Source organism: Allolucifera butyrica, assembly GCF_900476375.1.
Taxonomy (GTDB): domain Bacteria; phylum Bacillota; class Negativicutes; order Sporomusales; family UPPP01; genus Lucifera; species Lucifera butyrica.
Genome location: NZ_UPPP01000055.1, coordinates 57,672 through 115,342 on the forward strand (window position 1 = coordinate 57,672; position 57,671 = coordinate 115,342).

Consider the following 57,671-nt stretch of genomic DNA (forward strand, 5'->3'; position numbering starts at 1 on the left):
TGGCATCAAAGCGGCGGAAACGGATATTACGGGCGGTAAGTTAAGTCATGAAGGCTATAAGCAAGTGGCCAAGCAGCTTTCAGACCGTTTTGGCTGCGGTGCCGTGGCCATAACACTCAGGGAAAGTATATCCGCTTCCGATAATAATTGGGCGGCTATGTTGTATAAAGACGGCAACTATCATTTCTCCAGGAAATATCCGATTCACATAATTGACCGGGTTGGTGGCGGCGACTCTTTTGGCGGCGGCCTCATTTTCGGTCTCTTAAGCGATTATTCGGCTCAGGATGCGTTGGAATTCGCCGTTGCCGCCTCTTGTCTGAAACATACAATTGAGGGAGACCACAATCATGTCAGTGTCGGTGAAGTTAGAACATTAATGGGCGGTGACGGTTCAGGCCGCGTTCAGCGCTAATAAAAAAATAAATCATTTCCGGGTGAAATCAAGCAGGAGTTTCTTGTCGGCAGGAGAAATAATAGTCAGATACTTAATTATGTTAAAAAAGTTTGACGGCAGTTTATGGAAAAAAATAATTTGTGCTGTTGCATGTCACTTTAAAGCAAACGGCAGCCGGCAAAGGATGATGAGGATGATGAACCCCGGAAACAGTAAATACGTCAAAAGACTAAACCGGATGACCGTGCTGAATATTATTAAGCAGCATGAACCGGTTTCGCGGAATCAATTGGCGGCGTTAACCGGTTTAACGCCGCCGGCCATAACCGGAATCATCCGTGAATTGCTTGATCTTGGTTTTGTGGAAGAGACCGGTCTCGGCAATTCACGGGGCGGCCGGCGGCCTATGAAATTACGGCTTAACGGCAAGGCCGGGTATGTGATTGGGCTGGAAGTGACCCATTTTGAAACGGTAATTGCCTGTGCCGATTTAAAAAATGAGCCCACCGATATTAGTGCTTATTCCATTGATATGACGGAACCCGAGACAGGGCTGCCCCAACTGGTGCAGCTTGTTAATGAAATGATGAACAGTGCTCCTTACAAAGATAAGAAGTTTCTGGGAGTGGGAGTTGCTTTTCCGGGTTTGTTAAAAGGAAGCAAGGATTTAGTGGAACGGTCCATTAATCTGGGCGTTAAATGGAATGGGTTTCCCGTTAAGAAGTATCTGGAAGACCAGCTTGGACTGCCTGTTTTCCTGGAGAGTAATGCCAAGGCGGCAGCGTTGGCCGAACGGTGGTACGGCGGCGGCACAAACTGCAAGGACTTGGTCTATGTTAATCTGGGCGAGGGTATTAGCGCCGGGGTCATTATGGATGATCAAATTATGCAGGGCAATCATGGTTATGCCGGTCAGATCGGCCATATTGTTGTCATTGAAGAAGGTCCTTTATGCAATTGCGGTAACCGGGGCTGCATTGAGGCTGTATGCGGAGTGCCGGCCTTATTGCGCAAAGCGGTGGCCGAACTGCCGCTGGTTGATGAACGGGACCCGCTTAGGCAAATTTGGCAGACCTTGGGGCGGATCACCATTCATGATTTGGTCCGGTGCGCGCATAGCGAAGGCAGTTATGCCTGGACGCTGTTTCAGCAAGTCGGCCGGTATGTCGGGGTGGCTGTGGCCAATCTGATTAATATGTATAATCCGGAAGTCCTGTTTTTGGGAGGAAAGCTCTCCAAGGCAGCCGATGTGTTTTTAGCGGTCTTGCGGGATACGGTCAATTCTCATGCTTTTCCGCAAATTGCCGGCACAACGGAAATTAAAGTTTCCCCGTTGGGTGGCAATCAGGGAGTGATCGGTTCGTGCGCCTTGGTACTGCGAACATTGCTGCAGTTGTCGCAAGCCGGTATTTTGGATGATGTCTCCGTGAATTCGGAGCGGACGCCGGAACTTTATAACAGCGATTAACTCACTTCGGAAGGGTTTGGTTTATTTGTACCGAAAAAAGACTGAATTTTGCCAAGATACGCAAGCATTCGGATTATAAAAATCTTTCTGTATTTCGTGCGTTGCGACTGTTAGGAGATCGAAATTATTTAGAAGGCAGGGAGGATGATTTCATGACCGAACAAGACAGGCATTTGTCACCGGGAATTATGGATTATCTGGCCAGAGGGGCCGAAGCTGTCATGGTTTTTTTGACCATTTGCATGGTAACCCTCGTCACTTACCAGGTATTCGAAAGATATGTGCTGCACTATACTCCGCCATGGTCGGAAGAGGCGGCCGTGTATTTAATGGTCTGGTTTGGTATTATCGGGATTGCCGCCGGCGTACGCCGCAATTCCCACATGGCGCTGCATTTTTTTGCCGATAAGTTTCCGGCCGGAATGCAGAAGGGACTGACGATAATTAAGTATTTGCTTATTCTGGGTTATACCGGTGTTCTCGTAAAGGAAGGCTTTGCTATGGTCCAGCTTACTATGAGCCAAAAATCGCCTGCCATGGGTATGCCTGTGGGCTATGTTTACCTTGCTTTGCCGGTGAGTGCCATTTTGATTATTCTTTTCACACTGGAAATGCTGGTAAAAGAACTCAAGAAAGGCAGGAGTAACTAATATGGAATTTGGCGCATGGCTTTTGCTGGGAAGTTTTATTTTTCTGATGATTATCCGGGTTCCCATTGCTTTTAGTTTGGGATTATCCTCCTTAATTACCTGTTTATATGCCGGAATCCCATTGTCGCCGCTTGCCCAGCGAATGGTTGCCTCGCTGGAGTCTTTTCCGCTGATGACGATTCCGTTTTTTATACTGGCCGGACATATTATGTCGGAGGGCGGTATTGCCCGGCGGATCGTGGATTTTGCCAGTATTCTGGTGGGCCGCATGCGGGGCGGTTTGGCAATGGTAAATATTGTTGGCAGTATGTTTTTTGGCGGTACAACCGGGTCCTCGGTGGCTGATGTGGCTTCGGTCGGTCCGGTTATGATTCCGATGATGGAGCGGAAAGGTTATGGAACGGATTTTGCGGTTTCGGTAACCGTGAGCGCCTCTACGACCGGTATCATTCTTCCTCCCAGCCATAATGCCATTATTTATGCAGTAGCCGCCGGCGGCGCGGTTTCTATCGGCTCGATGTTTTTGGCCGGCTATATTCCGGGAATTCTGATTGGCTTGGGACTGATGCTGGTGAGCTATGTTCTGGCTGTTCGCCGCGGCTATGCCAAAGAGCCGCCCAAGAGTCTGGCTGAGATTTGGAATGGCCTGAGAAACGGCTTCTTAAGTTTGATGGCGGCCATAATTATTGTGGGCGGTATTGTAAGCGGCGTATTTACCGCTACGGAATCGGGCGCTATTGCCTGCGTATATGCACTGTTACTGACCATGTTTTATTACCGGGAATTGAAGTGGCGGCAATTGCCGGAAATTATGCGTAAGGTGGCCATTACCTGCGGCATGGTGTTTTTTCTGGTGGCCACTTCTTCCGCCTTTGGCTGGATCATGGCTTATCAACATATTCCGCAGACCGTTGCGGCCGGCATAAAGGCCATTTCGACCAATCCAGCCGTGGTACTCTTGATTATTAATATATTCATTCTTATTATCGGATTCTTTATGGATATGGCGGCATCCATACTGATTCTCACGCCGATCTTTTTACCAATTGCAACCAGTATCGGCATGGATCCCATTCAATTTGGCATTATGCTTTTATTAAATCTTTCTATCGGCCTGATTCATCCTCCCGTGGGAACGGCCCTATTTGTCGGTTGTGCTGTGGCCAAGTGTACTTTGGAAAGTACTGTGAAGGCAATATTGATGTTTATTCCCGTGCTGATTCTAATCCTGCTGCTGGTAACTTATGTGCCGGCTGTTACCATGACGCTGCCGAAGATGTTTATGCCTTGATTCGGAATCAATTCTCACTTAGTAAGTGAATTATAGAATTGTTTCAGAAGGGAGGATCGGCGACAAGTTATTTTCTTGGGTGTTGGGTAATAACAATTTTAAGGAGGAGCTCATGTGAAAAAGCAAAAATGGATTATTCTGGGGGCTGCAGCGTTGTTTGCCATGGTTAGTCTGGTGGCGGGCTGTGGCGGTTCCACCGCTAAAGCACCGGCACAGAAGGAAATCGTGTTGAAAGCCGCTGATGTTCAGCCGGAGGGATACCCGACCGTCGAAGGCCTGAAATACATGGCTAAATTACTGGATGAGCGGTCCCATGGCCGCATAAAAATGCAGGTATATGCCGGCGGCCAATTAGGCGGTGAAAAGGAAACAATAGAAATGACCCAAATGGGCACCGTGGCGATTGCCCGTGTAAACAGTGCGCCGATGGTCAGTTTTGCTCCCAAAATGGGTGTATACTCCATGCCGTTCATATTCCGGAATGAGGACCATCTCTGGAAAGTACTCGACGGTCCGGTTGGTAAAGAACTATTGAAGGACCTGACAAGCGCCAATTTAATTGGTCTTGGTTATTATGATTCGGGTGCTCGCAGCTTCTATACCAAGAGTAAACCGATTAATACGCCGGAAGATGCCAAAGGGCTGAAAATCCGTGTGCAGCAAAGCAAGATTTTTATTGATACGATGAATGCGCTGGGTGCCTCGGCTACGCCAATGGATTACGGCGAAGTGTACAGCGGCCTGCAGACGGGGATTATTGACGGGGCCGAAAACAATCCTCCGAGTTTATATAGTTCCAAACACTATGAAGTGGCAAAATACTATTCTTTGGATGAGCATTCCATGGTGCCGGAAGTTATTCTCATGAGTAAGAAAGTTTGGGACGGACTGTCGCCGGACGATCAAAAACTGATTGCCCAGGCCGCATTTGAGTCCGAAGCATATGAAAGAAAAGCCTGGAATGAGTACACTGAAAAATCGCTGGAACAACTAAAAGCGCATGGCGTGAAGATTTCCAAACCGGATAAAGAACCCTTTATCAAAGCCATGGCTCCGGTTTATGCTCAATACCCGGAATATAAAGATCTAATCAGTCAAATTCAAGCAGTGAAGTAGGAAACAGGGCGGGCTTTGCCCGCCCGGCTTTATCAATCCGGTAGGATGTACAATATGGAGAGAAGGTAGCTTATGACTTGGTCGGTCCGTGAATACGACGCAAAATTGAAGCGGGTCCGCGCGTTGATGGCGGAAGAAGGCATTGAAAATCTCTTAATTACCACGCAGGTCAATTTCCTATGGTTTACGGGCGGCCGGCCCTATGTCAACCCGGCGGTGGAAAAAGCCTGCGGCGATTTATTGGTGACTGGCGATAGTGTTTATTTAGTCGCTAACAATATTGAAGCCGGACGTTTAATAACGGAAGAATTGACGGGCTTGCCCATTACCAAGGTGGAATATGCCTGGTGGGAAGCGGCGGGAATGCAGGATTGCCTGACACAGATTACCGCCGGACGAAGGGTCTGGACGGATGTTGAGCTGGGAGAAAAATTTGCCTCCTTACGCTGGCGGTTTGAACCGGAAGAATCAGAGCGATACGCCGATACCGGCCGGTGTGTCGGGAAGGTGCTGGAGCAAGTGGCCTACTCGGTAGAGCCGGGTATGAGCGAATTGGCCATAGCGGCTATGATCAGGGAACGGTCGGCCGAATTAGGGCTTAATCCCTGGGTGAATTTGGTGGCCGTTGATGAACGGGTTTACCAGTATCGGCACCCGTTGCCGACAGACCGGAAACTGCGCCAGTATGTTATGCTGGTGTTGACGGCGCAAAAACAGGGTTTGTTTGCCGCCGCTACCAGACTGGTCCATTTCGGGCGGATTCCGCTGAAAGTGAAGCAGCGGCATGAAGCTGTGCTGAAAGTGGATGTGGCGTTTATCGGCGCAACGAAACCGGGTGCTGTGGTCGGAGATATTTTTGCCGGTGGACAAAAGGCCTATAAAACAGTAGGATTTCCCGAGGAGTGGCAGTATCATCATCAAGGCGGTATGGCCGGTTACCAGGCCCGGGAATTCCGGGGAACGGCATTAAGCCCGCAGGTGGTAAAAGCCGGTCAGGTTTATGCCTGGAATCCATCTATTGCCGGTGTAAAATCGGAAGATACATTTATGGTGGGGGAAAAAGGGCCGGTTGTGCTGACCAGCTCAAAAAAATTCCCGCTGGTTGAAGTTGAATATAATGGCTGTTGCCTGGCAAGGCCTGATATATTAATACGCTAGCCCTTAAGAAACAGAGGAGGAAGAATTATGAGTTATTTATATCCGTTCCAAGCCCAAAAAGGCTACCGGGATGTTATTAAAGCGGGCGGGCAAACCCAACATACAGGATTGGCCCTGTTGACCCTGGACGCCCGGGAAAACTACGCCGGGGAGACAACCGGGGAAGAAGCCGTATTGGTCATTTTATCCGGAAAATGCCGGGTTCAGGTCAACGATGTTGTATTTCCCAATCTTGGTTGTCGCAACGATGTCTTTTCCGGTCCGGCCGCCTCGGTGTATATTCCCATCGGCAGCCGTTACCAGGTGACGGAAATTCAGGGACAGCGCCTGGAAGTTGCTGTGGCGCTTGCCCCGGCAACCAAAAAATTTACTCCCTTTGTAGTTAAACCGGAAGATGTTGTTGTTAATCAGCGGGGGATTTTGAATTATCAACGGGAAGTGCATGACATTATCGTTGAAAATGGGGAAGAAATGGTAGACCGGATTGTTGTGGGCGAGACCTTTACTTTCCCGGGGAACTGGTCCAGTTTTCCGTCCCATAAGCATGATGTGTTCGACCTGCCGCATGAGACGGCTCTGGAGGAAATTTATCATTTTAAAGTCAAACCGGTTGAAGGATTTGGCGTGCAAATCATGTACACCGATGATTTGTCCATGCGGGAAGCCTATATGTTGAAAGACGGCGACTCAGTGGCTTTGCCGAAAGGATATCATCCTGTGGCGGCAGCTCCCGGTTTTCAGGTTTACTACTTATGGATCATGGCCGGAACCCATGGCCGCAAACTCATTCCGCATGATGACCCGAAACTGGCCTGGATGCAGAATCTCGGTCCCATGTTGAAAGGACGCTAAGGAGGAATATTACCATGGCAAAACTTTCGCAAAAGCTGCTGCAAAGTGATTTTTCCTTTCCGGCCGGCCTCTCCTTACCGGCTTATTCGCCGGAACTGCCGGAAAAAGTGATCCAGTTTGGAGAAGGAAACTTTCTCCGGGCATTTGTGGACTGGATGTTTCACCGGCTCAACCAGCAAGGCTTGTTTAACGGCCGTATCGTGGTAGTTCAGCCGATTGCCGAGGGACTGGTCGGCAAGCTGAATGATCAGGACGGTTTATATACGTTGCTGCTCAGAGGATTGCAGGACGGCCGGGCGGTGGAACAAAAAGAAGTCATCCGCTCCATCAGCCGGGGCATCAATCCGTATACCCAATGGCAGGAGTACCTGCGTTGCGCTGGGAATCCCGATATTGAGTTTGTCATATCCAATACCACGGAGGCCGGGATCACTTTTGACGCCAGTGACCGCCTCGAGAATACTCCGCCGGTTTCTTTTCCGGGAAAACTGACGGCTTATTTATACCACCGGTTTCAACATTTTCAGGGTGATCCGTCCAAAGGCATGGTCATGATTCCCTGCGAACTGATCGACCGTAACGGCGATACGCTAAAAAAGGTTGTTCTTAAGCTGGCTGCAGCCTGGAGGCTGCCGTCGGCATTTACCGAATGGGTTGAGAAGCATAACCTTTTTTTAAACAGCCTGGTCGACCGGGTGGTAACCGGCTATCCCCGGGGAGAAATTCAGGATATTTTAGCTCGTCTGGGTTATGAAGATGACCTGGTAAATACGGGGGAACTTTTCCACCTCTGGGTTATTGAAGGGCCGCAATCCGTTGGTGAGCGGCTGCCGTTTACCAAGGTGGGTCTGAACGTCGTCTGGACCGACGACATGACTCCCTACCGGACCCGGAAGGTGCGAATTTTAAACGGCGCTCATACGGCATCGGTGCCGGCAGCCTTTTTATACGGCCTGGAGACGGTTGGCGAAATGATGGACCATGCCGTTCTTGGCCGCTATGTCCGGCAAATTGTGGCGGATGAAATTGTACCGTCCATTGATTTGGATAAAACGATGCTGACGGAATTTGCCGCCTCGGTTATTGAACGCTTTCAAAATCCTTATATTCAGCATTATTTGATCAGCATTCTGCTCAATTCTTCATCTAAGTTCAAAGCCCGGGTTTTACCGTCTATTTTGGAATACCGGCGCTTAACCGGCAAGTTGCCGGTTAAGCTCACCTTTTCCCTGGCGGCGCTTTTGGCAGCATACAAAAACGGCGTTGTTGAGGGAACGCAAATGAAAGTTATGCGGGGTAAAGATGAATTCACGATGAAAGACGATCTCTGGGTATTGGAGTTTTTCGCCGCTCTCTGGGCAGGCTTCGAAAGTACGGCGGCGGGTGCTCTGGAAACGGCGCAAAAGGCATTGGCCAATGCCGATATCTGGGGACAGGACTTGAATGAGATTCCAGGCTTGGCTGCCAAGACCGGCGACTATTTATGGCAAATTGTGAACGACGGCATGCAGGCCACTGTGGACCGGCTGGTCAAGTAGCACAGGACAGGGGAGATTGACATGGCGCTGTTACGAATTCACGAACGAGACAATGTAGCGGTAGCGATTCGCGAAATTCAACCGGGTGAACGGCTATCAACGCCGGCCGGTGAAGTCGTGGCCTTGCAGGCGGTGGATAAAGGACACAAAGTAGCCATACGTTCCATTAAGCAAGGTGAGAATGTCATCAAGTACGGTTTTCCAATTGGTCACGCCGTGACTGATATTGCAGCCGGAGAATGGATTCACGTTCATAATCTGAAGACCAATCTGGGAGACATTCTGGAATATAATTATCAGCCTGAGCCGGTAAAACCGGAATCTATGCTATGGCACGAAATGTTCGACGGATACCGCCGTTCTGACGGACGGGTGGGGGTCCGCAATGAGATCTGGATTATTCCAACCGTGAGCTGTATTAATAAAAATGTTCAGATTATGGCTCGCCGGGCGGCGATGGAACTGGCCGGTACCCGCAACCTGGACGGGGTCTACGAGTTTACTCATCCGTATGGTTGTTCTCAATTAGGCAAAGACCATGCCGCTACCCAGAGGATCCTTGCCGACCTGGTGAATCACCCCAATGCCGGCGGGGTGCTGGTTGTCGGCCTGGGATGTGAAAACAATAATATTGCCGAGTTTAAGAAAGTATTGGGAGATTATGACCCGGAACGGGTCAAGTTTTTAGTGGCTCAGGAGGTAGAAGACGAGATCGAAACGGGGATTCAACTGATCAAAGAATTGGCGCATTATGTCTGCCAATTCCATCGTGAACCCTGCCCGGTTTCCGAACTGGTTGTCGGTCTGAAATGCGGCGGTTCGGACGGATTCTCCGGAATCACAGCCAATCCTCTGGTCGGCGCTTTTTCCGACCGGCTAATCAAGTGCGGCGGCAGTACGGTATTGACGGAAGTGCCGGAAATGTTCGGAGCGGAAACGTTGCTTATGAACCGGGCCGTGAATAAAGAGGTCTTCGAAAAAACGGTCCGGTTGATTAACAATTTTAAGCAATATTTTCAGTCTTATGACCAGCCGGTTTATGAAAATCCCTCCCCGGGCAATAAAAAAGGCGGTATTTCAACACTGGAAGAAAAGTCCCTCGGCTGTACGCAAAAGGGAGGCCGCAGCCAGGTTGTCGACATATTGGATTATGGCGATGTGGTGAAACAAAAGGGGCTGAACCTTCTTAACGGACCAGGCAACGATATGGTAGCGGCCGGTAATTTGGCGGCTGCCGGCTGTCAGATCATTCTCTTCACGACCGGTCGCGGCACTCCGCTGGGAACGGCTGTACCTACCGTCAAAATTGCCACCAACAGCGAATTGTTCCGGCACAAAAGCAACTGGATGGATTTTGACGCCGGCCGGCTTTTAGCCGGGAAAAGCATGCAGGAGATGACGGGTGAGCTGTTTGATTATGTACTGCAAGTGACATCAGGACGGTTGACGAAAGCGGAAGAACTAGGATTTCGTGAGATTGCCATTTTTAAAAACGGCGTAACATTATAAGGAAAGACACCCGGCACCGCTCGACGGCAGCCGGGTGTTAGTGTTAAGAGGGCATCATTATTACTTTATGCCAGAGGACTGGGAGAATGTCGCCATAAGTTCAGCGTGCGAAATGTGGGTTAATAGTTGGTCAAATGGCGATTTTTTGCTATAATAACGACAATATATTTTTTTAACGGGGGCGAAACATTTGGACCGGAGGTTTGACGGCCAGGTAGCGCTGGTTACAGGCGGAACATCGGGTATTGGTTTGGCGACGGCGGCGGGTCTGTTAAAAGGCGGCGCCAGGGTCGTTATTGCCGGACGTAGCCGGGAAAAGGGGCGGGCGGCCGTTGAGAAACTGCAACAGTTGGGATCCAGCGTACTCTACATGCCGGGTGACGTATCCCGGGTTGCCGACTGCGAGGGTCTGGTAAACGGGGCAGCAGCCTGCTTTGGCAAACTTGACGTTGTGGTCAACTCAGCAGGCTATTATGAAGAAAAACTAATCGCGGAAATGAGCGAACCGGAATACGAACGAATGATGGATATTAATTTAAAGGGAACGTATTTTGTGGCTAAATATGCTGCGGCAGTACTGCGGCGGTCCGGCGGGGGGGCTATAATCAATGTGGCCTCCGATGCTGCGTTAACGGGCAATCTGCAGTGTACGGCCTATTGCGCCGCCAAAGGAGCGGTAACGGCTTTCACCAAAGCCTTGGCTCTGGAATTAAGTCCTTATCAAATCAGGGTCAATTGTGTTTGTCCCGGTGACGTAAAAACGCCGCTTTTGGCGGAACAGGCGGCCCGGACTGCCGACCCGGCAGGCTATTTACGGGCTATGACATCCCTTTATCCTCTCGGGCGGGTGGCTGAACCGGAAGAAGTGGCGAATGTTATCTGCTTTTTGGCGTCCGGGGAAGCTTCTTTTGTGACCGGTGCCATCTGGACTGTGGACGGCGGTTTAACAGCCTGTTAGCTTGTTGTGGATGAGGGACCGGACAGTAATGAAAGGAAATATCCGATGGAGAAGGGAATGCGAAGTGAATGGGGACAATGATTTTAGCCGGGGTGGTCATTATCGCGGCGGCAGCCTGGCTGCTTTATATCCGGTCGATGCGGGTCAAGGATGGGGACAGACAGGACATTTCACCAACTGAGGCACTTGACCTTTGGCAGCAACAGTCAGCAGTTATTCTGGACGTACGCACGAAGGAAGAATATAATCAAGGCCATATCCCGGGTGTGCTTTGGATTCCTCTTGCCCAAATACCGGAGCGAACTAAGGAAATTCCCCGGCAGGGAAATGTGCTGGTTATTTGCCGGAGCGGGAACCGGAGCGGGCAAGCGGTTCGTTTTTTGCGGCAGCAGGGATTTGATAATATACGTAATATTGCCGGCGGCATGCTGAACTGGCGCGGACCGGTGGAAAAATAGGATAAAATAGCTGCCGGATATGGTATAATAAGGCTTATCACAGAAAAGCGGAGGAATTGACATGAAGAAAGCGATTGTTGAAATGGATAAAGGCAAGGTGGTTATTGAACTTTTCGCTAACGAGGCGCCTAAGACGGTGGCCAATTTTGAAAAATTGATTAATGAGGGATTTTATAACGGGCTAACCTTTCACCGGGTTATTAAAGGGTTTGTTGCTCAAGGCGGCTGTCCTAACGGCAATGGTACCGGCGGGCCGGGATATACGATTTCCTGCGAAACCAAGGGAAACCCGCATAAACATGAACGGGGCGCTTTGTCGATGGCTCACCGGGGGCCAAATACGGGGGGCAGCCAGTTTTTCATTGTTTATGAGCCGCAGCCTCATCTGGACGGCGTACACACCGTATTTGGCAAAGTCATTGAAGGAATGGACGTAGTGGACCGGATCGAACAGGGAGATATTATGAATAAAGTGACTATGGTAGAGGAATAACGCCGGCAGAACAAGAAGCAGGACTGGGTTAATTGGTGCGGAAATCGTTTTTGCAGGGAGATGAGTCGTTTGGACGCCAAGATTGTCAATCCTTTTTTAGAAGCAGTTAGCCAGGTTCTGCCCCAACTGGGATTTCAGAATATTAGCCGCGGCAAAATGGGGGTACAGGAGCAGTTTGTCTTCAGTAAAGGGGTTACTATTCTAATTGGTATGACGAATCAGGTGCGAGGCAATATTGCCTACAACATGTCGGAGTCAACGGCTAAAAAGTTTGCTTCAACCATGATGATGGGAATGCCGGTGGACGGACTGAATGAAATGGCTCAAAGCGCTATTGCCGAGTTGGTGAATATGGTAACAGCCAGTGCCGCTATCAGTCTGGAAAAACAGGGTTTGTTGGTGGATATTTCGCCGCCCAGCCTGATAATCGGCGAAAATTTTAAAGCCAGACTGAGCAATCACCGCTACTTGGCATTAGAGATGCTGGTGGACCAAGAATTAGTGGAATTAAATATTGGACTGGAAAGTTGATTTTAAGAAAAACCGCGATAAGCGGTTTTTCTTATTGGTGGGAAACATCAACGGAGCCGGAGGCGAGAGTGCTGTTATGACGGCTGTAGCTGAAATATACTACCATGCCGACAACATACCAGGTGCCGAAAAAGATAAAAGTTTGTACCGGCAGGTTGGCGATCAGGTAACCGCAAAAGAGCACTGCCAGCGGTACGACTAAGCTTACGGCGGGGCAGCGGAAAGGACGATGGATATCCGGCTGGGTTCTGCGAAGCACCCATACGCCGATAGAAACGATGCAGAAGGCGAATAAGGTTCCCATATTACAGAGCTCGGCGATAATATGGATTGGTAATAAGCCGCTCATTATGCATACCACAACCCCGGTAATAGCAGTTATCCTGTGAGGGGTGCCATAGCGGGGATGGATTTTTACGAACCGCTGCGGAATCATGCCGTCCCGGGCCATGGCTAAGAAAACTCGGGTTTGTCCGTAAATCATGACCAATAATACGGTGGTAATGCCGCAGATAGCGCCCAAAGCGACGATAGCACTGCCGAAATTCATACTCAGATAACGCAGCGCAAAGGCTACCGGTTCACTATTATCTAAGGAGGAGTAGGGGACTACGCCGGTCAGGACAGCCGCTACCGCGATATACAGCACCGTGCAGGCAACCAGTGAGCCGACGATTCCAATGGGGATGTCTTTGTTGGGGCGTTTGCACTCTTCCGCGGCGGTGGAGACGGCGTCAAAACCAATATAGGCAAAAAAGACGATGGCTGCGCCGGTAGCTACGCCGCCGAACCCGAAAGGAAGAAAGGGATGCCAATTCAAAGGATTCACATGCGGTGCGGCTAAGAAGAGAAAAATGGCAACGCAGCCTAATTTAATGAAGACCAGTATTTTATTTAAGGTGGCGCTTTCTTTGGTACCCAATACCAATAAGAATGTCAGGCAGGCCACAATTAGAATCGCGGGAAGATTGAGGATTCCTCCGTCCGATGGCACGGCGGTCCAGGCCAGGGGCAGAGTAATTCCGGCAGACTTGAGCAGTCCTACCATATAGCCGGACCAGCCGGCGGCTACAGCCGAAGCCCCGACGGTGTATTCACAAATTAAGGCCCAGCCCACAATAAAAGCGACAATTTCACCTAATGATGCATAGGCAAAGGTATAAGCGCTGCCTGCTACCGGTACCATTGCCGCCAGTTCGGCATATGCCAGCGCGGCAAAGGCGCAGGCAAGCCCGGACAGCACAAAGGATAGCATGATGCCGGGGCCGGCGTATTTAGCCGCCGCCACGCCGGTAAGGACAAAAATGCCTGTGCCGATAATACAGCCGATACCTAATAATACGAGGTCCAAGGCGCCGAGAGTCTTTTTTAGGGCATGCTTTTCAGTACCTGCGATTAGTTCCGCGATATTTTTGGTACGAAATAGATTCATTTTTTGTCCCTCCTTATAAGCTTAACCTACCATTCCGCCAGGTAATTCACCGGCTGCTGCCAATGCCTCGTTCAGGGGGGTGCATTTTAAACCGAGGGAATCGGCTACCGCCTTACAGGTTATTTTACCGCCGGCCATATTGAGTCCTTTGGCAAGGGCGGCGTTCTCTTTGATCGCCCGCTTCCAACCCTTGTTGGCAAGCTGCAGGGCATAATCCAGCGTCACGTTGGTTAAGGCAAAAGTGGATGTACGGGCTACCGCCCCGGGCATGTTGGCTACTGCGTAATGAACTACGCCATGTTTAATATAAGTTGGATTACTATGAGTGGTAATGCGGTCAATCGTTGCAATCGAACCGCCCTGGTCAATGGCAACGTCGACAATAACCGAACCGGCGCTCATGGATTTTACCATTTCTTCGCTGACCAGTTTTGGCGCTTTGGCTCCCGGGATTAATACCGCACCTACCAGCAGGTCGGCCTGCCTTGTCCAACTGGCAATATTGTAGCTGTTAGACATCACGGTAACGACTCTTCCCCGGAAAAGGTCATCCAGGTATTGCAGCCTTTCGGCGGACTTATCCAGAATTGTAACCCGGGCCCCCAGGCCTACCGCCATTTTAGCCGCGTTGGTGCCCACAATGCCGCCGCCGATAATGACTACCTGGGCTGCTTCCACACCCGGTACTCCGCCGAGCAAAACGCCTTTTCCACCGCACGGTTTTTCCAGGAATTGCGCGCCGATCTGAATCGACATCCGGCCGGCAACTTCACTCATTGGCACTAATAACGGCAAAGTACGGTTTACCTCGATCGTTTCGTATGCAATGCCGGTTACTTGTTTGGCCAATAAGGATTCGGTCAGTTCCGGCTCAGGGGCAAGATGCAAATACGTGAATAGGATTTGTCCCTGCTTAAACAAGTCATACTCGGCCGGCAGCGGCTCCTTAACTTTCATGATCATGTCTGCATTTCCAAATATGTCTTGGGAGGTCTCCAGGATGTCCGCTCCGGCTTCTTGATAGGCTTCGTTGCTGATTCCGCTGCCGATACCGGCATCTTTTTCGATGATAACGCGATGACCGGCTTTACAAAGAGCGGTTACTCCCGCGGGGGTGATAGCAACCCGGTTTTCATTGTTTTTGATTTCTTTCGGTACGCCAATAATCATAGATAAATAACCTCCTTATGTATGATGACCACTTTTTATGCAATTCCGGTGCCAACATAGATGACCGGTAAATTTAAATCCACTTTGTCCAGTATGCCGGAACGAAATGTTTCCAAAGGCTGGTGCGAAATCATTCCAACTGGTACGACTCGATTCCGGTAGTTGTTTGCTAATTACGGTAAGACGGTTTTTGAATCGCTTTTGGGCTTTTCGCGTTAGCCCTGCGCTATGAGCTGAAAGACCGCGCTAGCGGCTTTTCTTACAGTAACAGAAAGTGGAATGGTTTTTGCATAAAATAAGGTTGTCAGGATTTCATATTTACGATGATGGCAAAAAATGGAACCGGCCAATGACCTTGCTTGATCTGGAGGTAATAGGAATGGCGAATCTATGTCTCAAAATTCCCAATCGGGACCGGGTAGGTCTCGTTCTTGACATTTCCCGCGTTTTAGTAGAGCGAAATATTAACATCATTTTCATGGAAGTGACGCCGAATGTTATGTATCTTGAAATCGAACCGGTAATGCCGGACTGTTTCGCCTGGCTTCGCGAGCAACTACTGGAAATCCCGCAAATAGACGGTGTGATTAAAATTTCACATATGCCTTATCAGGAAAGGGAACAGCGGCTGAAAACGGTAATGGATTCTATCGGTGAAGGCATCGTGGCCATTAATCAGCAGGAGGTCATAACTCATTTTAATCCGGCCGCCGAACGGATTTTAAACTACAAGGAAAATGAAGTGCTGGGAAAAAAGATCGGCGAAATTACCGGTCCCAATGTGCCGCTGCTGCATGCGCTGCATAACGATGCTCCTTATAACAATCGGGAACTGGTCGTGACAACTCCCCGGGGGAATAGTCATTACGTTACCAGCGGCCGGCCGATCAAGAACGGCAAAGGGGCTGTTATCGGGGCGGTGGCGGTATTAAAGGCGATGCATGATGTTCAGGAACTGGTTTACTCGGTTACCAAACCTCACAGCAATACGTTTGCCGATATTCTTCATATCAGCGATTCGATGCAGCGGGTAATTGACCTGGCCAAATTGGTTGCTCAAAATGATTCTACCGTGCTGATCCGCGGTGAAAGCGGCACCGGCAAGGAACTGTTTGCCCGGGCGATCCATGCGGAAAGTCTTCGCCGGGAGAAAATTTTTGCGCCCGTTAATTGCGCCGCTTTGCCGGATACGCTTCTGGAAAGCGAACTCTTTGGCTATGAGGATGGTTCTTTTACCGGCGCCAGGAAAGGCGGTAAACAGGGGCTTCTTGAGTATGCCGACGGCGGTACGATCTTTCTGGATGAAATCGGAGAACTTTCCGGCAGTCTACAGGCAAAATTACTGCGGTTTTTGCAGGAAGAAAAGGTCCGGCGTATCGGCGGCAACCGGGAAATTGCGGTGAATGTCCGGATTATTACCGCTACTCACCGCAATCTGGAAGAAATGATTCGCAATAATCAATTCCGGGATGATTTGTATTATCGTCTGAATGTAATTCCCATTCATATTCCGCCGCTGCGGGAACGGAAAGAGGATTTGCCGCTGTTGATTGAAAGCTTGTTGTTAAAATTGAATCATCGTTTGAAAAAGCAAATTACCCGCCTTTCGGAAGCGGCAATGCACAAATTGATGCAGCACGATTGGCAGGGAAACGTCCGGGAACTGGAGAATGTAATGGAACGTTCTGTCAGTCTGGCCTGTCAAGGCGAAATTGCGCAGGACCATATTATTTTGGATTCCGAGACGGCAACGGTTCGATTCCTTTCTTCGCCAAGTCCGCTTCCCGCCCGGAAATTAAAAGAAGTCCTTGCGGAACTGGAGTGCCAAATTTTGCAGGAAGCGATGCGTAAATACGGCTCATCACGTCAAGTCGGAAAAGTATTAGGTTTGTCTCATACCGCGGTGCTGAAGCGGATGCGAAAATACGAACGGGGGGAAAACCCGCCGCTGCCAAATTAATAAGTAAGAAAAACCGCTCTTCGGAGCGGTTTTTCTTTATATTCTTATACAAGTCGCTTTTCGTGAAATGCCGAAAAATAAAATACTTTCTTCCTGCTTAAAGACCCGTTGGGTCTTTCTTAGCATATAGGATAAGCCTCATTCATATAAGTAATTATCGTTAGTGCGAAAGAGGGAATCCTTTGTGCGAAATGCTACCCTGACATTATGTTCGGTATTTTGGCTGCTATTATGGCTGACCCCGGCTTATGCCGGACAAGACCCGTCGATTTACCTTTTGCTTATCAATATACCCAGCCGGACAATGGACTTTTATATCGGGCACCACCTTGTAAAGCAATACCGGGTCGCTGTCGGGAAAGCCGATACACCGACGCCGCTGGGCACGTATTCCATTTTTTATAAGGAAGTCAATCCTGCCTGGTATCCGCCGGAGAGGCCGGGCTTTAGTGTTCCGTCCGGTCCGGACAATCCGTTGGGCTATCGCTGGATGGGGTTTTGGGAAAACTATGGTATTCACGGCACCAATGCTCCCTGGGCTATTGGCATGGCTGTTTCCAACGGCTGTGTCCGGATGCGGGAAGAAGATGTGGAAGAACTGTATGCGTCCATACCCTGCGGTGCGGTTGTGAAAACTGTCTATGACCGGGTAAGGCTGCATGTTGACAGGGATGGATGGGTATTTTTGTCTATTTATCCGGATCTATATGATTATAAGAAAGTTACTTTGGCCCAGGTTGATTCGCTCGTGGCGACGGCTGGTTTGAAGGACTGGGTCGGGGCGGAGATGCTGCAGCATTTTATTGCCGAACAGGGCGAGCGGCAGATCTTGTTGGGCCAAATTCATAATATTAAAGTCAATCAAATGTCTTTACCGTCAAAAGCGGTTACGAAGAATCATATAACGTATATTCCGGTTGATGCGATAGCGGCCAGTCTGCATATTCCAATAGTATGGGACGCAGGCAAACAGACGGTGCAATGGCAAGGACGCTGCTTCCCGGGAATTAGCAAGGGGAAAAGCATTTATATGACGGAGGATAATGCCCAAAAACTTTTTGGCTACCGGAAACGCTGGGATGAAAATACCCTGAAAATTATGATCCCTACGCTTCGGCTGCAGGACAGGGTCGTTTCTTTCGAAGTACACCGGCAAAATGGACAGATCGCCATACCGGTATTGACGCTGGCCGACTTACTTGGCCGGAAAGTAAACTGGGAACCGGGACAGCGCAGGATGCGGGCCGGGGTGAGATGGTTTCCTGTAACTTTAATCAATGGGATTCCTTACATTACGGAAAATGTGGCCCGGGAATATTTTGATACGGACTTTACATGGAATGATAAAGAGCAAACGGCTGCAATCCGGTTTCCCATCCATCCGGTTGATTATTCTATGTACCTTGATTATATGGGAGACTTCACGGACTGCAGGTGAAAGCTTAGCGGTCCTTTTTTTCCTTTATAAATGTTTCCATAAACATCCTTTAGACAAAACTAAATGAATTTGATAGAGTGGAATCACAAAGAACTAATGTATATATATAATACAATAAAGTGTAACTTTGTTGGTGGTAAAGAACAATGATGGCTTATCAAATTAATATTTAACAATGAAATAGGAGGGGAGATTCAGATGAGTCGATTGGATTTTGCCGGGCTGATAAAAAAAGACCGGGAAGAGCGCCAGCACGAACATTTTACCGGTACGCTGCTTGATTACCTGAATATTGTCAAAGCAACACCCAAAATTACTATGCTGTCACATCAGCGAATGTATGAGCTTCTTGCATCTCCCGGCATTGAAACTATAAAGGCGGAGGAAAATCCGCGGCTAAAAAGGATTTATGGCAATGAAACGCTAAAACGATATCGTTTCTTCCAAGACGAATTTTTCGGTATTGATAAGAGTATCATGAAGATTATGCGTTATCTTCATTCCGCCTCAATGAAAGGGGAAGAATCCCGTCAGGTGCTGTATCTGGTCGGTCCCGTGGGAGCCGGAAAGTCGTCGCTTATGGAGGCCTTGAAAAAGGCACTGGAAATGAGTCCGCCGATCTATGTAATACAGGACTGTCCTATGCGGGAGGAGCCGCTGCACTTAATTCCGAAACATCTCCGTCCTCAGTTCGAGGAAGTGCTGGGAGTCAAAATTGAGGGGGATTTGTGCCCTGTCTGCCGGTATCGATTAAAGAACGAATATAAGGGTGAATTTGAACGTTTTCCCATAACTGTGGCGGAATTCTCCATTCGTGCCCGCAAAGGCATCGGCGTGGTACCGCCGGTAGACCCCAACAATCAGGATACGTCGGTCCTGTCGGGGTCGGTTGATATATCCAAGATGGACCTGTATCCCGAAGATGACCCGCGGGTGCTTTCGCTAAACGGCGCTTTCAATGTCGGCAACCGGGGAATTGTCGAATTTATCGAGGTCTTTAAAAATGATGTGGAATATTTACACACCATGATTACAGCCACCCAGGAAAAATCTATTCCATCCCCGGGAAAAGGGTCAATGATTTATTTCGACGGAATTATTCTGGCTCATTCCAATGAAGCGGAATGGAATAAATTCAAGTCTGACCATACGAATGAAGCCATTTTGGACCGGATAGTAAAGGTGGAGGTCCCGTACTGTCTGGAACTGGATGAAGAGACGAAAATTTATCGTAAAATATTGAAGAACAGCAGCTTTAATGCCCATATTGCGCCTCATACCATTGAGATGGCGTCCATGTTCGCCATTCTGACCCGTCTGGCACCTTCCGCTAAGGTTGACCCATTGACCAAGCTGAAAATCTATAATGGGGAAGAAATCGTGGAGAAAGGGTCCACCAAAAAGATTGACATTTTTGAGCTGCGGGAAGAAGAGCAGCGGGAAGGAATGACGGGCATTTCCACCCGCTTCATCATGAAGGCGCTGGATACGACCCTGTCGGAAGCGGAAACCAATTGCATCAATCCCATTGCCGTCTTGGATAATCTGATTAAGGCTACCAAGGAAATGGCTATTGCCGAAGATGAACGCAAGCGTTATCTGGGCTTTTTACAGGATACCGTTAAGAAAGAATACAATAAAATTTTGGAAAAGGAAGTCACCAAGGCTTTTATTCATGGCTATCAGGAGCAGGCTGAAAGCCTGTTTAACAATTATCTTGACCATGCGGAAGCTTATGTTAATGCTACCAAAATTAAGGATAAAAATACCGGGGAAGAACTGAATCCGGATATTAAGTTCCTGCAGTCCATCGAGGAGCAGATCGGTATCGGCAGCACGGCGGCTACGGGATTCCGGCAGGATGTGACGGCTTATATGTTCTCGCTTCTGCGTAACGGTGGCAAGATTCATTACCAAAGCTATGAGCCGCTGAAAGAGGCGATAGAAAAGAAATTGACGGCATCGGTGAAAGAGTTGTCCCGGGTAGTTACCAAAGCAAGAGTGCGGGACCGGGAACAGGACTCCAAATTCAATGCCATGGTAGAGGAAATGAAACACCATGGGTACTGTGACCATTGTTGTAATGTGATTTTGAAATATGCTGCCAACAACTTGTGGAAGGATTAATTCCGGGACCGGCAGAGAAAATGAGGGAGGGAGAGACCATGGCGATATTTAAAGATGCCGGTAGCAGTCATTCCGACCGCTCGCTGTGGGATCGCAAACGCCACCGGCAGCTGGTGGAGGAAGGAATCAAGAAGAATCTGGGGCATATTATTGCGGAAGAAAGCATAATCGGTCAGAGCAAAGATAAAAAAATTAAAATACCGATTAAAGGAATTAAGGAATATCAGTTTATTTACGGCAAAAATCAAGGCGGGACCGGTTCCGGCAATGGTACGGAGCAGAAGGGACAGGTTATCGGCAAAGCCGGCGGGGACGAGGCGGAAGGAGACGGTGCCGGTAAGCCGGGCAGCCAGCCCGGTGAAGATATTCTGGAAATGGAAATTACCCTGGATGAACTGGTGGAATACTTATTTGAAGACTTGCAACTGCCCGACATGGAAAAAAAGAAATTTGCCCAGTTAGAAGCAGAATACCGGTTCAAAAAATCCGGCTATCAGAAAAAGGGGATACCGCCCCGTCTGGCCAAAAAGCGGTCGGTCATCGAAAAGTTAAAACGTCAGCAAACGGTGAAAAGAGGGCTGGAATGCCCTGACGATGCCGAGCCGGAACGGGTGCCCTTCCGTGAGGATGACCTGCGTTATTTTCGGGTAAAAGAAGATATGCGCCGTCATTCCAACGCAGTCGTTATTTGTATTATGGATACATCCGGCTCGATGGACCAGACCCGGAAATATCTGGCCCGCAGTTTTTATTTCCTGCTGTATCGTTTTGTGCGCTATAAATATGAAAATGTGGAAGTGGCTTTTGTGGCGCACAGTACTGAAGCCAAGGAAGTCAATGAAGAAGAGTTTTTTCACAAAGGGGAATCAGGGGGTACATTCATCAGCAGCGGTTATGCCAAAGCCCTGGAGATCATTGAACAGCGTTATAATCCCGAAATCTGGAACATTTACGCTTTTCATTGCAGTGACGGCGACAATTGGCCGGAAGACAACGCGAAGGCCGTGGAACTGGCCCGGGAGCTTTGCCGGGTATGCAACCTTTTCGGCTATGGGGAAGTGGCGGAGAGTTCCTGGGGCAGTATCCGCCGGGAACTGGAGAAAAGTGTAAAAGAAGAAAACTTTGTTATGGCCAGCATGAAAACGAAGGAAGACATTTGGCCGGCTTTCAAGCGGCTCCTGGAAAAGGAAACGGCAGACGGAGGTGACGGGCTGTGAGTGAATATTCGTTACAGGAACTGTCTTGCTGGAATGACCGGATTGAGGAGCGGGTAAAGCAGGCGGGTCTTGACTATTATGAACAGCATTTCGAAATCTGCAGCTATGAAGATATGCTGTGTTATGAGGCCTATGTCGGCATGCCGGCTCACTATCCCCACTGGAGTTACGGCAAAGCCTACGAGCGGCAGAAGACATTTTATCAATATAATCTGACCGGCCTGCCTTATGAAATGGTCATCAATTCCAACCCATGCATTGCTTATTTAATGAAAGACAATACGCTGCTCCTGCAAATTTTAACGATGGCCCATGTATACGGCCACAACGATTTTTTTAAAAACAACCGCCTGTTCCGGCGGGACACGCGCGCTGACATGGCGGTGGAGATGTTTAAAACGCATGCCAACAGGGTGCGGGAGTATATCCAGGACCCGGGAATCGGCCCCGTTAAAGTGGAGCGTATTTTAGACGCCGCCCATGCCTTGCGCTTTCAAGTTCCCCGGCACGGCGAGAAAAAACAGTCTGACCGTAAGGAACTGGCCAAGGAAGTCTACGAACTTGTTCCGGCCCGCTTGGCCGACGATTTATTAGGTTTTTTGGCCGAAAAGGGACGGCTGACGGACTGGGAACAGGATCTTGTGCATATTGTGCGGGAGGAGAGTATGTATTTTATGCCGCAGCTGGAAACTAAGATCATGAATGAAGGCTGGGCCAGTTACTGGCATTACCGGATTTTACAGGAACTCGAATTGCCGCAGGAATTGCATCTGGAATTTTTACAGCGTCATAATCTGGTGGTACGTCCGCACGAAGGCCGTATCAACCCTTATTTTGTCGGTTTTAAAATGTTCGAATACCTGGATAAAAAGCCCGGCGGACGGGAGCAAATCATGACAGCCCGGCGGGAGGAGCGGGACCAGTCGTTTCTGCGGCGCTATTTGAACCGGGAACTCTGCGAAGAGATGCATCTTTTCTCCTATGGCTCCGAGGGAGAAAACATCATCGTAGAGGATATAGCCGACGAAGAGGGCTGGCAAAATGTTCGCGACACATTGGCCAATTCGGTGGGGATCGCCGGTATCCCCGTTATTGTGCCCCAAACGGTGTGTAAGGGAGTTCTGGAATTGAAACATGAGTTTGACGGGCGGGAATTGGAAATGGGGTATACCCGGGAAACGCTCAAGTATGTAGCGGAATTATGGGGTGGCGAGGTATCGCTGTCCACCGTTCTCAACGGCAGGGAAACAGTTTTGCGCTGTAATGAACAGAAAGAGATATCCTAAGAAAGAAGACCGCCCTAGGCGGTCTTCTTTCTTATACAGGATATTAAAGGCATTTGCCGAACATAAAATATAGATTTGTGATTTATAATGAAGAATAGCTGAGAAGATCAACAGAATGAAGGAGAACGGGATTTATGGAACATGTATCCTTTGACGCCGTTGTGGACCGGAAAAATACACTGGCCCGCAAGTGGGATGCGCGGCAGGAGGTTTTTGGCTGTGAAGATTTGTTGCCCATGTGGATTGCCGATATGGATTTTTTATCGCCGCCCGCCGTGGCGGCCGCCATTCAGAAGCGGGCCGCTCATGGCATGTATGGCTATGCTTCCCGGCCCGCATCCTATTTTGAAACAATCGTCAACTGGCTAAGTAAAAGACATCATTGGGCAGTCGAAACGGCCTGGATTTGTCCGACGCCGGCGGTGGTAACCGCAATTAGCATCGCTGTGCAAGCATTTACCCGGCCCGGAGACCGTGTCATGATCCAGACACCGGTATATCCGCCGTTTTTTGCCTGTGTGCTGAATAACAGTCGCACGGTGGCTGAAAATCCGCTGCGAATGGCAAACGGACGCTTTTGTATGGATTTTGATCATATGGAGCGCCAAATGGCAGGCGGGGTGGCTATGTTTATCCTGTGCAGCCCGCACAATCCTGTGGGACGGGTGTGGACCAAAGAAGAATTAACCCGTTTGGCGGAGCTTTGCTGCCGCTACAACGTACTGATTATTACCGATGAGATTCATTCAGATCTGGCTTTTCCAGAATGCCGTCACATTCCGCTGGCCTCTCTGAACCCGGAGATTGCCCGGCGGACCATTACCTGCATTTCGCCTTCCAAGTCCTTCAATCTGGCCGGTTTTTACACATCTTCCACAATTATTGCCGATGCCGGGCTGAGGGAAAGGTTCCGGCAAGCCTTGGAGGCGCTGGAAATTACGGGCAGTAATCTTTTTGGCATTGTTGCTTCGGAAGCGGCCTACGGGGATAGCGGTTTGTGGCTGGATAATTTGTTGGTTTATCTGGAGGAAAATGCGAACTATTTACACCGTTTTTTAACGGAGCGGATTCCTGCCATTCAGATGGCCAAACCGGAAGGCACCTATCTTGCCTGGCTGGATTGCCGGCAATTAGGTCTGACCGGAATGGAGCTAAAACGGTTTTTTACACAGCAGGCTAAAGTGGGGTTGAATGACGGGGCAACCTTCGGCAAGGCGGGACAAGGTTTTATGCGGCTGAACTACGGCTGTCCCCGCGCGGTTCTGACGGAAGGGCTGGAACGAATCGACCGGGCTGTACGGCAGTATAAAGGTGGGAGATAGTCCGTATGCAACGCTGGATACTTCATGTAGACATGGATGCCTTTTTTGCCGCCGTAGAACAGCGGGACGAGCCGGCTTTGCGCGGCAAACCGGTTATTGTCGGCGGCCTGGGGAACCGGGGGGTGGTGTCTACCGCTTCTTATGAGGCCCGCCGCTTTGGCGTGCATTCGGCTATGGCTATGGCCGAAGCCAGACAGCGCTGCCCGGGCGGGGTCTTTCTGCCGTGTGATCATGCTAAGTATAGCCGTGTGTCCAAGGCGATTTTAGCTATTTTTAACGATTTTTCCCCGTTGGTGGAGCCATTGTCATTGGATGAGGCTTTTTTAGATGTCAGCGGCATGGAAGGACTGTATGACGGACCGGAGGAAATCGCCCGGCGAATCAAACTGCGCATTCACCGCGAAATAGGGTTAACTGCCTCTGTCGGCATTGCTCCCAACAAGTTTTTAGCTAAATTGGCATCAGACTGGAAAAAACCGGACGGACTGGTGCTGGTCCGTCCGGGCGAGGAACGGCAGTTTTTATGCCAGGTTCCTGTCGACCGTCTGTGGGGGGTGGGCGATGCCACTGCTGCGGCGCTTTTTAAACTGGGAATCCGCGCCATCGGCCAACTGGCGGAACGGGATGTGACCGAGTTGGAAGGGCATTTTGGCCAGGCGGCAGCGCACAAGATGCATCAACTGGCCAGGGGAGAAGATGACCGCAAAGTAATTTCCCGGCATGAGCCGCAGTCGGTCGGACGGGAGACTACCTTTGAGGAGGACGTTAGTGACCGGGAAACGATTGCGGCCCATCTGCTGTCTTTGGCGGCTGATGTTGGTTGGCGGTTGCGCCGGATGGGGTATACCGGCAGAACGGTCACTGTAAAAATACGGTTGCCTTCATTCCAGACCCTGACTCGCAGTAAGACCCTATTAACGGCTACGGCACTGGACGAGACCATTTACCAGACTGCCGGGGATTTGTGGGAAAAGGTCCAGATTAAGGGGGGGATCCGGCTGCTGGGTGTGACAGTATCCAATCTGCAAAGGGGCAAGGACCAACTGGCACTGTTTGCCGATGCCGATGAAAAACGGCTGGCCGTTACCGCGGCAGCCGATAGAATTCGTGACCGGTTCGGGCCGGATAGCATTATCCGGGGCCGGTTGCTTAAGCTGCGGGAAAAGGAATACTAGAAGCTTTGTATTTATGCTTGCGCTACTCCGGGGAATACAGTAAAATACTCCAGGCAGACCGGAAAGGGCCGGGGGATTCCATAAACATCCTTTGGACAGGGACAGATGAATCTGGTAAACTGATCGTACAGGGAGTCCTATCCCTAAGTCGGTGAAAGGTGGTGTGTAATGTGGTCTATATGGATGATAACCAATTAGATCTGACCATGGATGACGGGGAGCTGTTGAACCGCCACCAAGTTACCGCATTCGGAGCTTTTTTCATATTGTTAGTATAGATTGCAGTACTTAAGGAGGGGAAACCCTCTCTTTTTTTGGGATCGAGCCTGCTTAAAAAGCGCGTCTACGTTGTTGCGGCTGCGCGTTCTCACTCAACGTACGCCTGAGTACGCCTTGTTCGAATGCTCGCCGCGCCTAGTATCCACATCTTTTTAAGCGGGCTCGGGATCAGAAAGTATAAATTTTTGGGCTATCTCCCAAGTAGCACATGTTTCTGTTTTGCCTGGAATACCGAAAAGTAAAGTACTTTCCTTCCACTGAAAGCCCCATTGGGTCTTTCATGGTAGAACCGCCTGCTGAAAGAGCATATGCCGCATTGTAAATTTAATTTCCATTTTGATATTGACAGTAACTTGGAAAAATAGGATAATTATGACGAATAATGTATATTTTTGGCAAACCCACCGAAAGGCGGGGACGCAAAGCTATGGGTCTAAGGACGAAGGTCTATGATTGCCAGGTTGCCCGTCAAGTATGATGTGAAACCAGGCCCTGCCTGGTTTTTTCTTTGCCGTTAATGCTGTTTCCTGATGGGGAGTGATGAATCGTAACGAGGTGAGAAGGTGGATAACATTGATGATTTTCCAAAGCACAAACTCGTTGAAACGGAATTGAAGCAATGCCAGGATCATTTGGAGGAACTGGTGCAGGAGCGGACGAGAGAACTAAATGAGATGAACCGCAAACTACAGAGCGAAATTGAGGCAAAACAGCAGGCGCAGGCCGTATTAGAACGCTATCAAATTCTTGCCGAGAATACCCGGGATATTATTTTGTTTTTAACGTCGCAAGGAAAGATTGTAGAGGCCAATAAAGCAGCGCTATACGCTTATGGTTATTCCCGGGAGGAATTAATGAACATGGACATTTTTCAGTTGCGGGAAGGACAAGAGGCGCTGCTGGCGGCCGGTCAGCTGCGGCGGGCGGATGCCGAAGGTATTCTGTTCGAAACGAGGCACCGGCGGAAAGACGGCAGTCTGTTTCCGGTCCAGATAAGTTCCCGCGGTACGGTAATACAGGGAGAACGGCTGATTTTCAGCGTTATCCGGGATATAAGCGACCGCAAGGGGATGGAGGAACGGCTGCGCCGGGCCGCCATGTTTGATCATCTTACCAATCTGCCGAACCGGTACTATATAGAAGAATATTTAAATACCAAGATTGCCGATGGCATGGTGAGCCGGCAGGGGGCTTTGCTATTCGTGGACCTGGATAATTTTAAAGTAGTTAATGATTGCTATGGTCACGGCGAGGGTGACAGGACGCTGATCCATATTGTTGAGTGCCTGAAGCAAAATCTAAAGCCCGATGATTTTCTGGCCCGCATCGGCGGGGATGAGTTTGCCGTCTTTGTACCGGAAGCCGATTTGGAGACGGCGCAGAATATGGCCAAGCGGTTATTGACGGCATTGGAACAGAAGGATTTTTATCCGGAGGAAAGTTCGTTTCCGGTAAAAATTACGGCGAGTATTGGTCTTACCCTCGTCGATGGTGCCATTAAGCTGGAGCATTTATTTTCGTATGCCGCCGCGGCGCTGCACTCGGCTAAGGAACACGGCAAAAACCGGCTGGTAATGATTCTGAATAGGGAAGATAAAAAGCGGGTAGCGCAAAACAGCGAAATTCTGTCACTGATTACGGATGCACTCAATGAAGGGAAATTCCGGGTGGATTTGCAACCGGTCTGTAAAGCCGGTGCCGGGATCATGCATTATGAAGCGCTGGTCCGGATGCTGGGGCGGCAGGCAGAAATTATTTCACCGGCCACCTTCATTCCGATTGCCGAGAAATACGGCCTTATGGCCGCTGTTGACCGCTGGGTCATTATTCAGGTCTGCGAAATTCTTAAAAAGCAAAAGGAACTGGCAATTTTTGTTAATTTATCCGGGGTCAGTCTGGGTGACGACACCTTGCTGGAATGGATTGAGACAACCATCAAACAGGGTGACGTGGACCCGCGGCGGCTGGGTTTTGAAATTACGGAAAGTACGGCGGTGAAAGATCTTACCAAAGTGGAGCGGTGGATAAGCAGATTGAAATTATGGGGCTGCCGGTTTGCCCTGGACGATTTTGGGGTAGGTTTTTCCTCATTTTCCTACTTGCAGCGGCTGCCGATTGACTTTTTAAAAATTGATGGCTCGTTCATACGGAATTTAGATTCCAACAGTACTCAGCGTGCTTTGGTGCAAGCTATGAATGCCGTAGCCCATGCGCTGGGTAAAGAGACAATTGCCGAATTTGTAGAGAACGAGGCCATTTGGGACATTCTCCGCCGCCTGCAGGTAGATTATGGGCAGGGATATTTTTTGGGCCGGCCCATGCCGCCGCAGCATTATACCGGGGGCCCGGCTTTCGGCTTGGACGGGGAAAAATAATTTCAGCCATTTTCATAAATTAATGCCCCCTTATTATGTTGCCGCATAGTATGAAATAAGAGCAATCAACAAGGGGGAGGAAAGCCGTGCAATACCAAAGAGCTAAATATGGCAACTGTGGCTGCTGCCGGCTGCGCTTCAGCGTGGTGCCCGCCAACCGCCCGGCCTTCGTGGATCCTGCTTTCTGGGCGCAGGCGCGGGCAAAAGGCGAGGTGTGCGGCGACGGAGATACAGGTTATATTGAAATTAGTGCGGAAGGCCTGGTGCCACTGGGAGTATACACGGTATTTTTTCTCACGGATCAAGGACCCTATCCGGCCGCTCCCACGGGAGTCTATTATACGGGTGACGGTGGGGATCCGAATCGTTTGACAGTCAACGGGGCAGGTGCGGTGAGTTATTATGTTGCGCCGCTTAATTATAATCCTTTCCACGGTATTTCCCTGCTCAGCGGGCTGCACGTTATTCAGGGCGTTATTATTAACTTTCATAGCGACCGGCTAAGCCACGGTTTGTCCCCCGGGGTAGATAATGTCAATGTTTTTGGCCAGCTTGTGGCGCCGATCTGCCACCCGCACCATTAGGAAAAAGCGCTGACAAGTCTTTCGGCTCATAGCGCAGGGTTCAAGGCGCGATTCCTCCTTCCCGCATCCGTCTCCGGCCAAAAGGGTCGCGACTATAGTGACAAAACCTTGCTCAGGCAGTTGCCTGGCAAGGTTTTTCCTAATACTCTTTGGCTTCTTCTTCTCCGGTAAGCACGCGGTAAGCTCCCTCCGCCAGAGCTTGCAGTTCATTTTCACCGGGAATAATAATAAGGGGAGCGAGATAGGAAACATACTCCTTAAGTTTATCGGTTACATATTGGGAATAAGCGATGCCGCCGGTAACCAGGATGTAGTCGACCCGACCGCAGACAGGGACGGCAGCCGCGGCGATATATCGGGCAACGGCGTAAATCATAGCATCGTAGACTTCTTTGGCCCGTTGGTCGCCTTCGGCGATTCGTTTTTCTACCTCACGGGCATCGTTAACGCCTAAATGGGCAACAAGACCGGCCTTGCCTGACAAGGTTTTGGCAATCCGGTCCCGGGGCAGTGCTTTGTCCAGAACATACGAGGCCCATTGACCGGCGGGCAGCGTACCGGCCCGTTCGGGGGAAAACGGCCCTTCGCCGTCGAGGGCATTATTCACTTCTACGACTCGTCCCTGCTGGTGGCAGCCAACAGAAATACCGCCGCCCAGATGAGCGACGATCAGGTTCAATTGGTCATAGCGTTTATGCTGGCTGGCGGCAAAGCGTTTGGCGACCGCTTTCTGGTTGAGGGCATGAAATATACTGCGCCGGCTGATTTCCGGATGGCCGGTAATGCGGGCTAACGGGCTCAATTCATCTACAACGACAGGGTCGACAATATAGGCGGGGCAACCGGCTTGTTGCGCCAAAGCGTGAGCCAGCATGGCGCCCAGATTCGAGGCATGAGCCCCAAAGCGGCTGGTTTTCAGGTCTGCCAGCATGGCAGGATTGACACGATAGGTTCCGCTGATTAGGGGCTTTAACAGCCCGCCCCGCCCAACAATGGCTGCAAAGTCACTGACGGTCCAACCCTGCCGGGTGAGAAAATCCGTAATTTGCTGCAGCCGGTATTCGTATTGGTCAATAACGGCGGGAAAACGGCTGATTTCAGCGGCGCTATGGCTTATATTCTGCGTAAGCAGCTCCCGGATATCTTCATAAATGCCGACTTTCGTCGAAGTAGAGCCGGGATTGATGGTCAGAATTTTATAGGACAAGTTAAGACCCCCTAGGTGATAATTCTTTGCTTATATTGTAGCCCCAATGGCGGGGAATGTTAAGGGGTTCCGGCATGATTTTTGCGAGCAACTTTGGTTAGCATGCTTTTTTCTGAAACTTGCAGGAATTTTTTATATAGATAAGGAAATTATATATTTTGGTAAAGTATGTTGATTTAGAGGTGAGAATGTGGATTTCGGCTTAGGGAAGGTTGTACCCGTCAAAATTGAAGAAGAAATGAAAAATTCATATATTGATTATGCTATGAGCGTAATTGTTATGAGAGCCTTGCCGGATGTAAGGGACGGACTGAAACCGGTGCATCGCCGGATATTATATGCTATGCATGAAGCCGGTATGACGGCCGGCAAACCTTATAAAAAATCGGCCCGTATTGTCGGTGAAGTACTTGGTAAATATCATCCCCATGGTGATAGTTCGGTTTATGACGCGATTGTCCGCATGGCCCAGGATTTTTCTACCCGTTATTTACTGGTAGACGGCCATGGCAACTTTGGTTCGGTAGATGGTGATTCGGCGGCAGCTATGCGGTATACGGAAGTTCGCATGTCCCGGATTGCGGAAGAAATGTTGGCCGACATCGAAAAAGATACGGTAGACTTTGTGCCGAACTATGATGAGTCCTTAAAAGAGCCTTCCGTATTGCCGGCGAAGATTCCGAATCTGCTGGTAAACGGTTCCGCCGGTATTGCTGTTGGTATGGCAACGAACATTCCGCCGCATAATCTGGGGGAAGTAGTCGACGGACTGATCATGATGATTGATAATCCGGATGTGACGATCAAAGAGCTGATGATGGCCATCAAGGGGCCGGATTTTCCCACGGGCGGCTTAATTCTTGGCCGGGAAGGCATCAAACAGGCATATGCCACAGGGCGGGGCGTTGTTAAAATGCGGGCCCAGGCCCGGGTGGAAAAGATGAACAACGGGAAATACCGTATCCTGGTTACGGAAATACCGTATCAGGTAAACAAGGCCCGGCTAATCGAGAACATTGCCAATCTGGTACGGGATAAAGCCATTGACGGCATTACGGATCTACGGGATGAGAGCGACCGTACGGGTATGCGGATCGTTATTGAGCTGCGGCGGGACGTAAATGCCGATGTGGTATTGAATCAGTTATATAAACATACTCAGTTGCAGGAGACTTTCGGCATTATAATGCTGGCGTTGGTAGACGGACGTCCGCGGGTGCTTAACTTGCATGAAGTACTCCATTACTATCTGGAGCACCAGAAGACGGTTATTATCCGCCGGACGCAGTTTGAGCTGGCGAAAGCCAAAGCCAGGGCGCATATCCTGGAAGGGTTGAAAATTGCTCTGGATCATTTGGACGCCGTAATTGCTACAATCCGGCAATCGCAGACGGTGGATATTGCCCGCAGCGCATTGATGGATAAATTCGGGTTAAGTGAAAAACAATCCCAAGCAATTTTAGACATGCGGCTGCAACGGCTGACCGGTCTGGAACGCCAGAAAATTGAGGATGAATACCGGGACGTTCTGGAAACGATTGCCTGGCTGGAAGGTGTGCTGGCGGATGAGCATAAAGTGTTTAATTTGATTAAAGAAGAGCTGCTGGATGTCAAAAAGCGTTTTGCCGACGCCCGGCGTACGGTGATTACCAGCGATGTTTCCCGTTTGGATATGGAGGATCTTATCGCTGAGGAAGATATCGTCCTTACCATTACTCACGGCGGCTACATCAAGCGGCTGCATATCGATACCTACCGCAGTCAGCGGCGGGGCGGCCGTGGCGTAACCGGCATGGGAACCAAGGAAGAAGATTTTGTGGAGCATCTTTTTGTGACTACCACGCATCATAATATTCTTTTCTTTACCAACCGGGGACGGGTTTACCGGCTGAAAGGATACGAAATTCCCGAAGCCGGCCGCACGGCGAAGGGAACGGCCATTGTTAACCTGCTGCCGCTGGAAAGTAAGGAGCAAATTACGGCCGTCATTCCGATTAAAGAATTCAGTAACACGCGCTTTTTGTTTATGGCGACGCGGAAAGGAATTGTCAAAAAGACCGAACTTACGGAGTACGACACAGCCCGCAAGACTGGACTGATTGCACTGACCCTGGAAGAGGATGACGATTTGATCGGCGTGAAGCTGACCAATGGCGAAAAACATATCCTTCTTGGGACCAAGGACGGAATGGCTATTCAATTTCCGGAATCCGATGTACGGGTTATGGGACGTACTGCTCACGGCGTCAAAGGAATTACCTTGAAGAAGGGCGACCGGGTAGTAGGCATGGATACAGCCCGGAAAGACGGCGAAGTTCTTACGGTAACGGCGGAAGGCTATGGCAAGCGTACGCCGCTTAACCAGTATCCGGTACAGACCCGGGGCGGCAAAGGCAACATCAATAATAAGGTGACCGAAAAAACCGGCGAAGTAGTCGGAATCAAAGTGGTACAACCGGGACAAGAATTGATTTTAATCAGCGGTGATGGGATTGTAATTCGAATAGACGTAGCGGAAATTTCCGTTATTAACCGGAATACGCAAGGTGTCAAACTCATGCGTATTGGTGAAAATGATAAAGTAATGGCTCTGGCCGCCGTGGAAAAAAAGGCGGACAGTGAATAACTGGTAAACGGACGAAGAAAGAAGCAGCGCGAGTGCGATAAACAAAACTGGATATACAGCAATTGAATTTCAGGTAGAAAAAACCCCCCGCCGGATTGCCCGGCAGGGGATTTTTTTGTGGGCGGTCTTTCTCACCCGTTGGTTCTTTGAAATTCCCGCATGAATGCCGCCAGAGCCTGGCAGCCCGCAAGGGGCATGGCATTATAGACGGAAGCCCGGAGACCGCCGACCGAGCGGTGTCCCTTCAGACCGATCATGTCCGACTGCGTAGCCTGGCTGGCAAAGGTTTGTTCCAACTCTTCACTGGGCAGCCGGAAAGTAATATTCATAAGCGAACGGCTGTCCTTATCGGCGTGTCCCCGATAGAAACCGCCGCTTCGGTCAATTGCATCATAAATAAGTGCGGCCTTTTCCTGGTTCTTTTTAGCTATTGCTGCCAGGCCGCCCTGTTTCTTGAGCCAGCGCAGTACTAAATTGATCATGTATACAGCCACACTGGGAGGCGTGTTGTATAATGAAGCGTTTTTGCTATGGGTGCTGTAGCGCAGCATGGTGGGAATGGTTGCGGGACTGCTTTCGGCCCAGTCTTTGCGGATAATGACGACGGTCACACCGGATGGTCCCAGATTTTTTTGCGCCCCCGCGTAGATCAGCGCGAAGTTGGAGGCATCAAACGGACGGGACAAAATATCCGACGACATATCGGCAACGAATGGAGCCGTCAATTTGGGAAAGGACTGCCATTGGGTGCCGAAAATAGTATTGTTAGAAGTAATATGGGCATAAACCGGGTTTTCGCTCAAGTGAATTTCCGTTGCCGAGGGGATGCGGCGGTAATTGTCTGCGGAGGTCGTAGCGGCCACATGGGTTTGGCCGAAGGCCTGAGCTTCCTTTAATGCCTTTTCCGACCAGGAACCGGTCAATATATAATCCGCTGTGCGTCCGGACGGAAGAAAATTCATGGGAACCATAAAAAACTGAGAACTGGCGCCGCCCTGCAAAAAAAGAACCCGGTAATCGTCGGAAAGACCCAGCAATTCTTTGAGACTGGCTTCCGCTTCCGCATTGATGGCTTCGTAAGCTTTAGAGCGGTGACTGATCTCCATGATTGACATTCCTGTATGGTCAAAGTTAAGCAATTCCGCCTGGGCTTCCTGCAAAACTTCCAGAGGCAAGGCGGCGGGACCGGCATAAAAATTAAATATACGTTCAGTCAAGGTACTCCCCCCCAATGAAATGTAATTTTTTCACATATTATACCTGTTAATACCGGATTTAGCAAATAAAATGTTAAAAAAATCCCTGGAATAGAAACAAAAATGTCCTGGATGAAATCTTATATGCTAAATACCCATGCAAGAGAAGTCTTTCTGACAATGCAAAAAATTTTGGCAATGAAGCAGGAGTTTTTTATAGAAACAGAGAATATTCTTTCAGTAAACGTTTACAGAGGGAAAAGGGAATGAAATATGGAACAGGACAAAAATAACGCCATCAATGCAACAATCAAGGATGTAGCCCGGTTGGCCAAGGTTTCGATTGCGACGGTGTCCCGCATTTTAAACGGCAAAGAGACGGTATCGCCGCATTTGGTGGAAAGGGTCATGTCGGCGGTGGAAGAACTGCGGTATCAGCCCAATGCGGTGGCCAGAGCGCTAAAGGTACGTGAATCCCTGAGCATGGGCCTGATTATTCCCGATATTGAGAATCCTTTTTTTCCGGCGCTGGTGCGGGGCGTGGAAGACGCTGCCCAAATGCATGATTATTCCGTCATCCTTTGTAATACTGACGGGAAACCGGCCGAGGAAGAACGTTATATACGGTTTTTATATAACAAGCGGGTAGACGGGATTTTGTTTACCGGCGGCCGTTATAGTGACGATAATGTTGCCATGCTGGCTACTCTGTCGATACCGGTGGTGCTTTTGGACCGCCGGGTGGGATCGCAGCTCAGCACGGTGGTTACGGATAATTATTTAGGCGGTTTTATGGCAACCGAACATTTAATTAAGCGCGGCCGCAGCCGCATTGCCTTTATCAGCGGCCCGCCGGAGCTGTCGTCCGTTCAGACCCGCCGGGAGGGTTATGTCCAGGCCCTGCGGCAGCACGGGCTTTCCTACGGAGAAGAATTGGTGCTGCCGGGCGACTTTACCTTTGAAAGCGGGCACAGGGCCGCAGCCCGCCTGATTGCCGACGGTCTCAGCGTTGACGCGTTTTTTGCGGCCAATGATATGATGGCCATTGGCGCTATTGAATATTTGCGGGCCTACGGCATCCGGGTGCCGGAGGAAATTGCCGCGGTCGGCTATGATGATATCCGCATGGCGGCTTGGTACAAACCGTCATTGACAACAGTAAGACAGCCTGTGTATCAAATGGGGCAATGTGCGGTGCGCAGGATGCTGGAATTGGTAAGCGGCGGTGTGAGGCGGTACAGCGAAGAAGTATTGAGGCCGGAACTCGTAATTCGGGATTCATCCGGCAGCAGGGGAGGCAAGGAACAATGATGCAAAAAAAAGCGGTCCTGGTAATCGGCAGTCTGAATATGGATTTGGTTGCAGCCGTTGAGAAACTGCCCGCCCAAGGAGAAACTGTTTTCGGGAAAACGTTTTCCACTTTCCCGGGAGGAAAAGGGGCCAATCAGGCCGTGGCGGCTGCCAAATTAGGCGTTCCGGTAACCATGGCGGGCTGTCTGGGACAGGACGGGTTTGCCGGGGATCTGATAAAAAGTCTTACCGCAGCCGGCATTGATACATCCTGTATCCGCTATACCGGAACTTCGACGGGAACGGCGCTCATAACCGTAGGCAATGAAGGCATGAACACCATTGTAGTGATCCCGGGGGCCAATGCCTGCTGCAATCCCGGGGATGTAGACCGGGCGCTGGCAGCCTTTGACCAGGCGGGTATTCTGGTGGTGCAGCATGAAGTGCCGCCGCAAACGGTGGAATATGCCATCCGGACAGCAAAAGGAAAGGGGTGGACGGTTATCTTGAATCCTGCTCCCGCCCGGACGATTGCTCCGGATGTATTGGCCCTGATTGATATAATAACTCCCAATGAAACCGAGATTGCGTCCCTGACGGGCTGTAAGGCGGACGGAAAAGAAGCGGCGGTAACTGCCGCCGGCCATTTGCTGGCCGCCGGCGTGGGAACGGTTGTAGTAACGCTGGGAGCGCAAGGCGCCGTCGGCTGCACGGGGGATGCGGTAATTCATGTTTCGGCCTGTCCGGTGACGGCGGTGGATACAACCGCTGCCGGAGACGCCTACACCGGCGCGCTGGCCGCAGCCCTAGCTGAGGGAAAAACGTTGGCGGAGGGAATGCGCTTTGCCGCCGCTGTTGCTGCCCTGGCGGTAACTAAGGAGGGGGCCCAGCCTGCTTTGCCATGGCGGGAAGAGGCGGATGCGTTTATAAGACAACAGGGGGAATCATGTAATGAAGAAGATCGGAATTCTTAACCAGCTCATAAGTGAAGTCATTGCCGGTATGGGGCATGGCGATACATTGGTTATCGGCGATTGCGGACTGCCGATTCCACCGGCAGTCCGGCGCATTGACCTGGCATTGACGCCCGGTGTGCCCGGTTTTTTGGAAACACTGCAGGCAGTCCTGCGCGAATTGGCGGTGGAAAGTGCCTTGGCTGCGTCGGAAATGCCTGTGGTCAGTCCCGGTTTGTATAAAGAGATGCAAAACCTTACGGACGGAATTCCGTTAAACCTGGTTGATCATGAACAATTTAAAGAAATGACGAAAAAAGCGGTAGCGGTAATCCGCACCGGCGAATGTACCTCCTATGCCAATATCATCTTAAAATCCGGCGTGATTTTTTAGGAGGCCTGATTGTGAAGGAAATTTTAGCAATGCGGGGGATTTCCAAATTCTTTCCCGGCGTAAAAGCACTCGATAAAGTCGATTTTTCCCTTTTTGCCGGCGAAATTCACGCTTTATTGGGAGAGAACGGCGCCGGCAAGTCCACTCTGATGAAAATACTAAGTGGTGTTTACCGGAAAGATGCCGGGGATATCCTTTTAGACAGCCGGCCCGTTGAGATTCATAACCCGCGCCAGGCTCAGGCACTGGGTATCGGCATTATTCATCAGGAACTCAATCTGGTGCCGGAACTGACGGTTATGGGCAATATGTATTTAGGTCGGGAGCCGCTGACGCCGGTGGGGTTTATTGACGAAGAAGCCATGAAAAGAAAGGCGGCCGCAGTATTAAAAGAATTGGGAACGGCAATTTCGCCCCTGTCCATCGTGTCGTCCCTGAGCATTGGTGAACAGCAAATGGTGGAAATTGCCAAGGCTCTGACCTATCAAACTAAAATTTTGATTATGGACGAACCGACTGCCGCTCTTACGGAAGGGGAAACGGAGCATTTGTTCGGGGTTATCCGCCGCCTGGCGGCGGGAGGGGTCGGAATTGTCTATATTTCTCACCGCATGGAAGAATTGTTTGCCCTAAGTAACCGGATTACGGTCATGCGTGACGGTACCTATGTGGGGACCGTTGCCACCTCGGCAGCAACCTTCGACCAACTGGTAAAAATGATGGTGGGACGCGATATGATCGCCCGGTTTCCCAAACAGCCCTGCATTCTTGGCGGAGAAGTGCTGCGGGTGGAACATTTGTCCCGTCCCGGGAAATTAGAAGATATTTCTTTTGCTGTCCGGGCGGGGGAAATCGTAGGGATTGCCGGCTTGATGGGCGCCGGACGGACTGAGTTGGCCCGGGCTGTCTTTGGGGCAGATCCTCAGGTAAGCGGCGAGATCTATGTTGGCGGCAGGCTGCAGACGATTCATTCTCCGGCGGATGCCATCCGGGCGGGGATTGCCTTAATTACGGAAGACCGGAAACAACAGGGACTGGTGCTGGATTTGCCGGTTGGGGAAAACGTTTCCCTGGCTTTTTTGAAACAATTAAGCCGGCATTGGCTTATTGATCAATCAAAAGAGGAAGAAGCGGTCAGTGAGCACATTGAAAAACTAAAGATCCGTACCCCGGGTAGGTGGCAGCTGGTGAGAAACTTAAGCGGCGGTAACCAGCAGAAGGTGGTTATTGCCAAGTGGCTGTCCACTGCCCCGAAGGTTCTTATTATGGATGAGCCGACACGGGGTGTGGATGTAGGAGCCAAAGCTGAGATTTATCAAATTATGAATATGTTGACAGCGGCCGGGGTTGGCATTGTGATGATTTCTTCCGAACTGCCGGAAATATTGGGGATGAGTGACCGGGTGCTGGTAATGCACCGCGGCCGGATTAGTGCGCAAATGCCGGTAGCGCAAGCAACCCAGGAAACAATCATGGCCTATGCCGCGGGGGGAGAGTGAATTCATGCTGATATCAACGTGGAAACAGAATACTATGCTGCGCAAAATGGGGCCGTTTCTGGGTCTGATGCTGTTATGCCTTATCTTGACGCTTTTGTCGGACCGATTTCTTACGGTTAACAATTGTTTGAATGTAACCCGTCAGGTTTCTTTAAATGCAATTATCAGCGTGGGCATGACGCTGGTTATTTTGACGGGCGGGATTGATTTGTCCGTCGGATCCATTGTTGCGCTGGCCGGCAGTATTTCCGCCGGACTGCTGACTGCCGGGCAAACCGTTGCCGTTGCCGTGTTTGCCGGCCTCTTGGTTGGGATTGTCCTTGGCTTGATCAACGGACTTATAATTACCAAACAAAATGTGCCGCCTTTTATTGCTACGATGGGTATGATGACCATAGCCAGGGGCTATACTCTGGTTTATACCGACGGGCGTCCCATCAGCGGACTGGCCGATACGTTCCGGTTTATTGGCGGCGGTTACATCGCCGGTATTCCTGTACCGGTCATTATTATGGCTCTTATTTTCCTCGCCGGTTATGTCATGCTGCGCAAGACCCGTTTTGGCCGGTACGTCTATGCAATCGGCGGCAATGAAGAAGCGACCCGTTTATCCGGTATCAACACTAAAAAAGTTCTTATTTGGGTTTACGGTTTATGCGGCTTATTATCTGGATTAAGCGGCATCATTCTGACCTCCCGGCTGGATTCCGCCCAGCCTACGGCGGGCATGGGATTTGAGCTGGACGCCATCGCCGCGGTAGTATTGGGCGGTACCAGCCTGTCGGGTGGTGTAGGTACAATTGGAGGCACGCTGGTTGGGGCATTGATTATCGGAGTGCTCGATAACGGCCTCAATCTGTTGAATGTATCATCCTTTTACCAGCAGGTAGCCAAAGGTGCTGTTATTTTATTGGCTGTTATGCTGGACCGCAAACGGGCTAAGGGAGGTGCTTGAGCAGAATCGGGAGTGCCTCAGTTAAATTTTGGAGAAGTTAAAAGGGGGAAAACACAGTGTTTAGAGGTAAAAAAAGTTTTTGGGCGATTCTTCTGGTTGTTGTGTTTAGCGTAAGCTTGCTCGCCGGCTGCGGCAGCACGCCAAAGGCGGCGGATCAGGCTAAGAAGAAACCCGTTATCGGACTGGCGCTTTCTACGCTAAATAATCCGTTTTTTGTTGATGTAAAGGACGGAGCGAAAGCAGCCGCCGATGCCAATGGGATGGACCTGGTCGTAATGGATGCGCAAAATGATGCCAGTAAACAAATGGATAATATTGAGGACCTGATTCAGCAAAAAGTAAGCGTTATTATTGTGAATCCGGTGGATTCCAAGGCGATCGTACCGGCAATTGAAGCGGCCAATAAGGCCAATATTCCGGTTATCACCGTGGACCGCGGCGCCGCCGGCGGTAAAGTAGTAACAACCATTGCTTCCGATAATGTTGCCGGTGGCAAAATGGCCGGTCAATTGATTGTGGATAGACTGGGTGGAAAGGGCAAAGTGGTTGAGCTTCAGGGTTTGCCCGGCACGTCTGCCGCCAATGACCGGGGTAAAGGGTTCCATGAAGCCATTCAGGGCGTTGCCGGTATTAGTGTTGTTGCCCAACAGCCCGCCGATTTTGACCGGGCCAAAGGCATGAAGGTAATGGAAAATATCCTGCAGGCCAATCCGGAAATCAACGCTGTATTTGCCCATAATGATGAAATGGCCCTCGGGGCTCTCGAAGCCATCAAGGCGGCTAACCGCACGGGGATTCTGGTAGTTGGTTTTGACGCTACTGCGGATGCTGTAAAAGCGGTAAAAGACGGTTCTATGGCCGCTACTGTGGCGCAGAAGCCGAAAGATATGGGAAAAATAAGCATTGAAACAGCGAAGAAGATCATGGCGAAAGAAACGGTTCCGGCCAGCATTCCCGTTGCCCTGGAACTGATAGTAAAGAAATAAGATACTAAGAACAGGCCGGTGTGCAAACCCGGCCTGTTTTTAGTATCTCATGAATGGGTGGCCGGCTATTTGGGTAATGCTAACGCTATAAATACGGGAGGAGGTGAGCCGTGCATGAAAAACACGGGCGAAACTGGCGGAAAAGACGCGGCCCAGGGGACAACCAAAGCGGCTGAAGCAGTTAAAACCCCTAAAAACAAACAAGCCAAAAAATCAAAATGAAACAAACGGGGAACGGCAGGATTGCCGTTCTCTTTATTTGGAGCGAGTCTTTGTATTTTGTCATCCCTGCGCCACGAGCCGACGTTAGCGGTTTTTCCTAAAAAACTGCTGATTTTAGGTAATTCTGGTAGGATTTGTCGGACTTTACCTGGAATAGATCGTCAGAAGGGGGCGGCGAAATGAAAGGATGGAGATGGATCCTTGGTGGGGGGCTGCTCATAATTGGCGTTATCGTCTTTGTTTGGGGCGGTACCTCACCGCGGCCAATCCAAATCGGTTTCGCCGGGAGTCTGACAGGCCGGATTTCCGATCTTAGTATTGACAGCCGGGACGGAGTCATGCTGGCCGTGGAAGAAACGAACCGGGCCGGTGGAATTCATGGCAGACCGGTGAAACTTATTGTCAAAGACGACCATAATAATGCCCACGAAGCAATCCGGGTCGACCGGGAACTGATTAGCCAGGGGGTTTCAGCCATTATCGGTCATGTGACCAGTTCCATGACGGTGGCTGCCTTACCTCAGATCAATGCAGCCAGGATGCTTCTTATCAGCCCGACGGCCACCAACCCGAGAATAAGCGGGTTGGACGACTACTTTATCAGGGTGATTCCCGACTTAGCGGACACAGCCAGCTTACAGGCGGATTATGCCAGACGCAAATTACATTTGCGGCGAATCGCCATTTTATATGATATGTCCAATGCGGAATATGCCATGCAGTGGACTACGTATTTTAAATTTCGTTTCGAGAAACTTGGCGGCAGGGTAATCGATATTGATCGTTTCCATACCAATAGAGAAGCGGATTTTTGGGACACCATTCAAGCCATGCTCGCCGGGCACCCTGACGGAGTGCTAATTGTAGCCGGTGCCGTCGACTCGGCATTATTTTCCCAGCAGGTCCGGATGCAGAATGACCATATACCCATCTTATCCAGCGGCTGGGCTATGACACCGGATTTTATTAACCATGGAGGACCGGCGGCGGAAGGAGTTGTTTTTGCCCATCCCGCCGATTTAGAGAGCCGCAGCAGTAACTACTTAAAGTTTAAACAGGCCTTTTACAAACGGTTTGGCCGGCTGCCTGGCTATGCTGCAGCCTACGGTTATGAGGCGGTCCGGGTGTTATTCCGGGGTTTGGCTGCCGGCAGACGGCCGGAAGAGATCAAACAGGCAATTATCAATCATCGGGTTTTTGACGGCTTATGGGGACATTTTGTTATTGACGAAAATGGTGACACCATTAATGAATCCAATATTATTACCGTTCAAAACGGGAAGTTTGTAAAGGTGGATTGGAAGGATGAGCAATAGCAGAAGTTTAACCCGGGTTCTTACCATGCAGTTTCTCTTACTGGTTGTAGTACCGCTGGCAGCAATCAGTATCTTGACGCTGCAGCTTTTAACCAAGGAACTGGATAGGCAGATTACCAGTAAAAACTTGCTGCTGGCTTCTTCCATGGCCGATCAGGTAGATGCTTTTTTACAAGATGCAGAAATGGCTTTACGGCAGGTTGACGCCGTTATGGAAGTCAGTAGAGTCGATGAGCGAAAGCAAAGATATCTGGAAGCATGGATCCGAAATTATCCTTATTTTGAAAGTCTTCAAATATTGAACCGGGACGGGAGAGTACGGTATATTGCTCCCTACCGGCCCCATTATACGGGTATCAGCATGGCGGGGCAGCCGTTTTATAAGGAAGCGCTGAGTACCGGGGTGATCTACTGGTCACCCGTATTCATTTCCCAGCAGACCGGTCAGCCGACCCTCACGGTTACTTTACCTACATCGGCGGGAATGGTAGTAGGTTTTTTAAATCTGGGCTGGCTGAGCGATGTATGTATTCAGGCGACACGGGATGCCCCGGTATGGGGCGGTATCATTGATAAAGAAGGGACGATTATCGGTCATTCGGACCGGAGACTGGTCAATGAACGGACGAATTTAGGCGATGCGGGCTTTGTCCGCCGGAGCCTGCGGGTACAGTCGGGCACCTATCGGGATATGGTACAAGGGCAGGATACATTGATCAGTCTGGTTGCCGTCAACCGGACGGGCTGGCGGGTTGGCGTGTTTCAGAGTGCGGCCCAGGCCTTCCGGCCGGTAGAAGCAATGCGTAATATTTTTATTGCCGGCTCTTGTCTTGCTGTTGCACTGGCGCTCTTTTTAGCTTTGTGGCTTTTGCGAAAAATATTGAACCCTCTGGCGGATCTGACGAATCACACCCGGCAGATTGCCGACGGCTGCTATGACCTGGTTGTACCGACAGGTGACTTTAAAGAGTTTGATGAGCTGGCCGGTCATTTCCAAACCATGAGTGAGGCCGTCCGTTCCCGGGAAGAGGACTTGTCGGGCAAGCGGCAGGAACTGGAGAATTCTATGGTGACGCTGGAAAAAAGAAACCGGGAGCTTGACCAGTTTGCCTATGTTGCTTCGCACGACTTAAAGGCGCCGCTGCGGGCGATTGCCAATCTGTCTCAATGGATGGAAGATGATCTGGGACCGGTTATAACGGGAGAGACCCGGCGTCATATGGAATTGCTGCGGGGACGGGTAAAGCGGATGGAAAATTTAATCGAAGGGATTCTGCAATACTCCAGGGTTGGCCGGATTGTTACCGGCGCCGAACCGGTTGATGTGGAAGAGATGGTGCAGGACATTGTTCAGGAATTGGAGCCTTTGGGGGGACTTAGCGTAAGAATAGAAGGAAGTTTGCCCGTAATTACTGCGGAGAGAGTGCGGCTGCGCCAGGTATTTGCGAATTTGATCGGTAATGCCGTTAAATATCATAACCGTCCCGTCGGGGGGAATGTAGTTATTGCCGGCAAACGGGAAGACAGCTGTTATGCGTTTACCGTGGCTGATGACGGGCCGGGGATTGCTCCGGTGTATCATGAAAAAATTTTTGAAATGTTTCAGACCCTGCAGCCGCGGGACAGGGTTGAAAGTACCGGCGTTGGCCTGGCTTTGGTCAAAAAGATCGTAGAGGGACAGGGCGGTCAGATAACAGTCCACTCCCAGGAGGGGGAAGGAGCGACGTTTTGTTTTACCTGGCCGGTTCAGGATAGTACGGAGCTATGATCAGCCTATTCTGGCATAATCGGCAGGAAAATTTTCCGATATTGGGGAAATATATAATAGAGTGCAGAAGGAATAAGGAGGGCTTGCCGATGCGTACGCTGGAGGCGGCGGAAATTACAGAAGCAATCGCGAAATTGGCGGTTGACGCCAATTATTATCTGTCGGACGATATCTTCGAGGCATTAAAAGCGGGAGAGCAAAAAGAAGAGTCCCCTTTGGGCAGGGAAATTCTGGGTCAGTTGATCAGTAATGCCTGCATAGCACGGGAGGAAGCCATGCCGATTTGTCAGGACACGGGTATGGCCGTGGTTTTTATGGAATTGGGGCAGGATGTGCATGTTATAAACGGCGATTTGACGGCAGCGGTCAATGCCGGGGTGGCAAAGGGCTATGCCGAAGGATACCTGCGTAAATCGGTGGTGGCCGAGCCCTTGTTCCAACGCAGGAATACAGGCGATAACACGCCGGCGGTATTGCATGTTACGGTGGTTCCCGGAGATCGGGTCCGGATTACATTGGCCCCCAAAGGATTTGGCAGCGAGAACATGAGTGCTTTAAAAATGTTTAAACCGTCTGACGGCGTGGAAGCAGTAAAAAAGTTTGTCGTTGATACGGTATTTCAGGCCGGATCGAACCCCTGCCCGCCGATTGTCATTGGTATGGGTGTCGGCGGAACAATGGAAAAAGCAGCATTCTTGGCGAAAAAGGCATTGCTGCGTCCGGTTAACCGGCACAATTCCCAGCCGGAATATGCCCGGCTCGAGGAAGAGCTTCTGAGCCTGGTTAACCGGACGGGAGTCGGACCACAGGGATTAGGAGGCCGGATTACGGCACTGGCGGTAAATATTGAATATTATCCGACGCATATTGCCGGTTTGCCGGTGGCAGTCAATATTAATTGTCATGCCACGCGGCACGCTGAAATTGAACTCTAAGGAGTGTGAAGGGCCATGACACAACCCATTCATATTACGACGCCGCTGACCGGAGAAACTGCGCGCAAGCTGAGGGCCGGGGACAGTGTGCTTATTTCGGGTGTGATTTATACTGGACGGGATGCCGCCCATAAACGGATGATGGAAGCCCTGGACCGTGGTGACAAGCTGCCTGTTGAGCTCAAAGACCAGATCATCTATTATGTTGGACCGGCTCCGGCTAAACCCGGTCAGGCGATTGGTTCCGCCGGTCCGACGACAAGCGGGCGTATGGATGCGTATACGGTACGCCTCCTGGATCAAGGTTTAAAAGGTATGGTCGGCAAGGGCTACCGTTCATCGGAGGTAGTAGCGGCCATGCAGCAGCATGGGGCAGTATATTTTGCGGCGATCGGCGGGGCGGCAGCTTTGATCGCCAAAGCAGTCAAAAGCTACGATGTAGTAGCGTATGCCGACCTGGGAACCGAGGCAATTGCCAAGCTCCGTGTGGAAAATTTTCCGGCCATTGTAGCAATTGACAGCCGGGGTGAGAATTTTTACGAACAGGGTCAAAAGCAGTACCGTCAGTTATAGGTTGGATCAAAAAACGGATACAACGGCTTCAATGGGGAAGCAAAGCTGCGAGACAACAAGTGGCTGCGGCTTCCGCCGGCCTAAGAAGACTTGGCAGCGCCAGGTCTTCAACTATTTTTATGCAGAACTTTCCTAGGAGAATTATTGTCGAATGCCAGACTTACGAAAAGTGGGACAGATAAATTTTTCTGTGGCAACCTATTGGCGGCGGCAGGGAATACTAACTAAAACGAGTAAACTATTATACATACCGGAATGGAAAAAGGAGGAAGTCCTGTGAGTACCTTAAAAGAGCTGGTGGCTGGCCAGTTCGCAGATTATCTGAAGGATCTGGAAACAATTACAAATATTGATTCGGGTACAGGCGACGCGGAAGGCAGTGCGAAAATTGCCGATTTTTTAAAACAACGGCTGGAAGAGGCCGGCGGTAAGGTGGAATTCCGTAATAACACCAGGGGAACCCATGTGATCAGCCGCTTTAAAGGAACGGGAACCCGGCGGATTTTGATGATTGCCCATACCGATACCGTTTTTCCCAAAGGAGAGGTGCAAAAGCGTCCCTTCCACTTTGATGAGCAGACAATGAAAGCGTATGGTCCGGGTGTGGGGGACGATAAAGCAACCGTCGTGCAGACTCTTTATATTATGAAGGCGCTCCAGAAATTGCAGTATGACAAATACGGTGAAATTATGCTGTATTATAATGCGGAAGAAGAAACGGGTTCAAAAACCTCAAGTGATATTATCATTGAATTGGCCAAACAGGCGGATTTGGTTATTATTATGGATACGGCCCGGCCTAATTGGGGCATTGTGACCCGCCGCAAAGGCAGTGCCAAATATGAAGTCAAAGTAGAAGGCATTGCCGGTCATGCCGGCAATGTACCATACCGTACAGCCAGTGCCACCATGGAGTTGGGCAATCAAATTACCCAACTGTTTTCCCTGGCGAGCACACTGCCCCGCGATCCGCTGAGTCTTACCCCGGACAGATTGCAAGAGCAGGGAATTATGGACTATGGACAGTTTATTCCTGAAAATACTATTAATGTAGGCATGATCGGTACAACCAACCAGAAAATCAATGTTATCCCCGACAATGCTTTTGCCAAGTTTGAGGTGCGCAGTTACAAAATGTCGGAATTGGAACGACTGGATAGGGAAATCAAAGCCTTGGCCGAGAAGAGCCTTGTTCCCGGAACCAAGGTTAAAATCAGCGGTAAGATTTCCATGGGGCCCATGGAGAAGACACCGCAGGTTCAGCAGTTGGTAAATACCTACAAGGAAGTTGTGCAGCGGGAGTACTATGCGCAAGTGGTTGAATGGGTAGCCGGGGGAATTACTGACGGAAATCTGGCCGCCCGTTACGCCCCCACCATTGATGCGCTGGGCGTGGAAAATGGCAAAGAACATACGCCGGATGAGTATGCCGACTTAAAGACGGTAGGACCGCGTACCGTGGCCCTGGTTGCATTTATTCAGCAAATATCGGAACAACAAACGAATCATTAAAAGAAAAAACCGCGGCCGCGGTTTTTTTTTACCCTCGTAACCTTCGCTCCAAACTTTGTATCACGAGCTCTTATGAATCATGGTCTCTTTTTCCAAAACCCAATTACCAATTTCCAATTACGAAAAAACGCGTTAGCGGTTTTTCTTATTACAGTATCTGCTCATAATAGGGGGGAGTGGTGGAAAGATAGTTTATAGGGGAACATATCCCGGGTACATGTGTACTCAGTGAAATATTTATTTTGATTTGTAGTGTATTTTGTGTACAAAAAGCACTAGACAGGAGGGAAAAATCGCGATACCATACAAGTGGAGGTGCTAAAATGCAGAATATTTTTGAAATGGCAAAAAAACCGCTGGAACAGGCATCCCAAATTCTAAGACTTGACCAAAATGTATCCAGCCTGTTGGCTCATCCGGAACGGACATTGGAAGTGCATATTCCTGTCAGAATGGATGACGGACGGCTGGAGATCTTTACCGGGTATCGCTCGCAGCATAATACCGCACTGGGACCGGCTAAGGGGGGCATCCGCTTCCATCCCGGGGTAACGATGGATGAAGTAAAAACCCTTGCTTTCTGGATGACTTTTAAGTGCGCCGTTCTCAATCTGCCTTACGGTGGCGGCAAAGGGGGCGTCATCGTTGACACCCGGAAATTGTCCCGGTCTGAACTGGAGCGCCTGGCCCGGAGTTATATGCAAAAAATTATGCCGGTGATTGGCGAACATCAGGATATTCCGGCTCCGGATGTAAATACGGACTCCCGGATGATGGCCTGGATGATGGATGAATATAGTAAATATCAGGGCTATAACGTACCCGGTGTAATTACCGGTAAACCTAAGACCGTAGGCGGTTCGGCCGGACGGGGTTCAGCCACCGGCCGGGGAGTTATGTTTTGCATCCGGGAAGCCTTTAAAAAAATGGCCATTCCTATGAAAGAGGCCACTGTGGCTGTGCAGGGATTTGGCAACGTGGGCGGTTTCTCGGCGAAACTGCTTTTCGATGCCGGGGCGAAAATAGTTGCAGTTAGTGATATGTATGGCGCCATTTATAACCAGCAGGGTCTGGATCCCTATGACATAGAACGGCATGTAAAAGAGACCGGTTCCGTGGCCGGCTACAGGCGGGCGGAGACCATGACCAACGGACAATTGCTGGAATTGCCGGTTACCGTACTGGTTCCGGCCGCCCTGGAGGGACAGATTACATCCGGCAATGCAGACCGGATTCAGGCCCGCATTATTGCCGAAGGGGCTAATGGACCGGTAACGCCGGATGCGGATTCCGTTCTGGCCGGCAGAGAAATTATGGTGATCCCGGATATTTTGGCTAACGCCGGTGGAGTTACGGTAAGCTATTTTGAATGGGTGCAGAATTTATACCGGTATTATTGGACGGAAAAAGAAGTCCATGCCCGCCAGGAAGACATGATGGTCGATGCTTTCGCCAAGGTATACGAAGCGGCGGAACGCTATCGGACCAGCTTGCGGGTCGGGGCCTATATCGTGGCGCTGGAGCGGCTGTCCGAGGCCATGCGCTTGCGCGGATGGCTGTAATGTTTCTTCCTTAATTTGTTGGAAAAGACCAATCTTATGAGCGGTGATTGTACTGGGCTTGTTCCTGGTACTTTCCCCGCCGCTTGATTGGTCTTTTTTTATTTAGGGTTACCCGAACCAAACCGGCTGCCTTGACATAAAATATAATAGATTGCCGAATGAATGGCAGGGAAGGAGGTGTAGTATGAACTATTTTTTTAATAGTACACCCTATCGCCAATATATTGTTTTTGATACGGGCCGGGGCTGTGTCGGTTACGGGTGGCCGACTTGCTTCGATAACTACTGGTGCCGTCGCCGTTATCGGCGCCATTGCCACCACTATCGCCGGTTTGGCGGTTACTACCATCCCGGGTATCGGAGGTTTTCGTATTATCCCCAATTTCCCCTTTCCTTCATGATAACGGACTGTGGTTGTTGATCATTTCTATAACATAGGAAAAAGCAACCGGGAAGAGATCTCTTCACCGGTTGCTATATCTTGCCAATCATTATGACAAGGCCGTGCGGGCATCGTCCGTCCTTGTTGCGGAATTTATAATACTTTGGATACGATATAAGACCCGTTATAAAAGAACACGCGCCGGCCAAAGGGCTCATCGAGACTTTTTTGATAATTATGCCCGGCGTTGGCCGGCCAGAAAGCGATAAACACAAACGGCTCCGACAGGGAGGTATTAATGGTCCGGTGTCCCCAGCCGGCTGGAATGTAGGTTATAACGTCCGGTTTCATTTCTAACCACTTTGTTTCCTGACCTTTCTGTAGGAGCAGAAGTCCTTCTCCTTTTAGGGTGAAAAAGACTTCCGAACATTTTTCATTAATGTGATAATGTCCCTTGGTCATGAAAAATTCCCCGTTCACCTGACCCGGATTGATCACAGTGACGGCCTGCTCCAGCTCTCCTGCGATAAGGGGAGCCGTTTTTTTGTACACGCGATAGATTACCTCATTGTTGGCGAGAGCCATTTGCTGGCGAATGTCTTCCGCCGCGAAATACCTGTGCATGTCGGAAAGTTTACGTTCCTCATAGTGGTCATAGTTTTCCAAGATGTTCTCCTGCCGGTTAAACACGGTAAAGAAGCCAGCCTCAATTTTTTCGTTCATACTCCGACCTCCTAGCCTTCGATATGTTCCGGAGAGTATCTCTCTATTTATTACTATACACTGGGAAGCTGCAACTTTCCAGAATTTTCTTTTACTATGCCGGAATTTAATATAATAGATAAAAGAAGGCAGCGCATTATAAATAGAAATGCACTGCCTTCATTATAAAAAAATTCGCGCCCTGAATTCAGAAGTTTTTAGCGGCTCCACCAGGAAAAGAAGAAAGAATCATGGCTTTCGTATCCGTTACGGTCATCCCGCAGGAAAATAAATGAACCGTTGTGCATAAAGCCTACACTGACTAATTCGTCGTCATCATTATAAAATAATACGGCGTCGGTTATGCGGCGCCCGCGGTACCAGAAAGCATCAGAATAACGGTTTTCCCAGCGATAGGCGTGTAATCCCGGGAAACGGTCGACCCAGTCCTGATCATAAACCCGTGCCATATGGCCGGGCGGGAAAAAGGCACGGCGTTCATGCCAGCGGAACGGTACCGGAGCATAGTCCGTTCTATACCAGCCATGATGATACGCCCTGGCCGACCAGTCGTGGTGGTGACCGCGGTCATGATCGTAGTCATAATATTGGGCGCTGACGGGTGAAGACAGGGATAAAAGGAAAACGGTAAGCAGTAGAAACAGCGTTTTTTTCATTGGAAGCCCCCCTTACATTTTGGCTTCAGTATAACGGAAAAGTATGACAGAATCATGACAAAAAATGTAAGGGTTAAAAGGGGATTGCAAATTATTTTAGGAAGGTGCAGGCGCTGGCCGGGATGTCGACTCCGACCTGGCATCCTTCGGCGAAGTGATCTGTTTGCAGCGGATTGTGCAGCATATCAACAAGGAGAGCGGTATCTTCGATTTGAACGGTATAGCGGATTACATTTCCCAATAAAGCTTTTGCTTTGATGGTACCCGGCAACAGGCCGGGCTGGCAGGAAGCGGATAAGGAAATTAATTCCGGCCGTATGGAAACGGAACGGACCTGCTGGTCAACTGCCTGCGTGACCGGCAAGGGAACGGAACCTTGCAATGTATTCAAGCAACTGACGGGCAATAAATTGGTTGTTCCCACAAACTGGGCAACAAACGGCGAATTGGGGTGATGATACAGTTCGTCAGGGGTTCCGGTTTGGATGATCCGGCCATCCCACATAATAGCGATCCGGTCGGAGAGGGTGAGTGCCTCCTCCTGATCATGGGTAACAAAGATGGTGGTTATTTTGAGCTGACGTTGAATACTTTTGATAAACTCCCGCATGGAAAGGCGAATCTTCGCATCCAGGGCACTTAGTGGTTCATCCAAAAGTAAAATCTTGGGCCTGGGAGCCAGAGCCCGTGCCAGGGCCACGCGCTGCTGCTGCCCGCCGGACAGTTCCTGCGTTCTGTGCCGGGCCCGGTCGGCCAGTCCGACCGTATCCAGGATACCGGTAACCCGCCGGGCGATGGTTTGGGTGTCGGTACGGCGCATTTTTAAACCAAAGGCAACATTATCAAATACATTCATATTGGGGAACAGGGCGTAAGACTGAAAGACAAAGCCCATATCCCGCTTATGGGCCGGCAAAGGGCCAATATCTTGTCCGGCCAGACGGATTATGCCGCTGTCACAGGGCAAAAAGCCGGCTAAAATGCGTAACAGAGTACTTTTACCGCAGCCGCTGGGGCCAAGCAGGGTCAAAAATTCCCCCTGGGCAATGGATAAGTGGATGTCTTGTAGGGCGATGCGGTCTTTAAAGCATTTTTTCAGTCCGTTAATTTCAAGATAACTCAATTAGATAATCCTCCTCAGCAGCGGCTGTCTTCTGCCGTTTCCGTTTTGCGTCGGTTTCCTGCAGCCTGAGAATGGTCATGGTTGCCGCCAATATAAAAACATAATAAATGACTACGATGACACTGGCTAAATGTCCATTTTCCCAGCTTACCTTATATAAATAGAGCTGTAAGGTTTGGTAGGCCGAACCGGTCAGCAGATTAGCCAGGACGAATTCTCCGAACAAAACGGAAAAGGAGAGCAAAAAGGCGGTCAGTATCCCTGGCAGGATGTTGGGAAGAATTACATAGCAAAAAGCCTGCAGCCTGTTAGCGCCCAGCCCTTCTGCTGCCATGACCAGGGTGACCGCATCCAGGGAGCGGAAACTGTTGGCCGTTGCCTGGTACATGTATGGCAGCAGCAAAACAAAATAGGAACCAAGCAGTATCCAGATGGTTCCGGTCAATACCAGCGGTTTGTGACCGTAAAGGTCAATCAGTCCTATGGCGAGGATAACGGGCGGAAATACAAAAGGCAGGTTGGCCAAAAAACGCAGCATGGTTTCCAGGCGGGGATAATAAAACAAGACTACCAGAACGGTTGGGATGATGACGGTCATTCCGAGAATGGCGGCCGCCAGGCTGACCATAAGGCTGCGGCCCAGGGCCGGAAAAAAGGCGGGGTCGCCGAATAAACGCCCGTACCAGACAAAGGTATAGCCGGTGGGCAGAATGGTGGTTTGCCATTCCCGGGCAATGGAAAATAGAAACGTGGCCAGAAGGGGCAAAAATAAATATAACAAAATGCAACCCAGCGTTATAGTAGGCCAAAGGCTTTTCTGGTTAGCCGCCATGGCTGCGCCTCCTTTGGTATAGGCTGATAAGAACCTGATTGGCAAACATAATGCCGAGAGTGCCGGTAATCAGCCATACGGCGATGGCCGCAGCCAGATTGGGATTCAGGTCGACATTGCCGGCAACCAGACTGCCGATGCGCAGCGGCGCCAGATTATAATTGCCGCTGGTCAGGGCATAGGCCGTAGCGTAGGCGCCCATGGCATTGGCAAACAGAATACTGAACGTACCGGTTAAAGCCGGCAGGATCGCCGGCAAGCCCACGTGAAACCAATAATGAAAAGTAGTGCCGCCTAAATTATGAACAGCGTCTTTCCATTCCGGCCGCAGGCCGAGAAAAGAGGGATAAAGCAGCATAATTGCCAGGGGAACCTGAAAATAGATGTAAATCAAAGTCAAACCGGTCCAGCTGTATAGCGTAAAATAGTGATACAAGGGAATGCCGGCTGCTTTTAAGCCCAAGGTCATCAGCCCGTTGGTGCCTAATAGAACAATGAAGGCAAAGGCCAGGGGGACCCCGGCGAAGTTAGAGGTGAGGTTTGTAAGGACCAGCAGATGGTTCCGGTACGATTCCGGCAAGTTGGTCAAGGCGCTGGCGCCTGCCATACCGATGCTGAGACCGATGAGACTGGAAACTAGGGACAGGGAGAAACTGTTTTTCAGCGCCAGCAGATAGAAACGGTGGCTTGCCACTTCGGAATAATGAAATAAGGATAAACCGCCTGCAGGGTCTTCCAGACTTAACAGGAGCATACGGCAGAACGGCAGAATTTCAAAAGCCGAAATTAGAATTACGAAGGAAAAAAGAGGGATCCAGCGACCGCCTCTTTTCAATGAGCTAATTGCCGGCAGTTGTTTAAAACTAAAAGCCGGTCGTGCCGTTATTGCAGTTTGCTCAGCACATTTTCCTGCCATAATGCGGGCAACTCCTTTGTTGTCTTTTCCCAGGCGGCAAAATCCTTAATCGGACGGGCCGATTTATAAGCAGAAGCGGGGAGAAGTTTGGCAGCGACTTCCGGCGGCAGTTTTACCGGACGGATCGGGCGGGCAAACCCTTTCGCCAGATTGATCTGTCCATCGTCGCTCAGGATATAATCGACCATAGCCCGCGCGGCGTATGGATGGGGTGCCGCTTTGTTGATCATGTAGACATAGGCCGAAATGGAAGAGCCATCTGTGGGCACAACAACTTTCAGTTCATCCATCTTTAACTGGTTCTTGTAACCAAGGGCATTAAAATCATTGAGAATGGCAATCGGGACTTCCCCTTTCTGGATATTGGCAATGGACAGGTCAATGGCTTTGATGTTGCCTTCAGCGGCTAATTTGGCCATAAAGTCAATTCCCGGTTTAATGTTGGCCTCGTCACCGCCATTGGCGAATGCCGCGGCCAGGACTCCCATCATGGCTTCATTGGCTTTGGTGGGATCGCCGACGACGACCTGTTGTTTGTATTCGGGCTTTAGGAGGTCCTGCCAGGAAGTGGGAACGTCTTTAACCAGTTTCGTATTAACGAGGAAGGTGATTGAGCCGGTATACCAAGTTGCCCAATGCCCGTCCGGGTCTTTGGCCCACGCGGGGATTTCATCCCAGTATTTATTTTTGTAAACTGCCGATACCCCTTCGGCTTTCGCTTTGGCGCCAAAGCCGATTCCGATATCACCCAGGTCGGCAACGGGATTGTCTTTTTCTGCTTTGAACTTGGCGATTTCCTCGGCGCTGGACATATCCGTGTCGGTATGGGTAATACCAAACTGTTTGGCGAAGGATACCCAGCTGTCTTTCCAGTTAGCCCAGGAGTCTGGCATGCCGTACGAAACAATTTTTCCCTCTTTTTGGATCGCCGCAGCCAGTTCTTTACCCTGCAGCATCTTGAATTCGCCGGCGGGCTTGGTGTTGCCGGCAGTACTGCTCGCCGGACTGCTGCCGCAGCCGGTAAGGAAAATGCCGGCCGCCATAATTGCCGTAATGAATAAAGAAACCTTTTTAAACATGCTTTTTATTCATCCCCTCTGCATTTACTAATGGTAAAAGATTCTAATCGCAGTATACTATACAGAAAGGATCCGCTTGTTAAGAGGGTGTTAAATTCTTGTTAAATACTGGTAAATGACGCGGGAAGCTTGGATTCTTACGGCAAGTCTGGCCAGCGGTCGGGGTAATCACTGAAGATTCCGTCAACCTGGGCCTGACGGGCTGCGGTGAACGCGGCGGCTTCATTGACGGTATAGGAGTTGACGCCGATGCCGGCATTGTGAGCTGTCGCCACCCAGTCACAATCCAGGTAGTGCCAGTGAGGATGGAGATAATCCGCTCCGGTTTGCCGGATCAGGCTGAGTACATCAACGGGACGGCTTTCAAATAAAACGCCGGTTTTGAGACGGTTGTCCAGTTTTTTCACGGCAACCAGGGAAGGATGATAGAAGGAAGAAATAATGATCCGGTTGTAAAGATCAAAGCCTGGAGGTGCCAGCCGCTTCATAATGGTCACGATTTTTTCTTCGATGCCGCCGTAGACGGCCGGGCCGTTCTTAATTTCAATATTTAAAAGCAGCGGGGTGGTTACATACCAGGAAAAAAATTCGGCAAAGGTCGGGATGGTTTCGCCAGCAAACCGGGGTGAAAACCAGGCGCCAAAATCCAGAGTTTTCAGTTCGGCCAGGGTAAAGTTCCGGAGCCAGCCACTACCGTTACTGGTCCGGTCAATGGTGTGATCGTGACAAATGACGAGTTCTCCGTCTTTTGTGGCCTGTACATCCAGTTCGATACCGTCGGCCCGGCACTCCAGGGCCATACGAAAAGCCGCCATAGTATTCTCCGGAGCGTAACCGCGGGCACCGCGATGAGCATAAATAAGCATATAGGAGCCTCCCATTTTTTGATAGTGTCCCACTTTTCACAGTCCTCTGTCGTTCGGCAATAATTCTCCTGAAAAAGATAAACTGGGGGAATTTTAAACAAAATATAAACTTATTATTTACTTTGTGGCTATAAACTGGGAGAAATATTGTCGCTATAAGTTCAGGGTGTGAAATGTGAGATTTTATTATATACCATTGTACTAATGCCGGAGAGGAAAGCCAAGCCTGCCGGAACATTCCGTCCGGCAAAACAGATCAAGCTGATGCCCGCGTAACGGCACCAGCTCGCAATATTGTTTATCTTCGGATGAAATAAAGGGTTTAGCCAGTTTTTAAAATAAGGAAACGGACTGTTTTTTCTGATGATACGATGGATAAACAGCTAGGAAGTAAATTCGGTGCTGGTAGCAAAAACTTCCGGGAACAGTAGAACCCATAAGCTAATAATCAGCACCAGGAACCAAATCACCCGGTTGGTTTGAAAAAACCACATGGCGTATCCTCCTTTCGGCTGTAAACGTGTTGTACTATATACTATGAGGAAGAATGCTTAGTGGTTCTAAGAAGAACTGAAAAGGAGAAAGCGTAAAAATTGTTTAACCGGAGAGATAAAAAATAAGAATTAAATACCACTCGGTTCTTGTCGAAGCATGTCTTGGTTTATAGAAATATATTGTGTTATAATCATTATTAGAGTGATTACTGAGGAGGTATAGGCCGGTGCCGGAAATATCAGAATACGATGCATTAATTAAAGCTGCAGATACGATTCAAAAAATTGTTCCTTTGGATTGCTGCGTTATGGTCTGCGATGCAGAAGGCATTTTAGTAAAGTTTGTTCCCGCAGAAACATTTGATATGAACGTAAGGGAAGGAACCGGTGTTGCTAAAGGCGGTTCATTGGGAGATTGTCTGAAGACCGGTCAGCCGGTGCAAAAAGTTCTTCCCAAAGAAGCGTATGGAGTTCCTATCAGAGCCATATCCTTTCCTATTTATGATAATGGCAAGCTCATTGGCGGTATTGCAACAGGAATCAGCCTGGCGAACCAGCAGCGTTTGCTGGACGTTGCCGCAACTCTTGCCGCCACTTCCCAGGAGATGACGGCTACGACGGAAGAATTAGCCGCCGCCGCCACCCATCTATCGGCAGGTTTGGTGAAAATCGAGGATGTTGGTAAAAATGTGTCTACGGAAGTAAAAAATACGGACGACATACTCCGCTTTGTTAGCGATGTTGCGTCGAACTCTAATTTGCTTGGCTTAAACGCCGCCATTGAGGCTGCCAGGGCGGGGGAACACGGGCGCGGTTTTGCGGTTGTGGCGGAAGAAATAAGGAAAATGGCGGTTAACAGTGCGGAAGCGGTTAAGGATATTAAAGCCATTTTAAATCGGATTAAAACCGATGTCGAAAATCTAAAAACTACGGTTCAGGAAAATGCGGCGATGGCGGAAAGGCAGGCAGCCGCTACGGAGGAAATTGCCGCCTCGATGCAGTCTTTAGTCGCTTCGGCGACGGAAGTTGAAAAAGTGGCCAAAATTATTTGATATATAAATTTATAAGGGGCAATATCTTGAATGCCCCGGTTGATGCCGGAAGCCCTGCACATAAGTGTGGGGCTTTTGCTTTTTGCTTTACCGCGTAGGACTACCCTTAATGTACAAATCGGATGGTGATTTTATACTTTTTCTTAAAATGTTGCAATCACTGTTTCGGCCGCTTTAGCCTGCATGCCGGATTGAAAACTGAGCTGTGGATATTAGTCAAAATTGCTGATTGCGTTGCATGGCTTCCTTTCTCCCATCCGGTTCTGCCGTTAGCAACGCCTCGAACCGTTCTCTCAGTTGAGATACGGAAAGACCGACAATAACCTGAATTGCTTTGCCGTTATGCACTAACCCGTGCGCTCCGGCAGTGGTAAACGCTTTTACGTCCTGTACCAGTTTGTCGTTTTTAACGGTAACCCTGAGACGGGTGGCGCAATTTGTGACTTCTTCAATATTATCTTTGCCGCCTAACGCTGCCAGAAATGCGGCTGCTTTTCTGTCCCGTTCATCCAAGCCGGCGTTATCACTTATACCTTTTAATTTATAATCGGCTCGGGTATATAACCGGTCGGTCGTTTCATCATCACTGCGTCCCGGCGTTTTAAAGTCAAAATGTACAATTAGAAACCGAAAGACAACAAAATAGATGCCGGTAAAAATAAAGCCGATGACGAACTGGGTAATATACGTGGAGGCATGATATTTAAATAACGGGATCCAGTTCAGTACGGCATTTTCAATCAGACCGCCGCCAAAATCACCGACAACACCGAAGGCGTAGGAAACAGCCGCCAGTGTTGCCGCTAAAAGGGCATGGACGGCAAACAGCAACGGGGCAACAAACAAAAAGGTGAATTCCAGTGGCTCAGTAATTCCACAGAGCAGTGCCGTCAGCGTGGCTGGAATTAAAAGCCCGGCAATCGCTTTTCTTTTGGCCGGCTTTGCCGTTGCGTACATTGCCAGCGCAATCCCGACGGAACCAAACATTTTCGAGGAACCGTGCAAGGCAAAACCGCCTTGGGGAAACATTTCTTTCAATGAGTGAGCCGATGTGGCAAAACTGTTCAAATGTTGAAAAAAGTACTGTTTAATCCCGCCGTCAACAACGGCCGGCCCAAAAATAAACGGGGTATAGATAAAATGATGCAGTCCGGTGGGGATCAAAATCCGCTCTAAAAAGGTATACAGCCAGACGCCAAAGACGCCGCTCACTTTTAAGAATTCCTGCAGGGAAGCGATACCCATTTGCACATGCGGCCAAAACAGGCAAAAAATATAAGCAATGGGGAGCATAATAAAAAAGCCGGCAATAACTACGAGGGAAGAACCCTTGAAAACACCTAAAAAATCGGGTAGATTAACATCGAAAAGTTTGTTATGCAAATACACGGATATGGCGGCGATGAAAATGGCTCCGAGCATCCCGATATCCAGCGTTTTGATGTTGGCAATCATAGCCAGGCCGGAACCGCTGGCCGCTTCCCGGGTATAATCCACACCAAACAAGGGACCCCATAGGGTTAACATCGCCGAGATATAATAATTGAATACTATATAAATTACAAAAGTCTCCATAGAAGCCCGGGCATGATTTTTTTGCGCCAGCCCGATCGGCAGGGCGATAGCGAACAGAAGGGGCATTTGATTAAAAACAGTCCACGCACCCTTTTCCACGATAAACCAGAAATCATACCACAGGGTTCCTTTGGCGGCTATACCGCCGACAATATCAGGATTCTTACATAGAATTGACAATGCAACCATAATGCC

Annotated in this window: 50 protein-coding genes and 1 riboswitch (2 of these 51 cut by a window edge); of the genes, 38 read left to right on the forward strand and 12 right to left on the reverse strand. The window is 49.9% G+C overall.

The window, feature by feature from the left end:
• From LUCIF_RS02915 to LUCIF_RS02975, 13 genes are all read left to right on the forward strand, one after another.
• Positions 1-415, forward strand: the final stretch of a protein-coding gene (locus LUCIF_RS02915; RefSeq protein WP_122626376.1) for a sugar kinase. 608 nt of this gene lie to the left of the window's left edge; only the last 415 of its 1,023 coding nucleotides appear in the window; its start codon lies off the left edge, out of view; its stop codon occupies positions 413-415.
• Between the two features lie 175 nt (positions 416-590).
• On the forward strand, positions 591-1,865 hold the full coding sequence (locus LUCIF_RS02920) for an ROK family transcriptional regulator (RefSeq protein WP_122626433.1): 1,275 nt from the start codon (positions 591-593) through the stop codon (positions 1,863-1,865).
• Positions 1,866-2,017: 152 nt separating this feature from the next.
• Positions 2,018-2,515, forward strand: a complete 498-nt coding sequence (locus tag LUCIF_RS02925; protein ID WP_122626377.1) for a TRAP transporter small permease — start codon at positions 2,018-2,020, stop codon at positions 2,513-2,515.
• 1 nt (position 2,516) lies between these two features.
• Positions 2,517-3,806, forward strand: a complete 1,290-nt coding sequence (locus tag LUCIF_RS02930; RefSeq protein ID WP_122626378.1) for a TRAP transporter large permease — start codon at positions 2,517-2,519, stop codon at positions 3,804-3,806.
• 114 nt (positions 3,807-3,920) lie between these two features.
• Complete coding sequence (locus tag LUCIF_RS02935) at positions 3,921-4,922, forward strand: TRAP transporter substrate-binding protein (RefSeq protein WP_207856899.1); 1,002 nt, start codon at positions 3,921-3,923, stop codon at positions 4,920-4,922.
• A gap of 72 nt (positions 4,923-4,994) precedes the next feature.
• Positions 4,995-6,080 carry a M24 family metallopeptidase gene (locus LUCIF_RS02940; protein ID WP_122626379.1) on the forward strand — a complete coding sequence of 362 codons (1,086 nt, stop codon included), beginning with the start codon at positions 4,995-4,997 and terminating at the stop codon, positions 6,078-6,080.
• Between the two features lie 27 nt (positions 6,081-6,107).
• The gene (gene iolB / locus LUCIF_RS02945) at positions 6,108-6,932 is read left to right on the forward strand and encodes a 5-deoxy-glucuronate isomerase (protein WP_122626380.1); all 825 of its coding nucleotides are present in this window, start codon (positions 6,108-6,110) and stop codon (positions 6,930-6,932) included.
• Positions 6,933-6,946: 14 nt separating this feature from the next.
• A complete protein-coding gene (locus LUCIF_RS02950; RefSeq protein WP_122626381.1) occupies positions 6,947-8,470 on the forward strand; it encodes a tagaturonate reductase in 1,524 nt (507 codons plus the stop codon).
• 21 nt (positions 8,471-8,491) lie between these two features.
• Positions 8,492-9,979, forward strand: coding sequence for a UxaA family hydrolase (locus tag LUCIF_RS02955; protein ID WP_122626382.1), 1,488 nt, complete (start codon positions 8,492-8,494; stop codon positions 9,977-9,979).
• A 190-nt stretch (positions 9,980-10,169) separates the two neighbouring features.
• Positions 10,170-10,937 (forward strand): SDR family NAD(P)-dependent oxidoreductase, encoded by a 768-nt coding sequence (locus LUCIF_RS02960; protein WP_122626383.1) that lies wholly within the window; start codon positions 10,170-10,172, stop codon positions 10,935-10,937.
• A gap of 68 nt (positions 10,938-11,005) precedes the next feature.
• Positions 11,006-11,395, forward strand: coding sequence for a rhodanese-like domain-containing protein (locus LUCIF_RS02965; protein WP_122626384.1), 390 nt, complete (start codon positions 11,006-11,008; stop codon positions 11,393-11,395).
• Between the two features lie 61 nt (positions 11,396-11,456).
• A complete protein-coding gene (locus LUCIF_RS02970) occupies positions 11,457-11,888 on the forward strand; it encodes a peptidylprolyl isomerase (protein WP_122626385.1) in 432 nt (143 codons plus the stop codon).
• Between the two features lie 69 nt (positions 11,889-11,957).
• Positions 11,958-12,419 carry a chemotaxis protein CheX gene (locus LUCIF_RS02975; RefSeq protein ID WP_122626386.1) on the forward strand — a complete coding sequence of 154 codons (462 nt, stop codon included), beginning with the start codon at positions 11,958-11,960 and terminating at the stop codon, positions 12,417-12,419.
• Positions 12,420-12,450: 31 nt separating this feature from the next.
• On the opposite strand, the gene LUCIF_RS02980 is transcribed toward LUCIF_RS02975, so the two are convergent.
• Together LUCIF_RS02980 and ald are read right to left on the reverse strand one after the other, a co-directional pair.
• Positions 12,451-13,851 (reverse strand): amino acid permease, encoded by a 1,401-nt coding sequence (locus LUCIF_RS02980; protein ID WP_122626387.1) that lies wholly within the window; start codon positions 13,849-13,851, stop codon positions 12,451-12,453.
• Positions 13,852-13,872: 21 nt separating this feature from the next.
• Entirely contained in the window at positions 13,873-15,021 is a 1,149-nt protein-coding gene (gene ald / locus LUCIF_RS02985; RefSeq protein WP_122626388.1) for an alanine dehydrogenase, read from the reverse strand.
• 379 nt (positions 15,022-15,400) lie between these two features.
• Between ald and LUCIF_RS02990 the strand changes: the two genes are divergently transcribed.
• From LUCIF_RS02990 to LUCIF_RS03030, 9 genes are all read left to right on the forward strand, one after another.
• Positions 15,401-16,981: a sigma 54-interacting transcriptional regulator gene (locus tag LUCIF_RS02990; RefSeq protein WP_122626389.1), complete on the forward strand. Its 1,581-nt coding sequence runs from the start codon at positions 15,401-15,403 to the stop codon at positions 16,979-16,981.
• 184 nt (positions 16,982-17,165) lie between these two features.
• Positions 17,166-18,419: a L,D-transpeptidase family protein gene (locus LUCIF_RS02995; protein WP_122626390.1), complete on the forward strand. Its 1,254-nt coding sequence runs from the start codon at positions 17,166-17,168 to the stop codon at positions 18,417-18,419.
• Positions 18,420-18,617: 198 nt separating this feature from the next.
• Positions 18,618-20,546, forward strand: a complete 1,929-nt coding sequence (locus LUCIF_RS03000; RefSeq protein ID WP_122626391.1) for a PrkA family serine protein kinase — start codon at positions 18,618-18,620, stop codon at positions 20,544-20,546.
• A gap of 38 nt (positions 20,547-20,584) precedes the next feature.
• Positions 20,585-21,763: a sporulation protein YhbH gene (gene yhbH, locus LUCIF_RS03005; protein ID WP_122626392.1), complete on the forward strand. Its 1,179-nt coding sequence runs from the start codon at positions 20,585-20,587 to the stop codon at positions 21,761-21,763.
• Positions 21,760-23,049 (forward strand): SpoVR family protein, encoded by a 1,290-nt coding sequence (locus LUCIF_RS03010; RefSeq protein WP_122626393.1) that lies wholly within the window; start codon positions 21,760-21,762, stop codon positions 23,047-23,049. Before yhbH ends, LUCIF_RS03010 begins: the two co-directional genes overlap by 4 nt.
• A 134-nt stretch (positions 23,050-23,183) precedes the next feature.
• A complete protein-coding gene (locus tag LUCIF_RS03015) occupies positions 23,184-24,371 on the forward strand; it encodes a MalY/PatB family protein (protein ID WP_122626394.1) in 1,188 nt (395 codons plus the stop codon).
• Positions 24,372-24,376: 5 nt separating this feature from the next.
• A complete protein-coding gene (locus tag LUCIF_RS03020) occupies positions 24,377-25,546 on the forward strand; it encodes a DNA polymerase IV (RefSeq protein WP_122626395.1) in 1,170 nt (389 codons plus the stop codon).
• Between the two features lie 663 nt (positions 25,547-26,209).
• Positions 26,210-26,294, forward strand: a riboswitch (cyclic di-GMP riboswitch).
• A gap of 94 nt (positions 26,295-26,388) precedes the next feature.
• A complete protein-coding gene (locus LUCIF_RS03025) occupies positions 26,389-28,200 on the forward strand; it encodes a putative bifunctional diguanylate cyclase/phosphodiesterase (RefSeq protein WP_122626396.1) in 1,812 nt (603 codons plus the stop codon).
• An 86-nt stretch (positions 28,201-28,286) separates the two neighbouring features.
• Complete coding sequence (locus tag LUCIF_RS03030) at positions 28,287-28,784, forward strand: hypothetical protein (RefSeq protein ID WP_122626397.1); 498 nt, start codon at positions 28,287-28,289, stop codon at positions 28,782-28,784.
• A 139-nt stretch (positions 28,785-28,923) separates the two neighbouring features.
• On the opposite strand, the gene buk is transcribed toward LUCIF_RS03030, so the two are convergent.
• Complete coding sequence (gene buk, locus LUCIF_RS03035; RefSeq protein WP_122626398.1) at positions 28,924-29,991, reverse strand: butyrate kinase; 1,068 nt, start codon at positions 29,989-29,991, stop codon at positions 28,924-28,926.
• 190 nt (positions 29,992-30,181) lie between these two features.
• On the opposite strand from buk, the gene gyrA reads away from it, so the two are divergent.
• Entirely contained in the window at positions 30,182-32,617 is a 2,436-nt protein-coding gene (gyrA, locus tag LUCIF_RS03040) for a DNA gyrase subunit A (RefSeq protein ID WP_122626399.1), read from the forward strand.
• Positions 32,618-32,748: 131 nt separating this feature from the next.
• Here gyrA and serC read toward each other — a convergent pair whose 3' ends face one another.
• On the reverse strand, positions 32,749-33,834 hold the full coding sequence (gene serC / locus LUCIF_RS03045; RefSeq protein WP_122626400.1) for a 3-phosphoserine/phosphohydroxythreonine transaminase: 1,086 nt from the start codon (positions 33,832-33,834) through the stop codon (positions 32,749-32,751).
• A gap of 252 nt (positions 33,835-34,086) precedes the next feature.
• On the opposite strand from serC, the gene LUCIF_RS03050 reads away from it, so the two are divergent.
• The 14 genes from LUCIF_RS03050 to LUCIF_RS25790 all read left to right on the forward strand — a co-directional run bounded on the left by LUCIF_RS03050 (position 34,087) and on the right by LUCIF_RS25790 (position 48,199).
• Positions 34,087-35,124 (forward strand): LacI family DNA-binding transcriptional regulator, encoded by a 1,038-nt coding sequence (locus LUCIF_RS03050; RefSeq protein WP_122626401.1) that lies wholly within the window; start codon positions 34,087-34,089, stop codon positions 35,122-35,124.
• Positions 35,121-36,077, forward strand: a complete 957-nt coding sequence (rbsK, locus tag LUCIF_RS03055; RefSeq protein ID WP_207856902.1) for a ribokinase — start codon at positions 35,121-35,123, stop codon at positions 36,075-36,077. The genes LUCIF_RS03050 and rbsK overlap by 4 nt, the downstream gene beginning before the upstream one ends.
• Positions 36,055-36,450, forward strand: a complete 396-nt coding sequence (gene rbsD / locus LUCIF_RS03060; RefSeq protein WP_122626402.1) for a D-ribose pyranase — start codon at positions 36,055-36,057, stop codon at positions 36,448-36,450. Before rbsK ends, rbsD begins: the two co-directional genes overlap by 23 nt.
• A gap of 11 nt (positions 36,451-36,461) precedes the next feature.
• Positions 36,462-37,949: a sugar ABC transporter ATP-binding protein gene (locus tag LUCIF_RS03065; protein ID WP_207856904.1), complete on the forward strand. Its 1,488-nt coding sequence runs from the start codon at positions 36,462-36,464 to the stop codon at positions 37,947-37,949.
• Positions 37,950-37,953: 4 nt separating this feature from the next.
• Positions 37,954-38,904 carry an ABC transporter permease subunit gene (locus tag LUCIF_RS03070; RefSeq protein WP_122626404.1) on the forward strand — a complete coding sequence of 317 codons (951 nt, stop codon included), beginning with the start codon at positions 37,954-37,956 and terminating at the stop codon, positions 38,902-38,904.
• Positions 38,905-38,960: 56 nt separating this feature from the next.
• Positions 38,961-39,890, forward strand: coding sequence for a ribose ABC transporter substrate-binding protein RbsB (rbsB, locus tag LUCIF_RS03075; RefSeq protein ID WP_122626405.1), 930 nt, complete (start codon positions 38,961-38,963; stop codon positions 39,888-39,890).
• 401 nt (positions 39,891-40,291) lie between these two features.
• Entirely contained in the window at positions 40,292-41,428 is a 1,137-nt protein-coding gene (locus tag LUCIF_RS03080) for an ABC transporter substrate-binding protein (protein ID WP_122626406.1), read from the forward strand.
• A complete protein-coding gene (locus LUCIF_RS03085; protein WP_122626407.1) occupies positions 41,418-43,196 on the forward strand; it encodes a sensor histidine kinase in 1,779 nt (592 codons plus the stop codon). Before LUCIF_RS03080 ends, LUCIF_RS03085 begins: the two co-directional genes overlap by 11 nt.
• Before the next feature lie 89 nt (positions 43,197-43,285).
• Positions 43,286-44,131 (forward strand): fumarate hydratase, encoded by an 846-nt coding sequence (locus LUCIF_RS03090; RefSeq protein ID WP_122626408.1) that lies wholly within the window; start codon positions 43,286-43,288, stop codon positions 44,129-44,131.
• A gap of 15 nt (positions 44,132-44,146) precedes the next feature.
• A complete protein-coding gene (locus LUCIF_RS03095) occupies positions 44,147-44,704 on the forward strand; it encodes a Fe-S-containing hydro-lyase (RefSeq protein ID WP_122626409.1) in 558 nt (185 codons plus the stop codon).
• A 151-nt stretch (positions 44,705-44,855) separates the two neighbouring features.
• Positions 44,856-44,984, forward strand: coding sequence for a hypothetical protein (locus LUCIF_RS26945; protein ID WP_279386942.1), 129 nt, complete (start codon positions 44,856-44,858; stop codon positions 44,982-44,984).
• On the forward strand, positions 44,981-46,216 hold the full coding sequence (locus LUCIF_RS03100; RefSeq protein ID WP_165865867.1) for a M20/M25/M40 family metallo-hydrolase: 1,236 nt from the start codon (positions 44,981-44,983) through the stop codon (positions 46,214-46,216). Before LUCIF_RS26945 ends, LUCIF_RS03100 begins: the two co-directional genes overlap by 4 nt.
• Before the next feature lie 323 nt (positions 46,217-46,539).
• Positions 46,540-47,778, forward strand: a complete 1,239-nt coding sequence (locus LUCIF_RS03105) for a Glu/Leu/Phe/Val family dehydrogenase (protein WP_122626411.1) — start codon at positions 46,540-46,542, stop codon at positions 47,776-47,778.
• Between the two features lie 184 nt (positions 47,779-47,962).
• Positions 47,963-48,199: a hypothetical protein gene (locus LUCIF_RS25790; RefSeq protein WP_126720566.1), complete on the forward strand. Its 237-nt coding sequence runs from the start codon at positions 47,963-47,965 to the stop codon at positions 48,197-48,199.
• Positions 48,200-48,313: 114 nt separating this feature from the next.
• Here the strand turns inward: LUCIF_RS25790 and LUCIF_RS03115 are convergent, their stop codons facing one another.
• The 7 genes from LUCIF_RS03115 to LUCIF_RS03145 form a co-directional block, all read right to left on the reverse strand.
• Positions 48,314-48,883, reverse strand: a complete 570-nt coding sequence (locus LUCIF_RS03115) for a glucose-6-phosphate isomerase family protein (protein ID WP_122626413.1) — start codon at positions 48,881-48,883, stop codon at positions 48,314-48,316.
• 197 nt (positions 48,884-49,080) lie between these two features.
• On the reverse strand, positions 49,081-49,539 hold the full coding sequence (locus tag LUCIF_RS03120) for a hypothetical protein (RefSeq protein ID WP_122626414.1): 459 nt from the start codon (positions 49,537-49,539) through the stop codon (positions 49,081-49,083).
• A 91-nt stretch (positions 49,540-49,630) separates the two neighbouring features.
• Positions 49,631-50,662: an ABC transporter ATP-binding protein gene (locus LUCIF_RS03125; protein WP_122626415.1), complete on the reverse strand. Its 1,032-nt coding sequence runs from the start codon at positions 50,660-50,662 to the stop codon at positions 49,631-49,633.
• A complete protein-coding gene (locus LUCIF_RS03130; protein ID WP_122626416.1) occupies positions 50,649-51,494 on the reverse strand; it encodes an ABC transporter permease in 846 nt (281 codons plus the stop codon). Before LUCIF_RS03130 ends, LUCIF_RS03125 begins: the two co-directional genes overlap by 14 nt.
• Positions 51,484-52,410, reverse strand: a complete 927-nt coding sequence (locus LUCIF_RS03135; protein WP_122626417.1) for an ABC transporter permease — start codon at positions 52,408-52,410, stop codon at positions 51,484-51,486. Before LUCIF_RS03135 ends, LUCIF_RS03130 begins: the two co-directional genes overlap by 11 nt.
• Positions 52,377-53,489 (reverse strand): extracellular solute-binding protein, encoded by a 1,113-nt coding sequence (locus LUCIF_RS03140; protein ID WP_122626418.1) that lies wholly within the window; start codon positions 53,487-53,489, stop codon positions 52,377-52,379. Before LUCIF_RS03140 ends, LUCIF_RS03135 begins: the two co-directional genes overlap by 34 nt.
• A gap of 137 nt (positions 53,490-53,626) precedes the next feature.
• Entirely contained in the window at positions 53,627-54,355 is a 729-nt protein-coding gene (locus LUCIF_RS03145; protein ID WP_122626419.1) for a glycerophosphodiester phosphodiesterase, read from the reverse strand.
• Positions 54,356-55,076: 721 nt separating this feature from the next.
• Between LUCIF_RS03145 and LUCIF_RS03150 the strand changes: the two genes are divergently transcribed.
• Positions 55,077-55,901, forward strand: a complete 825-nt coding sequence (locus tag LUCIF_RS03150) for a methyl-accepting chemotaxis protein (protein ID WP_122626420.1) — start codon at positions 55,077-55,079, stop codon at positions 55,899-55,901.
• 216 nt (positions 55,902-56,117) lie between these two features.
• Here LUCIF_RS03150 and LUCIF_RS03155 read toward each other — a convergent pair whose 3' ends face one another.
• Positions 56,118-57,671, reverse strand: partial view of an alpha-glucoside-specific PTS transporter subunit IIBC gene (locus LUCIF_RS03155; RefSeq protein ID WP_122626421.1) — the 3' portion only. Its footprint extends 87 nt past the window's final position; the window shows 1,554 of its 1,641 coding nt (coding positions 88-1,641); the start codon falls outside the window, past its right edge; its stop codon occupies positions 56,118-56,120.

Excerpts from the sequence above, each read along its gene's own strand:
- LUCIF_RS03115 (WP_122626413.1), bottom strand. The coding sequence starts at position 48,883 with ATGAACGAAAAAATTGAGGCTGGCTTCTTTACCGTGTTTAACCGGCAG.
- iolB (WP_122626380.1), top strand. The coding sequence starts at position 6,108 with ATGAGTTATTTATATCCGTTCCAAGCCCAAAAAGGCTACCGGGATGTT.
- LUCIF_RS03070 (WP_122626404.1), top strand. The coding sequence starts at position 37,954 with ATGCTGATATCAACGTGGAAACAGAATACTATGCTGCGCAAAATGGGG.
- rbsK (WP_207856902.1), top strand. The coding sequence starts at position 35,121 with ATGATGCAAAAAAAAGCGGTCCTGGTAATCGGCAGTCTGAATATGGAT.
- LUCIF_RS03000 (WP_122626391.1), top strand. The coding sequence starts at position 18,618 with ATGAGTCGATTGGATTTTGCCGGGCTGATAAAAAAAGACCGGGAAGAG.
- LUCIF_RS03135 (WP_122626417.1), bottom strand. The coding sequence starts at position 52,410 with ATGGCAGGAAAATGTGCTGAGCAAACTGCAATAACGGCACGACCGGCT.
- LUCIF_RS03105 (WP_122626411.1), top strand. The coding sequence starts at position 46,540 with ATGCAGAATATTTTTGAAATGGCAAAAAAACCGCTGGAACAGGCATCC.
- LUCIF_RS02955 (WP_122626382.1), top strand. The coding sequence starts at position 8,492 with ATGGCGCTGTTACGAATTCACGAACGAGACAATGTAGCGGTAGCGATT.
- LUCIF_RS03120 (WP_122626414.1), bottom strand. The coding sequence starts at position 49,539 with ATGAAAAAAACGCTGTTTCTACTGCTTACCGTTTTCCTTTTATCCCTG.
- LUCIF_RS03020 (WP_122626395.1), top strand. The coding sequence starts at position 24,377 with ATGCAACGCTGGATACTTCATGTAGACATGGATGCCTTTTTTGCCGCC.
- LUCIF_RS25790 (WP_126720566.1), top strand. The coding sequence starts at position 47,963 with ATGAACTATTTTTTTAATAGTACACCCTATCGCCAATATATTGTTTTT.
- LUCIF_RS03140 (WP_122626418.1), bottom strand. The coding sequence starts at position 53,489 with ATGTTTAAAAAGGTTTCTTTATTCATTACGGCAATTATGGCGGCCGGC.
- rbsD (WP_122626402.1), top strand. The coding sequence starts at position 36,055 with ATGAAGAAGATCGGAATTCTTAACCAGCTCATAAGTGAAGTCATTGCC.
- LUCIF_RS03015 (WP_122626394.1), top strand. The coding sequence starts at position 23,184 with ATGGAACATGTATCCTTTGACGCCGTTGTGGACCGGAAAAATACACTG.
- LUCIF_RS03080 (WP_122626406.1), top strand. The coding sequence starts at position 40,292 with ATGAAAGGATGGAGATGGATCCTTGGTGGGGGGCTGCTCATAATTGGC.
- LUCIF_RS03090 (WP_122626408.1), top strand. The coding sequence starts at position 43,286 with ATGCGTACGCTGGAGGCGGCGGAAATTACAGAAGCAATCGCGAAATTG.
- LUCIF_RS02990 (WP_122626389.1), top strand. The coding sequence starts at position 15,401 with ATGGCGAATCTATGTCTCAAAATTCCCAATCGGGACCGGGTAGGTCTC.
- LUCIF_RS03085 (WP_122626407.1), top strand. The coding sequence starts at position 41,418 with ATGAGCAATAGCAGAAGTTTAACCCGGGTTCTTACCATGCAGTTTCTC.
- LUCIF_RS02920 (WP_122626433.1), top strand. The coding sequence starts at position 591 with ATGATGAACCCCGGAAACAGTAAATACGTCAAAAGACTAAACCGGATG.
- LUCIF_RS02925 (WP_122626377.1), top strand. The coding sequence starts at position 2,018 with ATGACCGAACAAGACAGGCATTTGTCACCGGGAATTATGGATTATCTG.
- LUCIF_RS03130 (WP_122626416.1), bottom strand. The coding sequence starts at position 51,494 with ATGGCGGCTAACCAGAAAAGCCTTTGGCCTACTATAACGCTGGGTTGC.
- LUCIF_RS02980 (WP_122626387.1), bottom strand. The coding sequence starts at position 13,851 with ATGAATCTATTTCGTACCAAAAATATCGCGGAACTAATCGCAGGTACT.
- LUCIF_RS02950 (WP_122626381.1), top strand. The coding sequence starts at position 6,947 with ATGGCAAAACTTTCGCAAAAGCTGCTGCAAAGTGATTTTTCCTTTCCG.
- LUCIF_RS02930 (WP_122626378.1), top strand. The coding sequence starts at position 2,517 with ATGGAATTTGGCGCATGGCTTTTGCTGGGAAGTTTTATTTTTCTGATG.
- yhbH (WP_122626392.1), top strand. The coding sequence starts at position 20,585 with ATGGCGATATTTAAAGATGCCGGTAGCAGTCATTCCGACCGCTCGCTG.
- LUCIF_RS02940 (WP_122626379.1), top strand. The coding sequence starts at position 4,995 with ATGACTTGGTCGGTCCGTGAATACGACGCAAAATTGAAGCGGGTCCGC.
- LUCIF_RS03145 (WP_122626419.1), bottom strand. The coding sequence starts at position 54,355 with ATGCTTATTTATGCTCATCGCGGTGCCCGCGGTTACGCTCCGGAGAAT.
- LUCIF_RS03095 (WP_122626409.1), top strand. The coding sequence starts at position 44,147 with ATGACACAACCCATTCATATTACGACGCCGCTGACCGGAGAAACTGCG.
- ald (WP_122626388.1), bottom strand. The coding sequence starts at position 15,021 with ATGATTATTGGCGTACCGAAAGAAATCAAAAACAATGAAAACCGGGTT.
- LUCIF_RS02965 (WP_122626384.1), top strand. The coding sequence starts at position 11,006 with ATGGGGACAATGATTTTAGCCGGGGTGGTCATTATCGCGGCGGCAGCC.
- LUCIF_RS26945 (WP_279386942.1), top strand. The coding sequence starts at position 44,856 with ATGCCAGACTTACGAAAAGTGGGACAGATAAATTTTTCTGTGGCAACC.
- LUCIF_RS02970 (WP_122626385.1), top strand. The coding sequence starts at position 11,457 with ATGAAGAAAGCGATTGTTGAAATGGATAAAGGCAAGGTGGTTATTGAA.
- LUCIF_RS03050 (WP_122626401.1), top strand. The coding sequence starts at position 34,087 with ATGGAACAGGACAAAAATAACGCCATCAATGCAACAATCAAGGATGTA.